42 protein-coding genes and 6 tRNA genes are annotated in these 55,092 nt (G+C 58.7%); 42 read left to right on the top strand and 6 right to left on the bottom strand.

Features of this window, described 5'->3' with window-relative positions; genetic code table 11:
- The first annotated feature begins 243 nt into the window (after positions 1 to 243).
- From coaE to uvrB, 3 genes are read left to right on the top strand one after another with little or no spacing between them, the layout of a single operon-like run.
- Complete coding sequence (gene coaE / locus ABCN01_RS07840; RefSeq protein ID WP_342996668.1) at positions 244 to 885, top strand: dephospho-CoA kinase; 642 nt, start codon at positions 244 to 246, stop codon at positions 883 to 885.
- Positions 878 to 1,459 carry a lytic transglycosylase domain-containing protein gene (locus tag ABCN01_RS07835; protein WP_022093787.1) on the top strand — a complete coding sequence of 194 codons (582 nt, stop codon included), beginning with the start codon at positions 878 to 880 and terminating at the stop codon, positions 1,457 to 1,459. The genes coaE and ABCN01_RS07835 overlap by 8 nt, the downstream gene beginning before the upstream one ends.
- Positions 1,460 to 1,510: 51 nt before the next feature.
- Positions 1,511 to 3,751, top strand: a complete 2,241-nt coding sequence (uvrB, locus tag ABCN01_RS07830; RefSeq protein WP_342996667.1) for an excinuclease ABC subunit UvrB — start codon at positions 1,511 to 1,513, stop codon at positions 3,749 to 3,751.
- A gap of 65 nt (positions 3,752 to 3,816) precedes the next feature.
- Here the strand turns inward: uvrB and ABCN01_RS07825 are convergent, their stop codons facing one another.
- From ABCN01_RS07825 to ABCN01_RS07810, 4 genes are all read right to left on the bottom strand, one after another.
- Positions 3,817 to 5,457: an NAD(P)/FAD-dependent oxidoreductase gene (locus tag ABCN01_RS07825; protein ID WP_342996666.1), complete on the bottom strand. Its 1,641-nt coding sequence runs from the start codon at positions 5,455 to 5,457 to the stop codon at positions 3,817 to 3,819.
- A gap of 80 nt (positions 5,458 to 5,537) precedes the next feature.
- The gene (locus ABCN01_RS07820; RefSeq protein ID WP_342996665.1) at positions 5,538 to 6,809 is read right to left on the bottom strand and encodes an NAD(P)/FAD-dependent oxidoreductase; all 1,272 of its coding nucleotides are present in this window, start codon (positions 6,807 to 6,809) and stop codon (positions 5,538 to 5,540) included.
- On the bottom strand, positions 6,810 to 7,640 hold the full coding sequence (locus ABCN01_RS07815; RefSeq protein WP_022094864.1) for an Mrp/NBP35 family ATP-binding protein: 831 nt from the start codon (positions 7,638 to 7,640) through the stop codon (positions 6,810 to 6,812).
- Between the two features lie 145 nt (positions 7,641 to 7,785).
- Complete coding sequence (locus ABCN01_RS07810) at positions 7,786 to 9,939, bottom strand: LTA synthase family protein (protein WP_342996664.1); 2,154 nt, start codon at positions 9,937 to 9,939, stop codon at positions 7,786 to 7,788.
- Positions 9,940 to 10,132: 193 nt separating this feature from the next.
- On the opposite strand from ABCN01_RS07810, the gene uvrA reads away from it, so the two are divergent.
- From uvrA to folB, 39 genes are all read left to right on the top strand, one after another.
- On the top strand, positions 10,133 to 13,009 hold the full coding sequence (gene uvrA / locus ABCN01_RS07805; RefSeq protein ID WP_342996663.1) for an excinuclease ABC subunit UvrA: 2,877 nt from the start codon (positions 10,133 to 10,135) through the stop codon (positions 13,007 to 13,009).
- 135 nt (positions 13,010 to 13,144) lie between these two features.
- Positions 13,145 to 13,645, top strand: a complete 501-nt coding sequence (gene ybaK, locus ABCN01_RS07800) for a Cys-tRNA(Pro) deacylase (RefSeq protein WP_006236166.1) — start codon at positions 13,145 to 13,147, stop codon at positions 13,643 to 13,645.
- A 3-nt stretch (positions 13,646 to 13,648) separates the two neighbouring features.
- Complete coding sequence (gene murJ, locus ABCN01_RS07795) at positions 13,649 to 15,331, top strand: murein biosynthesis integral membrane protein MurJ (protein WP_343014246.1); 1,683 nt, start codon at positions 13,649 to 13,651, stop codon at positions 15,329 to 15,331.
- Between the two features lie 6 nt (positions 15,332 to 15,337).
- Positions 15,338 to 17,278, top strand: coding sequence for an excinuclease ABC subunit UvrC (gene uvrC / locus ABCN01_RS07790; RefSeq protein ID WP_342996661.1), 1,941 nt, complete (start codon positions 15,338 to 15,340; stop codon positions 17,276 to 17,278).
- A gap of 364 nt (positions 17,279 to 17,642) precedes the next feature.
- The gene (locus ABCN01_RS07785) at positions 17,643 to 19,256 is read left to right on the top strand and encodes an ABC transporter substrate-binding protein (RefSeq protein WP_117647497.1); all 1,614 of its coding nucleotides are present in this window, start codon (positions 17,643 to 17,645) and stop codon (positions 19,254 to 19,256) included.
- Between the two features lie 157 nt (positions 19,257 to 19,413).
- Positions 19,414 to 20,370, top strand: a complete 957-nt coding sequence (locus ABCN01_RS07780; protein ID WP_035138896.1) for an ABC transporter permease — start codon at positions 19,414 to 19,416, stop codon at positions 20,368 to 20,370.
- A 3-nt stretch (positions 20,371 to 20,373) separates the two neighbouring features.
- On the top strand, positions 20,374 to 22,389 hold the full coding sequence (locus ABCN01_RS07775; protein ID WP_035138893.1) for a dipeptide/oligopeptide/nickel ABC transporter permease/ATP-binding protein: 2,016 nt from the start codon (positions 20,374 to 20,376) through the stop codon (positions 22,387 to 22,389).
- A complete protein-coding gene (locus ABCN01_RS07770; protein ID WP_117848735.1) occupies positions 22,390 to 23,217 on the top strand; it encodes an ABC transporter ATP-binding protein in 828 nt (275 codons plus the stop codon).
- An 80-nt stretch (positions 23,218 to 23,297) separates the two neighbouring features.
- Positions 23,298 to 24,275 (top strand): acetylxylan esterase, encoded by a 978-nt coding sequence (locus tag ABCN01_RS07765; protein ID WP_138339845.1) that lies wholly within the window; start codon positions 23,298 to 23,300, stop codon positions 24,273 to 24,275.
- Positions 24,268 to 25,119, top strand: coding sequence for an acetylxylan esterase (locus tag ABCN01_RS07760; protein WP_342996660.1), 852 nt, complete (start codon positions 24,268 to 24,270; stop codon positions 25,117 to 25,119). The genes ABCN01_RS07765 and ABCN01_RS07760 overlap by 8 nt, the downstream gene beginning before the upstream one ends.
- A 68-nt stretch (positions 25,120 to 25,187) precedes the next feature.
- Positions 25,188 to 26,108: a dihydrodipicolinate synthase family protein gene (locus ABCN01_RS07755; protein ID WP_035138887.1), complete on the top strand. Its 921-nt coding sequence runs from the start codon at positions 25,188 to 25,190 to the stop codon at positions 26,106 to 26,108.
- Between the two features lie 171 nt (positions 26,109 to 26,279).
- A complete protein-coding gene (locus tag ABCN01_RS07750; protein ID WP_342996659.1) occupies positions 26,280 to 27,245 on the top strand; it encodes an ROK family protein in 966 nt (321 codons plus the stop codon).
- A gap of 70 nt (positions 27,246 to 27,315) precedes the next feature.
- The gene (locus tag ABCN01_RS07745; RefSeq protein ID WP_006236154.1) at positions 27,316 to 28,002 is read left to right on the top strand and encodes an N-acetylmannosamine-6-phosphate 2-epimerase; all 687 of its coding nucleotides are present in this window, start codon (positions 27,316 to 27,318) and stop codon (positions 28,000 to 28,002) included.
- Positions 28,003 to 28,103: 101 nt separating this feature from the next.
- Positions 28,104 to 29,024, top strand: coding sequence for an RNase adapter RapZ (gene rapZ / locus ABCN01_RS07740; RefSeq protein WP_022094878.1), 921 nt, complete (start codon positions 28,104 to 28,106; stop codon positions 29,022 to 29,024).
- A gap of 6 nt (positions 29,025 to 29,030) precedes the next feature.
- A complete protein-coding gene (gene whiA, locus ABCN01_RS07735; RefSeq protein ID WP_022094879.1) occupies positions 29,031 to 29,960 on the top strand; it encodes a DNA-binding protein WhiA in 930 nt (309 codons plus the stop codon).
- Between the two features lie 193 nt (positions 29,961 to 30,153).
- On the top strand, positions 30,154 to 31,179 hold the full coding sequence (gene gap, locus ABCN01_RS07730; RefSeq protein ID WP_022094880.1) for a type I glyceraldehyde-3-phosphate dehydrogenase: 1,026 nt from the start codon (positions 30,154 to 30,156) through the stop codon (positions 31,177 to 31,179).
- 140 nt (positions 31,180 to 31,319) lie between these two features.
- Positions 31,320 to 32,510 (top strand): phosphoglycerate kinase, encoded by a 1,191-nt coding sequence (locus tag ABCN01_RS07725; RefSeq protein ID WP_117848745.1) that lies wholly within the window; start codon positions 31,320 to 31,322, stop codon positions 32,508 to 32,510.
- Positions 32,503 to 33,270 carry a triose-phosphate isomerase gene (gene tpiA, locus ABCN01_RS07720; protein ID WP_089572945.1) on the top strand — a complete coding sequence of 256 codons (768 nt, stop codon included), beginning with the start codon at positions 32,503 to 32,505 and terminating at the stop codon, positions 33,268 to 33,270. Before ABCN01_RS07725 ends, tpiA begins: the two co-directional genes overlap by 8 nt.
- 5 nt (positions 33,271 to 33,275) lie before the next feature.
- Positions 33,276 to 34,829 (top strand): 2,3-bisphosphoglycerate-independent phosphoglycerate mutase, encoded by a 1,554-nt coding sequence (gpmI, locus tag ABCN01_RS07715; RefSeq protein ID WP_342996658.1) that lies wholly within the window; start codon positions 33,276 to 33,278, stop codon positions 34,827 to 34,829.
- A 164-nt stretch (positions 34,830 to 34,993) separates the two neighbouring features.
- Entirely contained in the window at positions 34,994 to 35,248 is a 255-nt protein-coding gene (gene secG / locus ABCN01_RS07710) for a preprotein translocase subunit SecG (protein WP_006236144.1), read from the top strand.
- Between the two features lie 293 nt (positions 35,249 to 35,541).
- Positions 35,542 to 37,218, top strand: a complete 1,677-nt coding sequence (locus ABCN01_RS07705) for a peptide ABC transporter substrate-binding protein (RefSeq protein WP_342996657.1) — start codon at positions 35,542 to 35,544, stop codon at positions 37,216 to 37,218.
- Between the two features lie 156 nt (positions 37,219 to 37,374).
- Positions 37,375 to 38,412: an ABC transporter permease gene (locus ABCN01_RS07700; RefSeq protein ID WP_342996656.1), complete on the top strand. Its 1,038-nt coding sequence runs from the start codon at positions 37,375 to 37,377 to the stop codon at positions 38,410 to 38,412.
- A gap of 14 nt (positions 38,413 to 38,426) precedes the next feature.
- A complete protein-coding gene (locus ABCN01_RS07695; RefSeq protein WP_342996655.1) occupies positions 38,427 to 39,362 on the top strand; it encodes an ABC transporter permease in 936 nt (311 codons plus the stop codon).
- Positions 39,363 to 39,364: 2 nt separating this feature from the next.
- Entirely contained in the window at positions 39,365 to 40,456 is a 1,092-nt protein-coding gene (locus ABCN01_RS07690; RefSeq protein WP_117564867.1) for an ABC transporter ATP-binding protein, read from the top strand.
- On the top strand, positions 40,456 to 41,484 hold the full coding sequence (locus ABCN01_RS07685) for an ABC transporter ATP-binding protein (RefSeq protein ID WP_022094888.1): 1,029 nt from the start codon (positions 40,456 to 40,458) through the stop codon (positions 41,482 to 41,484). The genes ABCN01_RS07690 and ABCN01_RS07685 overlap by 1 nt, the downstream gene beginning before the upstream one ends.
- A 593-nt stretch (positions 41,485 to 42,077) precedes the next feature.
- Positions 42,078 to 42,167, top strand: a tRNA-Leu gene (locus tag ABCN01_RS07680).
- Between the two features lie 59 nt (positions 42,168 to 42,226).
- The gene (locus ABCN01_RS07675; protein WP_342996654.1) at positions 42,227 to 44,572 is read left to right on the top strand and encodes a GAF domain-containing SpoIIE family protein phosphatase; all 2,346 of its coding nucleotides are present in this window, start codon (positions 42,227 to 42,229) and stop codon (positions 44,570 to 44,572) included.
- A 77-nt stretch (positions 44,573 to 44,649) separates the two neighbouring features.
- Positions 44,650 to 45,396 (top strand): anti-sigma factor antagonist, encoded by a 747-nt coding sequence (locus ABCN01_RS07670; protein ID WP_055286928.1) that lies wholly within the window; start codon positions 44,650 to 44,652, stop codon positions 45,394 to 45,396.
- A gap of 105 nt (positions 45,397 to 45,501) precedes the next feature.
- A tRNA-Gly gene (locus tag ABCN01_RS07665) sits at positions 45,502 to 45,577 on the top strand.
- 34 nt (positions 45,578 to 45,611) lie between these two features.
- A tRNA-Cys gene (locus ABCN01_RS07660) sits at positions 45,612 to 45,685 on the top strand.
- Positions 45,686 to 45,727: 42 nt separating this feature from the next.
- A tRNA-Gly gene (locus ABCN01_RS07655) sits at positions 45,728 to 45,803 on the top strand.
- A gap of 336 nt (positions 45,804 to 46,139) precedes the next feature.
- On the top strand, positions 46,140 to 47,873 hold the full coding sequence (locus tag ABCN01_RS07650; protein WP_342996653.1) for a glycoside hydrolase family 13 protein: 1,734 nt from the start codon (positions 46,140 to 46,142) through the stop codon (positions 47,871 to 47,873).
- A gap of 132 nt (positions 47,874 to 48,005) precedes the next feature.
- Positions 48,006 to 48,081 (top strand) — tRNA-Gly (locus tag ABCN01_RS07645).
- A gap of 3 nt (positions 48,082 to 48,084) precedes the next feature.
- Positions 48,085 to 48,159: transfer RNA gene (locus tag ABCN01_RS07640), tRNA-Val, on the top strand.
- Between the two features lie 633 nt (positions 48,160 to 48,792).
- Positions 48,793 to 51,015, top strand: coding sequence for an anaerobic ribonucleoside-triphosphate reductase (nrdD, locus tag ABCN01_RS07635; RefSeq protein WP_055309732.1), 2,223 nt, complete (start codon positions 48,793 to 48,795; stop codon positions 51,013 to 51,015).
- 426 nt (positions 51,016 to 51,441) lie between these two features.
- A complete protein-coding gene (gene nrdG / locus ABCN01_RS07630; RefSeq protein WP_342996652.1) occupies positions 51,442 to 52,023 on the top strand; it encodes an anaerobic ribonucleoside-triphosphate reductase activating protein in 582 nt (193 codons plus the stop codon).
- Between the two features lie 66 nt (positions 52,024 to 52,089).
- On the top strand, positions 52,090 to 52,647 hold the full coding sequence (gene folE, locus ABCN01_RS07625) for a GTP cyclohydrolase I FolE (RefSeq protein WP_055309734.1): 558 nt from the start codon (positions 52,090 to 52,092) through the stop codon (positions 52,645 to 52,647).
- Positions 52,648 to 52,649: 2 nt separating this feature from the next.
- Entirely contained in the window at positions 52,650 to 53,231 is a 582-nt protein-coding gene (locus ABCN01_RS07620; protein ID WP_192919573.1) for an HD domain-containing protein, read from the top strand.
- 43 nt (positions 53,232 to 53,274) lie between these two features.
- Positions 53,275 to 53,760: a dihydroneopterin aldolase gene (gene folB / locus ABCN01_RS07615; protein ID WP_118226560.1), complete on the top strand. Its 486-nt coding sequence runs from the start codon at positions 53,275 to 53,277 to the stop codon at positions 53,758 to 53,760.
- Positions 53,761 to 53,766: 6 nt separating this feature from the next.
- Here the strand turns inward: folB and ABCN01_RS07610 are convergent, their stop codons facing one another.
- A complete protein-coding gene (locus ABCN01_RS07610; RefSeq protein WP_342996651.1) occupies positions 53,767 to 54,543 on the bottom strand; it encodes a M48 family metallopeptidase in 777 nt (258 codons plus the stop codon).
- Positions 54,544 to 54,617: 74 nt separating this feature from the next.
- Positions 54,618 to 55,092: dipeptidase (locus tag ABCN01_RS07605; protein WP_343014245.1), on the bottom strand; the 475-nt coding region annotated here is incomplete at its 5' end.

Below are 55,092 nucleotides of genomic sequence, written 5' to 3'. Positions count from 1 at the left end.
CGCGCCGAGAGTACTGCGGGGTCAGCCCGTGGGAGGCCAGGGCGCCGCTGACCGGTGGACGGCACCGAGCCGTCATCGAACTGAGAAGGGGGAGGCCTCGCGGCCTCCCCCTTTTTTACGTTGTATACACGTTATACTTTGGGACCTAGCTCCCCCATATGTGCTCTTACTGTTTGGCTGTATTTTGAGTCCATCTAGTGTATTTGAGCGATAATTACTCGCATTGGCGTTAGGGAGGGCTTGATGTTTACCGTATTTGTCTTGGGCAATATTGCTTCGGGTAAGTCGACTGCCTGCCGCTATTTCAAATCTCGTGGCGCTATGCTAATCGATCTGGATGAGCTTGCAAAATCGCTGTATGTGCCGGGCTCTGATATCGTCAATGCACTCGCGGATGAATTCGGTTGGGACATTTTGGATGAGGAAGGCGGCATTCGCCGTGGCATCCTCGCTTCTCGAGCTTTCGCTTCTCCTGATTCGGTCGCACGGCTCAATGACATCGTGCATCCTGTTCTCATTGAACAGCTTTCGCTTAGGATTCTCGATCCGGTTTGTTGTACGGTTTCATCTCCTCGTTATCGCTTTGCGGTGGTCGAGGTATCTGCTCCGACTGGTTTTGAGGATGCATTTGGCTTGGCTGATGAAATTTTGGTCATCAGCGCCCCTTTGTCAGTTCGTCGCGAGCGCGCTATTCAACGTGGCATGGAGCCATCTGATTTCGATGCCCGTTCTGCTTGCCAGCCCGAAGAGTCTGCGCTGTGCAATCTCGCTACAACTGTGATTGACAATGCGGCAGACGATAACTCGCTCTTTGAACAACTGGACGCATGGCTTTCGCGCCATGGGTTCGGGGATGTAGTGGATAAGGAGGAGGCCGATGCCTAAGACACGTTTCCTTACGTGGTATCGCCTTATACCGCTGGCTGCCGTTTTTGCCTTCGGCCTTATCTCATTCGTTTACTCGTATGCTCCTGCCGCTTTCTTTAAGCCGCTGTATCCGATTGACTACGAGGCGTATGTAAAGCAATCCAGTATTTCGCATAATCTGGATCCGTATCTGGTGTGCGCTGTCATTAAGTCTGAATCGAATTGGGATCCCGAGGCCGAGTCGAATCAGGGTGCTCAGGGATTGATGCAGCTGATGCCCGAGACTGCCCAGGATATGATCGCCAAGGGCCTTGTCGACGGTGGCGAGTATTCGGCCGACAACCTTAACGATCCGGCTACGAATATCGAGTTTGGCTGTGCGTATCTCTCGTATCTTCTAGCGTATTTTAACGGGTCGACTGACAGTGCCATTGCCGCCTATAACGCCGGCATGGGCAATGTCGACGGATGGGCGCAGCAGAGTACGTCGCTTCATAATGCAATCACCTTTCCCGAGACGCAGGCGTATCTGATTCGTGTCAATAATGCCTGGGTTCGCTACAAGACCCTCTATCCCGATCGGTTCGTATAGGACTATGCCTGCCGCCTGCGTATACTGCAGATATATGAGTTAGGAGTATCCATGGCGGAATTTGAAGTAGAACGCGTTGGTGGTGAACTTAAGCGCTTTGGCGTTGAAGGCTCTGACGTGCCGTTTAAGGTCGTGTCTCCCTATGAGCCTGCCGGTTCCCAGCCTAAGGCCATTGAGTCGCTTGTGCAGGGCGTGAGGGACGGAGACCGCTATCAGGTTTTGCTGGGCGTGACTGGTTCGGGCAAGACCTTCACGATGGCAAAGACTATTGAGGCCCTGGGAAAGCCGACGCTGGTCATGGCTCCGAATAAAACGCTCGCCGCTCAGCTTGCGAGCGAGCTCAAAGAGTTCTTTCCCAACAACGCTGTGGTCTACTTCGTCTCGTACTACGACTACTATCAGCCCGAGGCGTATGTGCCGCAAAGCGATACATATATCGAGAAAGACTCCTCGATTAACGAAGAGGTCGAGATGCTGCGACATCAGGCGACCGCATCGCTGCTCTCTCGACGCGATGTGATCGTCGTCGCATCGGTCTCGTGTATCTATGGCATCGGCTCTCCAGAGGACTATGCGGGCCTGGCACCGAACGTCGACAAGAAGGTGCCGCTCGAGCGCGATGACTTTATCCATGCACTTATCGACATTCAATATGATCGCAATGACTATGACTTGGCACGCGGCACGTTCCGCGTGCGCGGCGATGTTGTCGACGTGTATCCGCCTTATGCCGAGCATCCGTTGCGGTTTGAGTTCTTTGGCGACGAGGTCGAGCTGATTGCCGAGATCGATGAGGTCACCGGTGAGATGCTTCGTGAGTACGAGGCTATTCCCGTATGGCCGGCATCGCACTACGTAACCGAGAAGCCGAAGGTCAAGGCGGCTCTGAAATCGATCAGCGAAGAGTGCGAGAAGCGCGTGGCGGAGCTCAAGGCGACCGACAAGTTGCTCGAGGCGCAGCGTCTGCAGCAGCGCACCGATTATGATCTTGAGATGCTCGAGACGATGGGCTTTTGCAACGGCATCGAGAACTACTCGCGTCATCTGGACGGTCGTAAACCGGGTGAGCCGCCGTTTACCCTAATCGATTACTTTCCCAAGGATATGCTCTGCATCATCGATGAGAGCCATGTGACGGTGCCGCAGATTCGCGGCATGCACGAAGGTGACCGCTCGCGTAAGGTGACGCTGGTGGAACACGGTTTTCGCCTGCCCTCGGCGCTCGATAACCGCCCGCTTCGTTTCGATGAGTTTGAGGCAAGGATACCCCAGTTTATCTATGTTTCGGCCACGCCGGGCGATTACGAGCTGCGGGTGAGCCAAAACGACGTGGAGCAGATCATTCGTCCGACCGGCCTGCTCGATCCCAAGATCGACGTTCGTCCGGTCCGAGGCCAGATTGACGATCTTGAGGACGAGATTCGCGAGCGCGTTGCCCGCAAAGAGCGCGTGCTGGTGACCACGTTGACCAAACGCATGGCCGAGGACCTGACCGACCATCTGCTTGATGCCGGCATTAAGGTCAATTACATGCACTCCGATACAGCGACGATGGACCGTGTCGAGATCCTGCGAACGCTGCGCGAGGGCAAGATCGATGTTCTCGTTGGCATCAACCTGCTTCGCGAGGGCCTGGATCTTCCCGAGGTCTCACTGGTGGCAATTCTCGATGCCGATAAGGAAGGCTTCTTGCGCAACCGCCGTTCGCTGATTCAGACGATTGGCCGCGCGGCCCGTAACGCCGATAGCGAAGTCATCATGTATGCGGACGTTGTGACCGATTCGATGAAAGAGGCCATCGAGGAGACGCAGCGCCGTCGCGAGATTCAGATGGCATATAACGAAGAACATGGCATTGTGCCCAAGACGGTGCGCAAAGCCATCAACGACATCTCAAGTTTTATTGCCGAAGCCGAAAAAACCGTGGGTTCCAAGGGGCGCTCGAAGGGCGACTCCCTTGGCCATGGCGCATTCTATACGCCCGATGAGTCGGGCGAGGGCGGCGTGCCGGAAACGGTGGCGCCCGAGCAGACACTTGCGGAGCAGTTGGAAGAACTGCCGCATGACGAGCTTGTGCGGATCGTCGAAACCATGGAAGAGGATATGCGTAACGCTTCTGCCGCCATGGACTTTGAGGAGGCGGCGCGCCTGCGCGATGCCGTCGTTCAGATTCGGGCGATGCTCGAGGGTGCGTCTGAGGACGAGACGATCGAGCGCTTGCGTTCGCAGGCCCGCAAGGGTTCCACGTTCGCATCGGGCAGAAAACGCCAGGGTGCACGGTTTAAGAAATAGCGAACAGGCCCCGAGTTCCCTGTGGAGCTCGGGGCCTGTGTCTTTTGCGTGTTGGAATTCGTGCGCTAGAGGTCTGCGATCAGGGCTTCGGCACAACGGATGCCGTCGGTGGCCGCGCTCATGATGCCGCCGGCATATCCAGCTCCCTCACCGCAAGGGTAGAGGCCCGGGGTCGACACGGCATGGCACGTTCGGTCTCGGGTGACAGTAACCGGTGAGCTCGAACGAGTCTCCACGCCGGTAAGAACGGCATCGGGGCGGTCATAGCCTCGTAGCTTTTTTCCGAGTAGGGGAAGTCCCAGGCGGAGCGACTCGACGATATGCTGCGGCAGAGCTTCGTCAATTGCCGTCCAGGTCACACCGAGCGGATAGGTGGGCTTTACCTTTCCGGGCGCCTTGCTGGCGCGTCCTGCGAGGAAATCTCCGACGAGTTGTGCCGGTGCGTTCCAGTTGGAGCCGCCCAGGCGATAGGCGGCCGCCTCGCAGGCACGCTGGAGCTCGATGCCGGCGAGCGGGTCATCGTTGGGAAGGTCCTCAGGCGTGACGTTAACGAGCAGGGCGGCATTTGCGTTGCGTCCGTCGCGGGCATTGAGGCTGGCGCCGTTGACGCACAGGTGGCCCTGCTCGGAAGAGGCGGCGACAACCTGCCCGCCGGGGCACATGCAAAACGAGAACACGCTGCGGCCGTTGGGAAGATGGGCGACGAGCTTGTAGGGGGCTGCTCCGAGGGCAGGATGTCCCGCCAAGGCTCCATATTGGGCTCGGTCGATGTCGCGCTGCGGATGCTCGATGCGAACGCCCATGGCAAAGGTCTTTTGTGCGAGGGCCACGTTGTGGTCCTTAAGGAGCTCAAAAATATCGCGAGCAGAATGCCCGCAGGCGAGGATGAGGTGCTTTGTCTCGATTGGCTCGCAAGCGGCGTCTTGGGACGATTGGACATCAATACCGGTAATGGCGCCAGACGCGTCGATGTGAATGTCGACGAGCTTTGTTCGATAACGGACGACACCTCCGAGCTGCTCGATGCGCTGGGATATAGCGGTGACAACCGTGGGAAGGATGTCGGAGCCAATGTGCGGCTTGGCATCCCACAGAATATCGCGGGGCGCGCCCGCCTCGACGAAGGTTTCGAGGATAAGGCGATGGGCGGGATTTTTGGTTCCCGTATTGAGCTTGCCGTCCGAGAAGGTCCCCGCGCCGCCCAGGCCAAACTGGATATTGCTCTCGGGGTCGAGGATGCGCTCCTTTAGAAAGAGATCGATCGCATGCGAGCGGCGAAATGCTGGGTCGCCGCGCTCGATGAGCAAGGGCTTAAGACCCGCTTCGGCAAGGGTGAGTGCAGCGAAAAGGCCAGCGCATCCGGCACCGACAACGACAGGGCATTCTTGAGGTGCGTCGGAGACGGGGGAGGGGAATGAAGACCCATCGTCCTCTATCGCGCGTGCGCGCGAGCGGTCACGCTCGGAAACGCTGTCGACCGCTTCTCGCTCGAGGTGGGGACTGGTCAGCTCAACACGAAAGCTCAGGATAAAATGGACGTCTCGTTTTTTGCGAGCGTCGATTGACTTGCGATGGAGCTCGATGGACTTGATCTCGGAGTCCTTGCAACGTAGGACGCGCTTGGCGACTCGCTTGCCAACAATGAGGCAGGCATTTTCATCGCCGGCTTCATCGAGCGACGCGTTGACTTGGGTGATTTCGATCATCGAGGTCTCCTTAGAGGCAAGAAAGAGGCCGTCCGGTATCCCAGACGGCCCGAATGCGTTTTTGATTATAGACTGCGCGGCTACAGACTGCTTGCAGCGCGAATGCCCGAGAGCCAGGCCCACGCAAGGTTAAAGCCTCCGCAATCGGCGTCGATGTCGAGCGCTTCGCCGCAGACGTAAAGCGGGGCGTCGACAGCGCTGCGCGCGCGTAGACTGGGTGTTGAGATGCTCTCGACAGATACGCCACCACGCGTGACCTGCGCCGAGCGCTCCTCGGCTGTTCCCTCGACGAGCAACTTAAAGTGCTTGAGGATCGAGACCAGGTGGATGACATCGTTGGAGCCTGGATGGCACTGCTCGAACGCCGTGCAGACGACGCGGGAGAGTTGCGGGGCAAGCATACCGTCGAGCCAACGGGGATTGCGGGGCGAAAAGCCGCCGAGCAGCTCAACGCGCCGGTTGAGCATATCGAGCAGCTCGTCTTTAGAGAGGTCGGGGAAAACGTCGAGCAGGATCGTATCGCCGCGCTGGATACGACGGGAGAGGTTGAAGACAGCGACGCCTGAGATGCCGAAGGTTCGAAACAGGACTTCACCGTCTTCGTGCCAGAGCTCATTATGATTGCGGGCGAGCGTCAAGCGGGCGCGGACGCGCAGGCCATCCAACGTCTTGAGTGCCGCCCGATCGCCGACGACCGTTGCCGATACGGGGCAGAGGATGGGGCGCAGCGAAGTGAGGGGGAGGCGAAACGTATCGGCGATACCGGTGGGGTTGCCACCCGTGGCGATAATTACGGCATGTGCCTCCAGGGCCTCGTTCTTGCGAGGGACATCGGCGAGCGCTTTCCGAAGCGAGCGGAGCTCCGATTTTCGGTCGTCGTGCTTTTTTGCCTTGAGCGCCCGCGCTGGACGGTCTATTTGGAGTGTCCAGCCTTCGGAAGCTTTGTGCGCCGAGGCAACGTTGGCTCCGCAGATTAAGGTGATACCCAGGCGGTCGCAAACGTTGAGAAGCGCGTCGCGCACCGATTCTGCGCGAAGGGAGCGCGGGTACAGCCGGCCTTTCTCGGAGGTTGTCATGATGCCCAGCGAGGAGAAGAAACCCATAAGCTCTTGTTCGGGCCGGGGGCCCATAACGGATTCAACGAATGCGGGGTGGTTATACCGCTGTGGATCAATCGATTCGTTGGAGAGGTTGCAGCGGCCGTTGCCGGTCGCAAGGAGCTTAAGGCCGCAGGCGACATCGCGCTCAACGATGCAGACGCTTTTGCCAGCGCGTGCGGCCGTAATGGCGGCGGCGAGGCCTGAAGCCCCGCCGCCGATTACCAGGACGTCATAGAAGGCGCTCGTGTTCACTTAGGCCTCGTCGGTCTCGTGCGGGGTAATGGCCTCGACGGCAGAGACTGCCTTGGGCAACATGCCATCGGGCAGTGCGGTCTCGACCTCGCCCTTATCGCAGGCCTCGGCGAGTGCCGGATTAATGGGAAGCTGGCCCAAGATGTCGAGGTTATAGCGTTCTGCGACCTCGGGGAGCTTGCTCTTGCCAAAGACCTCGATCTTCTTGCCGCAGTCGGGGCACTCAATATAGCTCATGTTTTCGACGATGCCCAGAATGGGGACGTTCATCTTCTCGGCCATGTTGACCGCCTTGGCGACGATCATCGAGACCAGATCCTGCGGGCTCGTGACGATGACGATGCCGTCGACGGGCAGTGACTGGAAGACGGTGAGCGCGACGTCGCCTGTTCCCGGAGGCATGTCGACCAGCAGGTAGTCGATGGGGCCCCATGAGGTCTCGCTCCAGAACTGCCTAATGGCGCCTGCGATGACCGGACCGCGCCAAAGGACGGGGTCGGTCTCGTTTTGGAGCAGAAGGTTGGAGCTCATGACCTTGACGCCGTGCTCGGAGATTTCAGGCAGCATGAGGTTGCCAAGGGCATGGACGTGGCGTCCGCTCATACCGAACATCTTGGGGATAGAGGGACCGGTGATGTCGGCATCGAGGACGCCGACCTTGTGGCCGTGACGGGCAAGCTCGGTGGCGATGGCACCGGTGACAAACGACTTGCCGACACCGCCCTTGCCGGAAAGCACGGCGATGACGCGTTTGACCTCGGACAGCGTATTCTCCTCAAATTGCGACGGCGACGTTTGTCCGCCGGCGGCCTGTGCGTGCTCGCAACCCATGTATGACTCCTTTGTATATGTTGGGGCCGGGGCCCCGTGATGTGACACGAGCGTCATTGTACCCTCGTTTGCGAGCGGGAGTCATTTACGATGCATTTGGGCCGAGCGTGCTTGCAATACGATGGGTCCAAGCGAATGGGCGAGCTTACTGAACTTTGCTGGCGAACTCGAGGTATTGCATGCGCTGCAGCTTGTCGATCGTCGAGGCGTATGGGCTGTCTTCAGATTCCAAGTCGTAGCGCAGCCCGTCGGCACCAAGGTAGCCGGCGACATTGATGGTGGGCACATCTGACCTTGTTGCAAGCAGAGCCTTTTGATAGTCGGTGAGCGGGGCGCCGATCTTATTAAGGGTAATGGCTGCAACCTCGTTTGCCCCGACGGTGTCGTAGACGTTGAGCTCGGTATTGCCGGCGATTTCATAGTTAGCCCAGACAAAATATGTCGACTGATAGATACGGAAAGCGTGGCTTGCCGTATCTTCCTGAGGGTACAGCTCGTCGTTGAGAGTCGTTGCGGCGCTCGGCTGATGGTCGCCAAAAAAGACAAGGACAACCGGTCTGCCGATATTGCGGAGTTCGTTGATAAAGTACTCGAGGTCCCGGTCGGATGCGTTGATGCAGGTGAGATAGGTGTTGAGCGCGCTATTGGCGCCCTCGCTGGCTCCCTCGACCCAATAGTTTGTCAGCTCTTCGGCGGGAACGGTGCCGACATCGTATCCGCCATGGTTTTGCATCGTGACATCGAAGATGAACTGCGGAGCGTCGTCGGTCCTCAGCAGGTCGAGTATCTTGTCATAGGTGGCGTAGTCGCATACGCCGGCATGGTAACAGGGCGCACCTTCGAAATCGCCGATCGAAAGAAAGTCTCCAAAGCCCAGCTGCTGATAGATTTTATCTCGATGGTAGTTGACGGGGTTTTGCGGGTGCATAGCGGTAGCGGTATACCCAAGCTCCTTAAGGTCCTTTGCCAGACTGTTGACACCATTCATCTGATATAGCTGATAGGGGATTTTGCCTAATCCGACAAAGGCCGTTGTCGCTCCGGTCAAAAATTCGAATTCGGAGTTCGCCGTTCCGCCACCGGCGACCGAAGCGAGCATGGTGCCGCGAACAAGTGTGTCGGGAAGCGAGTTGTAGAATGCGGGGCCGGTGTACCCGGCCGTCTGGAGCTGCTCAAAGCACGAAAGGTCGCTAAAACTCTCGTTCATGACGGCAACAATCGTCGGCTTGATTTCATTGAACTGGGCAACGGCCGCCGCGCGCTGCTCGCTCGAGCCATACGTGCTGTCGTAGGTGGCGGAGAGCTCCTGCTCGATGCTCTGCGCCTCATCGGGCGTATAGTCTTCGGGCTTCTCAATGGGCAACTCGTTGACCATTTCGGTGAACGAAGTGATAAAACCCTGAGACGCATACGTGGTGATGGGCTGCCAACGGTCAAATCCAAAATTCAGCGCCTGCTCCAAGTCGATGCTGGAAAAGCCCGAGAGCCCCACAACGGTCACTAGCAGAAAAGCGCAGAGGTTAGCGGCGATTGCGGGGAAGACATGGGTGGGCGTACGGAGCTTTCTCGGTCGGATAAGCGAAAGAAGCCCCAGGGAAATCTCCAGCAGGGCTAGAGAGGTTACGATTCCGGCGGTAAAGGTAAACTCGTATCCCTCGCTCACTTCCATTGCGGTGCCAAGGGCCAAGATATCGCTTGGCAGGATGGCCTCGCCTTTAAACGTTATGACGAAGTGCTCGGCAATGCCAAGGATGCAACAGGCGACGGGCACGAGGGCCATGACGCCTCCATGACGCTGTCCCAGCAAATAAAGGGAGAGCAGAGCCGTCGCGAGCAGCCCGACGGAAAACCCGAATGAGTTGGCGGGAATGCGATAGAACGTTTCGTTACAGGCAATTTCGAGTGAAACGAACGAGAGCGCTGAAACAGCGGCGATGACAAGGATGTCACGGCAAATACAGGCAACCGTTCCCGTCGCAAGATCGGTTTGGTCGATAAGTCCCGAAACCAAGGGCTCGACAAGAAGTATGACGGCGGTAGCACCGAGCGCCGAATAAGAAAGGACCCATAGGGAATTGTCCTCATTTACGAGCAATTGATTCGTAATCCATGCAGCTACCATGCCGAGCGGGATGAGGAGCGTCGCGCACCAAAAGACGCGGGCAATGGGCGGCTTTTCATTGTGTTTGATTGAAAAATATACGTGCACCACGACGATGGCCACGATAAGGACGGCGATGAATATGGGCAGATTGGCCATGTCGCTCGAAGTGATTTCAAGGGGGATATCTTCGGTCATGGACGTTCCTCTGTTACGGCAAATTAAGTTCAGTATTAGATTACTGTAACCTTTCCACGGCATTTCGAGAAACAAAGCGCCCGATACGCAAAGCTAAAGGTCTGCGAATCTTGTATTACGAACATCTGTGCGCGTCGAGTGCGCTAAACTCATTGACAGTATGATTCGATGCAATAGGAGGCAAGGAGCTTCCATGTCTGATTCTTCTATCGTTATTCGCGGCGCTCGTGAGCACAACCTCCGTGATATCGATGTTTCCATTCCGCGTGACCAACTCGTGGTCATTACCGGTCTTTCTGGCTCGGGCAAGAGTTCGCTGGCATTTGACACTATCTATGCCGAGGGCCAACGTCGATACGTCGAGAGTCTTTCGAGCTATGCGCGCCAGTTCTTGGGCCAGATGGACAAACCCGACTTGGATTCAATCGACGGCCTTTCGCCGGCGGTGTCGATCGACCAAAAGACGACGTCTAAAAACCCTCGCTCGACGGTTGGCACCGTAACCGAGATTTATGACTATCTGCGCCTGCTGTTCGCCCGTGTGGGCACCCCGCACTGTCCCGAATGCGGCCGCGTCATTGAGCGCCAGACGACCGACCAGGTTGCCGACAAGGTCTTGGCGGCGGGGGAGGGCCGCCGCGCGTTTGTGCTGGCACCGGTGGTGCGCGGGCGAAAAGGCGAGTACACCAAACTGTTTGAGGACCTTCGCGCCGAGGGCTTTAGCCGCGTGCGTGTCGACGGTGAAGTGCGCTCGCTCGACGATCCGATCGATCTGGATAAGAAATTCAAGCACGATATCGAGGTCGTGGTCGATCGCATCGTGATCCGTGAGAATTCTCTGGGCCGTATCGCCGAGTCTGTTGAGCAGGCGACCGCGCTGGCTCACGGCAATGTAAACGTGTACATGCTGCCCGATCGTGATGCTCCCGAGGGGACCGAGGGCGAGCTGCTGGAGTATTCGTTGGCCTTGGCGTGCCCGGAGCATGGACACTCCATTGACGATCTTCAGCCGCGTGATTTTTCGTTTAACGCTCCCTATGGCGCATGTCCTGAGTGCGACGGCCTGGGCTTTAAGAAAACCGTTGATGCCGAGGCGCTGATCGAGGACCCCTCGAAGTCCATTGCCGACGGAGTCTTTGGTAGCCTGTTTGGCAATTCGAACTACTATCCGCAGATTTTTGCTGCGGTCTGCAAACACTTTAAGGTGAGCGCTGATACGCCGTGGGAGGACTTGCCCCCTCGCGTGCGTCGTGCATTCTTGGATGGCCTGGGCGATACGAAGATCTCGGTCGACTACCAAAAGCTCGACGGACGTCGCAGCCAGTGGGATACCAAGTTTTCGGGCGTTCGCAACATCCTGTACGAACGCTATACCGAGACGACGAACGAGAACACCAAGGCGCGCCTGGAGAAGTACATTCGCGAGGAGCCGTGCTCGACCTGCCACGGCGCTCGTTTGCGCTCCGAGATGCTCGCCGTCACCGTGGGCGGTAAGTCCATTTACGAGGTTTGTTGCCTGTCGTGCCGTGAATCGCTCGAGTTTTTTGAGGGCTTGGAACTCACCGAGCGCCAACAGTTTATCGGCGGGCGCATCGTTAAGGAAATCCTGGAGCGCCTGCGCTTTCTGGTCGATGTCGGACTTGACTATCTGACCCTCGACCGTGCCTCGGCGACGCTTTCCGGTGGCGAGGCACAGCGTATTCGACTGGCAACGCAGATCGGCGCGGGTCTCATGGGCGTGCTCTATATTCTGGACGAGCCCTCGATCGGTCTTCATCAGCGTGATAACGAGCGCCTGATCAAGACGCTCGAGCGCCTGCGCGATATCGGCAATACCGTTATCGTCGTCGAACACGACGAGGATACAATCCGTGCCGCCGACTACGTGATCGACATGGGGCCCGGCGCCGGCGTCAACGGCGGGCACGTAGTCGCGGCGGGAACGCCTGCCGATATCATGGCGTGTCCTGAGTCGATGACGGGCGCTTATCTGACCGGCAAACGAATGATCCGGGTGCCTGATGAACGGCGCAAGCCCGGTCGCGGCTGCCTTAAAATTACGGGCGCTCGAGCCAACAACCTCAAAAACGTTACTGCCAAGATCGAGTTTGGTACGCTTACGGTTGTTACCGGCGTGTCGGGATCGGGCAAGAGCTCCCTGGTTACCGACACCATTGCGCCTGCCCTTACGAATGCCATTCACCGCTCGACGCGCCCCGTGGGTCCGTATAAAAAAATCGAGGGCATCGAGTGTATCGATAAGGTTATCGATATCGACCAGTCGCCGATTGGCCGCACGCCGCGTTCCAACCCTGCTACCTATATCGGCCTGTGGGATGATCTTCGCGCGCTGTTTGCGAGTACGCCGGAGTCGAAGGCGCGCGGCTACTCGCCGGGTCGTTTCTCCTTTAATGTGAGTGGCGGGCGCTGTGAGGCGTGCAAGGGCGACGGGCAGATCAAGATCGAGATGCACTTCCTTCCCGATATCTACGTTCCCTGCGAAGTTTGCGGCGGTAAACGCTACAACCGCGAGACACTCGAGGTCACCTACCGTGGCAAGACCATCTCGGACGTGCTCGACATGAGCGTCACCGAGGCGCTGGCCTTCTTTGGGAATATCCCGCAGATTAAGCGCAAGCTCCAGACGCTGTACGATGTAGGCTTAGGCTACGTGAGCCTGGGCCAGCCCGCCACGACGCTCTCGGGCGGCGAGGCGCAGCGTGTGAAGCTCGCCAAGGAGCTTCATCGACGCCAGACGGGCAAGACGTTCTATATTTTGGACGAGCCGACGACCGGCCTTCATTTTGAGGACGTCCGCCAGCTGCTCGATGTGCTGCAGCGCTTGGTCGATGCGGGCAACACGGTGCTGGTGATTGAGCACAACCTTGATGTCATCAAGGTTGCCGACCGCCTGATCGATATGGGTCCCGAAGGCGGTAACGGCGGCGGAACCGTCGTGGTTTCGGGCACACCGGAGCAGGTTGCGGACTGTCCGCAGAGTTATACGGGCAAGTTTTTGGCGCCGTTGCTCAGGCGTGACCGGGAGCGTCAGGCTCAACTTGATGCTTAAAAAATAGGCGATTCAGTTTATGGGCGCCATCGACTCCTTGTGATTCGATGGCGCTTACTGTGCCGATGTGACGTATGCAGTCGAATTGGACATATACTTAATCCTTGCGTCCGAATGCGAGGGAAAGGATATGTCATGGCAAAGGCTGTAAAGACGCCAAAAACCAATGCGATGCGCGAGCTGGAAAGTGCCGGCATTTCCTATGTTCTACATACGTACGAAGACGATGGTGATGAGTCGGTGGGCCTGGGGGTCGCGATTTCGGAGCAGCTTGGCGAGGAGCCCGGTCAAGGATTTAAGACTTTGGTCTGCGTGACACCGTCCAACGACTATGTCGTGTGCTGCATCCCTGTTGCCGACGAGCTCGATCTAAAGTCCGCCGCGCGTGCCGCGGGGGAGAAGTCCTTGGCCATGATGCATGTGAAGGATTTGCTTGCGGCGACTGGCTACGTTCGTGGCGGCTGCAGCCCGGTCGGTATGAAAAAACGCTACCGGACGCTCATTGATGAGACATGTGTCCTTTGGGATACCATTTTTATTTCGGGAGGCAAGCGTGGTTATCAGCTCGAGCTTGCACCCGATGATTTAATTGCATTTTGCGGGGCGACGGTTGCCGCGATTACGAGAGAGGACTGAGCGATGCCGCAGGAAGAATTGAAGCGCGGAGCTCATTTTGCAAGAGAATCTGCGCCTCAGACACCCTCATCCGAAGCTTCTTCGTCGCGAGATGACACTGACGACATGGGCTCGTCGGACTACTCCACGGTTGGTCGTTCCGCCGGGCTTATGACCATACTGACCATCGTGTCTCGCGTTACCGGTTTTATCCGAACGTGGGCAATGGCGGCCGCTATCGGCATGTCGCTACTCTCGTCCTCCTATCAGGTCGCCAACAACCTGCCCAATATGCTCTACGAACTCGTGATGGGCGGCATGCTCGTGACGGCGTTTTTGCCCGTGTACATGGGCGTGAGGCGTGAGCAGGGTCGCGAGGCCTCGAACGAGTACGTGGGCAACCTGCTCGGCATTCTGCTTTTGGTGCTGGGTGGCATTTCGTTGCTGGGGACCGTGTTCGCCCCGGGCTTTATCTGGACTCAATCGTTCCTTTCGGGTGACGGCGGCAGCATGGATACCGCTGCGTTCATGTTCCGTTTCTTTGCTATCCAGATTCTGTTTTATGGTTTGGGCTCGGTGTTCTCGGGCGTTCTCAACGCACACCGCGACTACTTCTGGTCGACGTTTGCCCCGGTCCTCAACAATGTGATCGTCATTGCGAGCTTTATGGGTTTTGCGCCCGTGTCCGCACAGTTTGGCGAACGTGCCGGCATCATCTTGATTGCGGCCGGTACGACCCTCGGTGTCTTTATTCAGATGGCATGTCAGATCCCCGCGCTTGGCAAGCACGGCGTGCATCCCCATATCCATATCGACTTTAAGGACCCCGCACTGCGCCAGACGATTGCGCTCGGTATCCCGACGCTGCTCGCCACGGTGTGCATGTTTGTCTCGACTTCTATCACCAACGCTGCCGCGCTGGTGGTCCAGCCCGAGACTGGTCCTTCCGCCATCGCCTATGCGCGCCTGTGGTACACGCTGCCCTATGCGCTGATTGCCGCCTCGCTTTCGACGGCGCTCTATACCGAGCTCTCTCACGACGCACAGGAGAAGGATTACGACAGCGTTCGCACGGGCATTTCGCGTGGCGTCGCCCAAATGCTGTTCTTCCTGATTCCGTTCGCGCTGTACCTGATTGTCTTCGCGCGTCCGCTCAACATGATTTACTGTGCTGGCAAGTTTGATAAGTCCGGCGTGGCGCTGGTGTCCGAGTTCCTTGTCTACCTGGCGTTCTCGCTGCCGCTCTACGGCGTGGTCGTGTTGATGCAGAAGAGCTTCTCTGCCTTGCTCGACATGAAGCCCTATAGCCGCTATTGCCTGTATTCCGCCATCGGCCAGGCCGGCTCGGTTCTGCTGTTTGGCGTTGTGCTGGGCTTCGGTATGCCGGCAATCGCGCTTTCGTATGTCGTCGACTACGTGATCTTGGTCGGTTGTTCGCTGTGGTGGCTGCGTCGTCGTCTGCGTGGTCTTCAGGTCAAATCTATCCTGCATGGCGGTTTCTTTGGCCTTTTGCTCGGTGGCCTGGGTGCTGCCGCAGGCGCCGGCGTCATGTGGGCGCTTGAGCACTTTGTCGGGGCACTTGGCGGCTCGATTCTGATTACTCTTGGCTACGTTTGCGTTGCAGGTGTCGTCTCGCTTGCTGTTACCTTTGGCCTTGCCGTCGTCCTTAAGATGCCCGAGGTCTCGGCGCTGCTTCGTCGCAAGTAGGTGCGTGTGGCCGGTCACGACAACATTCCAACACTCGCCGAGCAGGTTTCGCGCGTTCCCACGCAGCCCGGATGTTACCTTTGGAAAGATGCCAAGGGCGATGTCATCTACGTTGGCAAGGCAAAAAACCTGCGTTCCCGTATGCGCCAGTACGTGACACTGCAGGATGAGCGTCAAAAGATCCCGCTGATGATGCAGCTGGTGGCGAGCTTTGACTATATCGTGGTGGAGACCGAGCACGAGGCGTTGGTGCTCGAGCGCAATTTGATTGGTCAGTACCATCCGTACTTTAACGTTGACCTCAAGGATGACAAGAGCTACCCCTTTATCGCCATTACAAAGGGCGACCTGTATCCCGCTATCAAATATACGCGCGAGCGTCATAAGCCGGGAACGCGTTATTTTGGTCCCTATACCGATAGCCGTGCGGCACGTGAGACGATAGATACGCTGCGCAAGGTTATCCCCATCTGCTCCGCATCCTGTGCGGAGTGGCGTCGTTGTCGTCGTATCGTCGAGTCCCACAAGGGCGAGGAAGACATCGTCAATATGATTTGCGCGCAAAACGGGCGCCCCTGCTTTGACTACCATGTCGGGCGCGGCCCGGGTGCGTGTGTCGGCGCGATTTCTCCGGCAGACTATGCCAAGAACGTCAAGCGCGTCGAGCGCTTTTTGTCGGGCCATCGCAAGGATGTCGTCGATGAGCTGACCTCCGAGATGACGGATGCCGCCGAGGCGCTCGACTTTGAGCGCGCGGCACGCGTCAAACGTCGTTTGGAGGTCATCAGGGGTCTGGACGACCGTCAGCAAGTCGTTTTTCCCTCCAGTGTCGATATCGATGTCATCGGTTTCTATCGCGAGGAGACCATCTCTGCCGCTTGCGTCTTCGTCGTTCGCGAGGGCCGAACAGTTCGCACCTGCGAGTTCATTCTCGACAAGGGTCTTGATGTTGACGAGGAAGAGCTCCAGTCGGGCTTTCTTAAGCGCTATTACGACGAGACGGCTGATATTCCAGCTGAGATAAACCTCTCTGTCGAGCTTGAGGATGCAGAGGCGCTGGGGGAGTGGCTTGCAGGCAAGCGCGAGCGTTCCTGCCATCTCCATAGGCCGCAGCGTGGCGAAAAGCACCGTTTGCTCGATATGGCATCCAAAAATGCGCGCCATGCCCTCATGCGCTACATGATGCGAACGGGGTACGCTGACGACCGCACCAATCAAGCGCTCCTGGAGCTCGAAAGCGCGCTGGCGCTGCCGGCGCCGCCGATGCGTATCGAGTGCTTCGATATCTCGACGCTGCACGGAACCTTTACCGTCGCCTCGATGGTGGTGTTTACCAACGGACGCGCCGACAAGAGCCAGTACCGTCGTTTTAAAATTCAGGCCGAATTGGACGAGGCAAACGACTTCGTGTCGATGTCCGAGGTTTTGGGACGACGCTATGCTCCCGAGCGCATGGCCGACGAGCGCTTTGGCTCGCGTCCCGATTTGCTCGTTGTCGATGGCGGTAAGCCGCAATTGACCGCTGCGATCAAGCAACTTGAGGCTCTTGGGCTCGATATACCGGTTTGTGGCTTGGCAAAGGCCGATGAGGAGGTTTTCGTGCCTTGGGACGAGACTCCCGTCGTGCTTCCGACCGGGTCCGCGTCGCTCTATCTAATTAAACAGGTGCGCGATGAATCGCACCGTTTTGCAATCACATTCCATCGTGAGTTGCGTGATAAAGCCATGACAGTTTCGGTACTCGATGACGTTCCAGGCGTGGGACCCACCAGAAAACGTGCCCTTATGCGCCATTTTGGCTCGATGAAGCGTTTGCGCGCGGCGAGTGAGCAAGAGATCGCGGAAGTTCGCGGCATACCTGCCGATGTTGCCAAGGCGGTCCACGAGGCGCTCGTTGCGTGGAATGCCGAGCGCGCCGAGGCGGCGGCTGGCCATTCCGATAGCTAAACACGAGCCTAAACTACTGATATACATGATTGCGTGATTTTCAACCATTTATTTCGCCATGATTGCCTGCTGGTTTCGGGTTTTATTAACGCTAAAACGTTTGACTGACCCAAGTGAAAACCCTGCTATCCTGCGGGTTGACGAAGACTGATATCTCACCTCGCCGATACATACTGTCTGGCGAATCGTTTGTCAACGAATTCGGTGAACGGTAGTAAATACCGTTCAAGCGTATGTATGTATCGGTCGCCGAGCGCGGCACCTCAGTTGGGCTCGTCGGTAGGTAAGGTATATATCGTCCGCAAGTTGCGCGGGGGCACGTCTAGGTGCTCCCGGGTAAGATTCTCTATTGATAGGAGAAGACATGGCCATCATCAACAAGGGTATGTCCAGGCGTTCGTTCCTCGGCCTCACCGGCAGCGTCGCTGCTGTCGCAGGGCTTGGTCTCACCGGCTGCGGTGGCAGCTCTAGCGACGAGGGTTCCGCTTCCGGTTCCACCGATTCCGCCAACCGTGGCGGCGGCGTGATCACCGCTGGTTCCGCTTACGCTCCGTCCAGCTTCGATCCCGCCAGCACCGGCTCCGCTGTGGGCCTGGGTGCTAACTGGCACGTCGTTGAGGGTCTCTACGGCATCGATTACCACGACTACAGCACCTTCAACGAGCTCGCCACCGACGATCCCAAGTCTGTGGACGACACCACTTTCGAGGTCACCATCCGCAAGGGCGCCAAGTTCTCCGATGGCACCGAGGTCACCGCTGACGATGTCGTTGCTTCCTACACCGCTTGCGCCGCTTCCGCTACCTATGCTCCGTTCTTCCAGCCCTTCGAGTCCATCGAGGCCAAGGACGCCAGCACCGTGACGGTCAAGACCAAGGTCCCCAACTTCTCCCTGCTCAAGGATCGTCTGGCCATCGTCCGCGTTACCCCGGCCACCCAGACCGAGGAGGATCGCGCCAAGCAGCCGATCGGCTCCGGCCCCTGGATGTACGACTCTATCTCCGATACCGAGATTACCCTGGTTCCCAACCCCGAGTACAACGGTGAGTATGCTGCCGAGGATAAGAAGATCCAGTACAGCATCCTGACCGACCCCACCGCTCGCGTTACCGCTCAGCAGGAGGGCTCCACGCTCGTTATGGAGCTCGTTACCGCTGATGCCGTCGACCAGCTCGAGAGCGCCGGCTGCAAGATCGATAACGTTCAGGGTTTCGGCACCCGCTTCATCATGTTCAACGTCGCCAAGGAGCCTTGGAACAACGTCAAGGTCCGTCAGGCCGTCATGTATGCGCTCGACACCGAGAAGATGGTCAGCAACACCTTCGCCGGCCTTGCCACCGCTGCCAGCTGCTACCTGCCCAAGAGCTTCACCAACTATCATGAGGCTTCCACGGTGTACAAGACCGACGCCAAGAAGGCTAAGAAGCTCATCGAGGAGTCTGGCATCACCCCGGGTGCCATCACCCTGCGCACCACCGACAACGAGCAGATTAAGGGCATGGCCGCCCAGGTCAAGAACGACCTCGACGCTCTCGGCTTCGATGTGACCATCCAGACCGATACCTCGCCGGCCACCTACGCTGCCATCGACGGCGGCGAGGCCTACGATATCCTCCTTGCCCCTGGCGATCCTTCCTGCTTCGGCGCCGACCCCGACCTGCTGCTCAACTGGTGGTACGGCGACAACGTCTGGATGCAGACCCGTTGCCCGTGGAAGGAGTCCGCTGAGTGGCAGAAGCTCCACAGTCTCATGGACGAGGCTCTTGCCGCCGAGGGCGACGAGCAGCAGAAGAAGTGGAACGAGTGCTTCGACATCATTGCCGACAACGCCGTTCTGTACCCCGTTGTCCACGTCAAGACCGTCTCCGCTTCCTGGGACGATCCGTCCACTGCGCCCAACGGCGAGGCCCTCGATGGCTTCAAGGGCATCGGCACGACGAGCATGTCCTTCAGGGGCGTTGCGACCGTCAAGGCGTAAGACTCGCTTGAGTCTGTATGCAGGATGTCGGTCGTTGGGACCGTATCCTCATAGTTGAAACAAAGACCCGGGCGGCAACGATGTCGCTCGGGTCTTGTAATGAGTATCCGTACTCATATACCAGTTGGTCCTACCGACAAAAGAAAGGGGAGAGAACGTGAACAACTTGCTACGTTTGATTGGAAGGCGTCTCGTGGCGCTGCCGATCATGGCATTGGGCGTCACCGTCCTGGTGTTCTTCCTTATGTCGTTCTCCAAGACCGACCCCGCCTACACGGCGTTGGGTGACGGTGCCTCGCCCGAGGCGGTCGCCGAGTACCATGAGAAGTATGGTCTGGACGACCCCTGGCCCGTGCGCTACGTGCGCTATATGGGCGATTTGATCCATGGCGACATGGGCACCTATGGTGCTGCTCGCAACTCCGTTGCCAAGCGCATCTCCACGGCCCTGCCCGTTACGATGCAGCTGACCTTCATCGGTCTTGCCATCGGTGCGGTCGTTTCGTTTTTGCTCGGCGTCATCGCGGCACTGTATCGCGACAAATGGCCGGACCAAGTGATCCGCGTCTTTTCCATCGCCGGCTTGGCAACCCCGTCGTTCTGGCTTGCCGTTCTGTTGATCCTGCTGTTCTCTTCCTACCTTAAGGTGCTTCCGGCATCGGGTGCTCTGCCTCACTTCACCACGAATCCGGTTGGCTATCTGGGGCGTATGATCATGCCCGCTATCGCCTTGGCATTTCCGCTGACGGGCCAGATGACTCGTATCGTGCGTACCGCCATGGTCGAGGAGCTCGACAAGGACTATGTCCGTATGGCTCGTGGCGCCGGCGTTCCCGAGAAGGTCGTCGTCGGCATCAACGTTCTTCGCAATGCGCTGATCACCCCGGTCACCACCCTCGGTCTTAAGATCGGTTACCTCATGGGCGGCGCCGTCGTCATCGAGGTTATCTTCAACCTCCCCGGCATGGGCACCGCGATTCTGCAGGGCGTTCAGGGCAACGAGGCGAACCTGGTTCAGGGCGTCGTCATCGTCGTTGCTCTCGCCTTCATCATCATCAACATCGTGGTTGACATGCTCTACCTGCTCATCAACCCGCGCATCAGGACGGTGTAGATTATGGTAAAGATTCGAGAGAAGCAAACCGAGCAGCTCGAGAAGGCTGCCTCCAAGGGGCTCAAGCTCGGTGGCTGGAAGAAGATGACGCTGTCTTCTAAGATTGCCGCCGTCGTGCTGGTGCTGGTCGCCCTGACTGCGATTCTTGCGCCCTTGCTTGCCCCCTATAGCCCGGTCGAGATCTTTACGGCTCGCCAGGCTCCCGGCAACGGATTTATCTTCGGTACCGACGATAAGGGTCGCGACATTCTGTCACGTATGCTCTACGGTGGTCGTTACTCGCTGATTATCGGCTTTGGCGCCACTGCCATGGCTCTGGTCTGCGGCTCGGTCGTGGGCGCCCTTGCAGCGGTTTCGCGCAAGGCCGTCTCCGAGACGATCATGCGTATCCTGGACATCATCATGTCCATCCCGGGCATCGCCCTCGCGGCCGTCTTCGTCTCCATCCTGGGCAACTCCGTGCCGTCGATTATCTTCGCCATCGGCTTTATGTACACTCCGCAGATTGCCCGTATCGTGCGCGCCAACATCGTGTCCGAGTACGGCGAGGACTATGTCCGCGCGGTCATCGTTTCCGGCGCCAAGGCTCCGTGGATTTTGATCAAGCATGTTCTGCGTAACTGCATCGCCCCGATCATGGTCTTCACCGTTACCCTGGTCGCAGATGCCATCATCTTCGAGGCTTCGCTGACCTTCATCGGCGCTGGTATCCAGGAGCCCACCGCTACCTGGGGCAATATCCTCGCCGACGCCCGCGGCGGCGTGCTCGCTGGCCGTTGGTGGCAGGCGCTGTTCCCGGGCCTGGCCATCATGATCACCTGCCTGGCGCTCAACATCCTCTCCGAGGGCATTACCGACGCCATGGCCGCTGCTCCCTCCGCCGCCCTGGATCCGACCGATTCCTCCAAGCGCCGCGAGGCCGACCTGCTGGTCTCCGACCCCGTTCGCGCCTACAAGGAGCAGGCCCAGTCCCTCTCCGCTCGCCTTGGCGCCCTGCGCGATGTCGAGCTCAAGCGTGACGATCGCCATGTGCCCGACGAGTCTGTCGAACCGATTCTCTCGGTCCGCGATTTCTGCATTCAGTTTGAGCATCACGGTGATATCAACGTCGTCGACCATGTCAACTTTGACGTCCGTCCCGGCCAGACCATGGGCCTGGTGGGCGAGTCCGGTTGCGGTAAGTCCATCACCACGCTGGCCATCATGGGCCTGACCGACGATGACGAGCATCTTTCCGGCGAGGTCCTCTGGGAGGGCCGTGACCTGCTTAAGATGAGCAAGAAGGAGTGGTTCGGCCTGCGCGGTACCGATATCGCTATGGTCTATCAGGACGCCCTGTCTTCGCTCAACCCCTCCATGCTCATCTCTGCCCAGATGAAGCAGCTCACCAAGCGCGGCGGCACCCGCAGCGCCGAGGAGCTTCTGGAGCTCGTCGGCCTCGATCCTAAGCGCACGCTCGAGAGCTATCCGCACGAGCTTTCCGGCGGCCAGCGTCAGCGTGTCCTGATCGCTATGGCCCTTACCCGCGACCCCAAGCTGGTCATCTGCGACGAGCCCACGACCGCTCTGGACGTTACCGTCCAGAAGCAGGTCATTAAGCTGCTCAACGATCTTCAGGCCAAGCTCGGCTTTGCCATGATCTTCGTTTCGCACGACCTGGCACTGGTCGCCGAGGTCGCCCACAACATCACGGTTATGTACGCTGGCCAGGTTATCGAGCAGGCGCCCACCAAGGAGCTGCTCACCAACCCGATCCACGAGTACACCCGCGGTCTTCTGGGTTCCGTTCTGTCCATCGAGAGCGGTTCGGGTCGCCTGCACCAGGTGCCCGGCGCCGTTCCGAGCCCGCGCGATTTCCCCAAGGGCGATCGCTTCGCGCCCCGCTCGAGCCATCCGCGTATTGGCCTGGACACCCGTCCGGTCTTCAAGCGCGTGCCCGGCACCGAGCACTTCTATTCCGAGCTCCCCGACGAGGTGCTCAAGGCAAATGGTTTGACCCCTCACGCGGAGGTGATGTAGATGAGCGAGACCGCAGTCAACGGCGTCGAGCCGATCATCTTCCTTGATGACGTCCACGTCACCTTTAGGACCCGTACCGGCTCGATTCTGCACCCCAACCTGGTTCACGCCGTCCAGGGTGTAACGATTAAGCTCATGCCCGGTCAGACGATCGGCATCGTCGGCGAGTCCGGTTGCGGTAAGTCCACCACCGCCAACGTCATGTGCGGCCTGCAGGCCCCCACGAGCGGCAAGGTCTACTTTAAGGGCAAGGACGTTACCAAACGTACCGCCGAGGACCGTCGCCACATGGGTCGCGTCATCTCGGTCGTGTTCCAGAACCCGGCCACGGCGCTCAATCCCCGCATGGTCGTTCGCGAGCAGCTGCTCGACCCCATGCGCGTCCACAACCTGGGTACCGAGGCCGAGCAGGAGAAGCGCGTCAAGGAGCTCCTGGAGCTCACCGGTCTGCCCAGCTCCGCCGCCGAGGTTCTTCCCGGTCAGCTTTCGGGCGGCCAGCGTCAGCGCGTCGCAATTGCCCGTGCCCTGTCGCTGAACCCCGATGCCATCATCGCCGACGAGCCCACCTCGGCTCTGGACGTTTCGGTCCGCGCACAGATTCTGAACCTGTTGACCGACCTTAAGAAGGAGCTCGGCCTGGCCATGGTGTTCATCAGCCATGACATCCAGACGGTCCGCTATATCTCTGACGACATCATCGTTATGAATGGCGGCAGGATCGTCGAGCAGGGCGAGGCCAAGCAGGTCTTCCAGCACCCCCAGGACCCCTACACCAAGATGCTGCTCGGCGCTGCGCCGTCGCTGCTGCATCCCAAGCTCGGCGAGTAGCCTCGCTTTCCCTCCCGTGCGCCCGGTTCCCTTGCCGGGCGCACCTCCGTTGCGATTTCGAAAGGTTGGGTTCACGAGCCATGCCAAGTGCTCAGGAGCTACAACATCAATTTGGTGAATACCGAGGCGCCATGCCCCGTCCATCAGATTTCGATCTCTTTTGGAAGGATCGCATGGCCGAGGCCGACGCCGTCGGGCTTGACTATGCGATCGAGACGGCATCGGTCGCCGATGCCGCGACCTGCCAGCTTTTCGACCTCTGGTATACCGGCATGTGTGGCGCGCGCCTGCATGCCAAATACCTTAAACCTGTCTCGGACGAGCCCGTGCCATTAGTACTTCAGTTCCATGGGTATCCGGGTGCAAGCCGCAGCTGGTTTGAGCAGGCGTCGTTTGCGGGCATGGGCATGGCACTCATCGCCCTCGACTGCCCCGGCCAAGGAGGTCCCTCCGAGGACATTGGTGGATTTGAGGGCACAACGGTTGCCGGTCATATCGTCGCCGGTATCGACGGCGACCCGGCCAACCTCTACTATGTCCGCTTGCACCAAGATATTCGCATCCTGTGCCGCATCGTTCGCGAGCTCGAGGGCATCGATCTTGCGCGTGTGTTTGTGAACGGCGCGTCGCAGGGCGGCGGTTTGGGCATTGCGACCTGTGCGCTTAACAGCGAGCTTATCAATCGTGCCGCCATCCTCTATCCCTTTCTGTCAGATTTCCGCCTGGTCTGGGATTTGGATGCCGACGACATTGCCTACGAGGGCCTGCGCTATTGGTCTCGCTGGTTTGACGAGGACTCGACTCGTATTGACGAAGCCTATGCCAAGCTGGCGTACTTCGATTCCAAGAACTTTGCCCCTATGGTCAAATGCCCCGTGCTGTTTGGCACCGGCACAGCCGATATCGTCTGTCCGCCAGCGACGCAGTTTGCGGTCTATAACAACCTGACCTGCGAAAAGCGTCATGAGTTCTTTGAAGGCTTTGGCCACGAGGAGATTCAGGATTTCGACGATTTGATCATTCCGTTTTTCTGCAAGGGAGGGGAGGCTCATGTCTAAGTGCGAGAGCAATGTTGACGAGCTGATTGTCCCCGGGCTCGTGGGAATTCCTGGAACGGTTTCGTCAAGGCTCGCAGAATATCGGGACTGGCGCGGTGATGTCCAAGCAGATGTTTCTGATTTAGAGACATGCGCTTCGAATCTTGAGATTCAAGGCCTGGCCATTACGGCGATTGACTTTGTTAACCCCTGCGCCCGTTACTCGGAGGTCTCCTTTGAGCTCGGTGACGATGCGATTCACGCTCGTTTGATCGAGCCTGTCGGTCGTGCCCGAGTATCTGAGCGCGTGCCGTTGTGCCTGATGTTCCACGACATCGATCGGCCTGTGCGCGGCTGGCATCACATGACGAGATTTGCCGCCATGGGGTATGCCGTCCTCGCGCTGGATGACGATGTTGCTGGTGCGGACGACCTGCAGCGGGGGATTTCTTCGCCCGCTTTTGTCGAGCGCCTCCGTTGGGGTTGCGCGCTGGCGAAGGTGGCGCGCAATCTTGATGGCATGGACCCCGACCGCATCTTTGCATGGGGCGAGGGCCTTGGTGGCGGTGTCGCTTTGGCGGTCTCCGCCTTGGATAAGTGTGGCTTTGCCTGCACGGCGGTTGCCAATCCAATTCCCGGTGGCCTTGAGACGCTGTCGTCTCGGGTGCGCGGATCGGTGCTCATGGGCACATCGCTCATGGATGCCGCGAGCGACCCCAAGGGCCAGTTTGCTGTATTCAACGGTCTTGAGTGTGACCGGAGGCATATCATCTATGCCAAATACGCTCACGAGCGCATCAATGCGTTCGAAAACGAAGTCGTCGACTTCTTTAACCAAACGTTCTACCCGTGTTCTTTGGCCTAGACGGCCTGGACACTGCCAACAAGAGTGGGCGGCATAGGGCTGCCCGCCAGACAACTAAGGAGATTCTTGTGGCAACTCAGAAATTCACCGGCGTTATCCCTCCCGTCGTTGTTCCCGATACCGAAGACCACCAGCTCGATGTTGCCTCCTTTGAGCGCAGCATCAACCGCATGATCGATGCCGGCGTCGATGGCTTGTTCTTCCTGGGCTCCTCGGGCGAGGTCGTCTTCTCCACCGACGAGCGTCGCCGTCAGATCATCGCCGAGGCCGTCCGTATCGTCGACCACCGCGTTCCCGTTCTGGTCGGCATCATCGACACCGAGACCGAGCGCATGATCGAACACGGTAAGGTCGCTCAGGAGCTGGGCGCCGATGCGCTTGTCGCCACCTGCCCGTTCTATGCCCTGCAGGGCATGACCGAGGTCGAGGAGCACTTCCGCATCCTGCATGAGGAACTCGACCTGCCCATCTTCGCCTACGACATTCCCGTGTGTGTCCACACCAAGCTCCCTTGGAAGCTCCTTGCCAAGCTCGGTGCCGAGGGCGTTCTGGCCGGCGTCAAGGATTCCTCGGGTGATGACATCTCGTTCCGCTACCTCGTTCAGGAGAACGAGAAGAACGGCCATCCGATGAGCATCCTCACCGGTCACGAGGTTGTTGTCGACGGCGCCTACCTCGGTGGCGCCGACGGTTCCGTTCCGGGTCTCGCCAACGTTGAGCCCGAGGGCTACGTGCGTCAGTGGAAGGCCGCTCAGGCTGGTGACTGGGCTACCGTCAAGGCCGAGCAGGATCGCCTCAATGAGATTTCGCACATCTGGGATGTCACCTCGGGCGTCCAGGGTTATGCCGGTGGCGTCGGCGCCTTCAAGACCGCTATGAACCTCATGGGTATCTTCGACAGCCCGACCATGCCGCGCCCGGTGAAGGCCATGACCGGCGAGAACGTCGAGGCGATTAAGAAGGTCCTCCAGGACAACGGTCTCCTGTAAAGCTTCCCCGGGCACCCGATCTTGGGGCTCAAGCGGTCGAGCGTGACCCATTAGGTCAACGCCCGACCGCTTTCACCCCAACCTCGGGCACCCGGGAAACCTTTACCAAGCTGCGGCGATAACGCAGCCTTCATTTCCTGTAGTTGTTTTTTATCTCCTAAGGAGAGCGACATGGAGAACAAGTACGTCTGCTCTGTCGATATCGGCGGAACTAAGATCGCGACTGCCATCATGGAGTACCCGGCTGACGGTAGTGTGCCCCATCCCGTTTTTGAGGCCGAGGTTTCCACCGAGGCCCAGGAGGGCGGCGAGGCCGTCTTCCAGCGTATCGAGGCGTCCATCAAGGCTGCCCTCGAGGCGAATCCCGATGTCGAGGTCCTTGGCGTCGGCATTGGTGCCGCCGGCGTCGTCGATCCCAAGACGGGCGCCATCGCGTATGCCAACGAGATCATGCCCGGCTGGTCCGGCGTTCAGTTGGGGCCGCGTCTGCGCGAGGACCTTGGTCTCCCCGTTGCCGTTGTGGGCGACGTGCAGGCTCATGCTCTGGGCGAGGCCCACTGGGGCGTCGGCAAGGGCAAGTTCTCCGTCTTGTGCCTGGGCATCGGCACGGGCATCGGCGGCGCATATGTCGAGAACGGCCGCGTGATGCAGGGCTTCCATGGTGCTGCCGGCCATATGGGCCACATCGAGTGCTCGGCTGCCGCCGGCATTCCCTGCGCCTGCGGGCGTTCCGGCCATCTGGAGTCGGTTGCTTCGGGCACTTCCATTGGTCGAATGTACGATGAGCGTTTTGGCCGCGTCGACCCCAGCCGTCCTTCGGTCGGTCGAGATGTGAACGACCTGTGCCGCGCGGGCGACGCAAAGGCGACCGAGGTCATCCATGACGCCGGCTTTGCGCTGGGTGCCAGCTTGGGCTCGCTCGCTAACATCCTGGACCCTGAGGTCATCGTGCTTTCGGGTGGCGTGATTCACCAAGGTCCCGATTGGCGTTCACAGACGTGGAAGGATTCGGTGCATGAGGGCTATGCCAGCCAGGCGCTCGATCCGCTTCAGGACACGCCGATCCTCATCGGTTCTCTGGAGGGCGATGCTCCGCTCATCGGTGCCGCTGAGCATCTTCTTGCCTCGTTGAAGTAAACGTATCTTCTGTAGGAGCCTCTTGAGACGACACGTCTCGGGAGGCTGTTCTGAGAAAGGTTACAGCCTTATGACCGTCGATCCTTTGATTCAATCCCTGAAGGGCAAGCTCGTCGTGAGCGTTCAGGCGTATATGGGCGAGCCGCTTCGTACGCCCGAGACCATGGCTCAAATGTCGCGTGCTTGCGAGCTCGGCGGCGCCGCCGCCATTCGCTGCCAGGGCCTTGCCGACATTGCCGCCATTAAGGGTCGCTGTGAGGTTCCCGTCATCGGCCTGTGGAAGGATGGGCACGAGGGCGTTTACATCACGCCGACGCTGCGTCACGCTCGCGCCTGCGTTGCTGCGGGTGCCGATATCGTGGCGATCGACGCCACCGATCGCCCGCGTCCCGACGGCAAGTCGGTCGAGGATACCTTCCGCCCGCTGCACGAGGAGGGTGTGCTCCTGATGGCGGATTGTGCCACCATCGAGGACATTCGCCGTGCTGTTGATATGGGCTTTGACCTTGTATCCACCACGCTTTCTCACGGTGTCGCCGCCATCGACTGCACCATGGCCGATGGCCCCGATCTGCCGCTCCTGCGTCAGGCGACCGAGGAATTCCCCGGCCTTCCCATCATTTGCGAGGGTCGCGTGCATACGCCCGAGGAGGCTCGCGCCGCGATCGATGCTGGCGCCTGGGCCGTTGTCGTCGGCACCGCCATCACGCACCCCACGAGTATTACGAGTTGGTTCAAGGCTGCGCTTGAGGCGTAAGACAGGCCTCGTATCCGCTCGGGGCGGTATACTCAATATAGGCAATTGACCGCGCGGGATCCGGGTTGCTGGGTCCCGCGCTTGTTTTCGGGAGGCAACACATGCAAAAGGGAGATGCCATGGATGCGGCGGAGCGCTCGGAGCGCATCCCCGATATCGTCATCATCACCGGAATGTCCGGATCAGGCCGCACACAGGCCATGCACGTGTTCGAGGACATGGGCTATTTTTGCATCGATAACCTGCCTCCGCGTCTCATCGCCCAGCTTGCCGAGCTCGTCGGCATCAATACGGGCGTGGGCAGGCATCTCGCCGTCACCTGCGATTTGCGTAGCCAGGGACTGTTTGACGAGCTGCTCGATGCGGTCGCCGCGCTCGAAGAGCGCGAGATGAGCTGCGACATCGTGTTCCTGGAGGCTTCTGACGAGGTGCTGATTCGTCGCTACAGCGAAAATCGCCGCCGTCATCCCATTGCCAAGCCGGGGGAGACTACGGCCGATGCCATTCAGCGCGAGCGCCTTCAGCTGCAGGGCGTGCGCGACCGAGCCGATATGATTATCGACACGAGCCGTCTGCGCACCTCTGCGCTGCGCAACAAGCTACGTATGGCATTTTCCGAGCTGTCCGACCAGCAGCTCATGGACGTCCACGTGTTCTCGTTTGGCTTTAAGCACGGCATGCCCGTCGAGGCGGACATTATGATCGACGTCCGCTTCCTGCCCAATCCGTTCTACGATCCCGAGATGCGCACGATGACCGGTCTCGATAAAAAGGTCTCCGATTTTGTTCTGGACCATCCCAAGACGCAGGAGTTTTGGAAGGCTTGGACACAGCTGCTCGATACGGTGATGCCGGGCTATATTGCGGAGGGTAAGCCGCAGCTTTCTATCGCCATCGGCTGCACGGGCGGCCAGCACCGCAGCGTTGCCATTGCCGAGGCCACGGCCCGTTACCTGGAAGGCGCTCAGTATCATGTGAGCATCTCCCACCGCGACCTGTCGCGCGCCAACACGAAGGCATAGGCCTGCATGTCGTTTACCGCTGAGGTGCGCGACGAGCTTGCGCGCTGCGAACCCGAATGTGAATACTGCGACTTGTCGACGCTTGCCGCCCTCACGCGCGTGAGCGGTACGCTCTCGCTTGCCGGCTCTGGGCGGTATCGTTTGACGGTTGCGACTGAGACGGGAGCCGTCGCGCGCACGATGATCACGCTGACGCATCGTATCCTTAAGCTCAAAACGGAGTTCACCGTCCGCAAATCTGTCTTGCATAAGGTTCGAAACTACCTCATCACCTTGCCTGATCAACCCGACCTGGACAAGGCTCTGGTGCTGCTGGGCATTCTCGACCGCAGGGGAGGGCTCGTCGCCGGTGTTCCCCGGCACATCGTTGCCCGTCCCTGCTGCAGGCTTGCCTACATCCGCGGCGCGCTCATCGCCGGCGGTTTCGTGGCCGATCCCCGCGGCGACTTTCATTTGGAGATCGCGGTGCAGGGCGAGCAATATGCCAAGGGGCTTTGCGATCTGTTGGAGCAGATTGGGGTCCATGCTCGTGTTAATGCGCGGCGGGGGTCATATGCCGTGTACATTAAGAGCGCCGAGGAAATCGAGCATCTATTAAAGCTGATTGGTGCCAAGCGCAGCGTTGCCGAGATTGAGGAGGCGCGCGCGGTCAAGTTGGTTAAGAACGATGTGAACCGTCGCGTGAACGCCGAGCTCGCCAACCAGACCAGAAGCGCCGGTGCTGCCCAGCATCAGCTTGCGCTTATCGATGAGCTCGAGCAGCGAGGCCTTCGCGATGCGCTTCCGGATGCCTTGGCGGTCTTTTGCGACCTGCGCGAGCGCTATCCCGATCTTTCGCTGCGTGATTTAGGGGAGATGGCTGACCCTCCCTTGTCGAAGTCGGCCCTCTACCATCGTGTTTTACGGCTTGAAAAGCTCATTGAAGCAAACAGGTAGTTTAAAGTATCGACTTATATACGGATTTAGCTGCTGTTTTAGTATTTAAAACGTTTTAACGTAAATTTGATTTTCAATTTCGAGCATTCTCGTGAAATTCAAGTCAAAAAAAAGGTATATTAGGCGAGTGGTTAGTTTGTGGGCCTCAACGGCGGGCGCTGTAGCTCGCGGGGGCCTTACGAAAGGAGACACAATGGCAGTAAAGGTTGCTATTAACGGCTTCGGTCGCATCGGTCGTCTGGCTTTCCGTCAGATGTTCGGTCATGAGGGCTCCGAGATCGTCGCTATCAACGACCTCACCTCTCCCGATATGCTCGCTTACCTGCTGAAGTACGACTCCACGCAGGGCAACTACGCTCGCGATCACGAGGTCGTTGCTGGCGAGGATTCCATCACCGTTGACGGCAAGGAGATCAAGATCTACAAGGAGGCCGACGCCAACAACCTGCCTTGGGGCGACCTCGACGTCGACGTCGTTCTCGAGTGCACCGGCTTCTACACCAGCAAGGCTAAGGCTCAGGCCCACATCAACGCTGGCGCCAAGAAGGTCGTCATCTCCGCTCCGGCTGGCAGCGATCTGCCCACCATCGTGTACAACGTCAACCATGAGACGCTGACCGCTGAGGACAACATCATCTCCGCTGCTTCCTGCACCACCAACTGCCTCGCCCCGATGGCCAAGGGTCTGAACGACTTCGCTCCCATCGTGTCCGGCATCATGACCACCATTCACGCCTGGACTGGCGACCAGATGCCGCTCGACGGCCCGCAGCGCAAGGGCAACAAGCGTCGTAGCCGCGCCTGCGCCGTCAACATCGTCCCCAACACCACCGGTGCTGCCAAGGCTATCGGCCTGGTTCTCCCCGAGCTCAACGGTAAGCTCATCGGTGCCGCCCAGCGCGTCCCGACGCCGACCGGCTCCATCACCAACCTCTACGCTGTCGTTGACAAGAAGGTCACCGTCGACGAGGTCAACGCTGCTATGAAGGCCTACGCTGCCACCATCTCCGAGACCTTCGGTTACAACGAGGACGACATCGTCTCCACCGACATCATCGGCGAGACCCACGGCTCTATCTTCGACGCCACTCAGACCATGTGCTCTGACCTCGGCAACGGCCAGACCCTCGTTCAGGTCACCTCTTGGTACGACAACGAGAACTCTTACACCTCTCAGATGGTCCGCACCATCAAGTACTTCGAGAAGTTCGTTGCTTAATTTAGCTTTTAGCGAATAGCTCGTTGAGCGTCTAAAGAAGGGCGCGGCCTTATAGGGCTTACACCCTAGGGTCGCGCCCTTTTTATAGGAAATCGTCTGCCGTAATGGGAGGCAGACACGTACGAAAGGTAGAAGCAAACATGGCCTTTACCAAGAAGACCGTCCGTGACATCGATGTCGACGGCAAGCGCGTTCTCGTCCGCGTTGACTTCAACGTGCCTATCAAGGATGGCGTCGTTGGCGACACCACCCGTATCAAGGCTGCCCTGCCCACCATCAACTATCTCGTTGAGCACAACGCTCGCGTCATCCTCATGAGCCACCTTGGCCGTCCCGATGGCACCGGCTTCCAGCCCGAGCTGTCCCTCGAGCCCGTCGCCAAGAAGCTCGCCGAGCTCTCTGGTCTCGACGTTACCTTTGTCGCCGACACCTATGGCGAGAAGGCTGCCGAGGCTGTCGCCGCCGTCGAGCCGGGCAAGGTCCTCGTTCTCGAGAACGTCCGTTTTGACAAGCGTGAGAAGAAGAACGATCCCGAGATCGCCAAGAAGCTCGCTTCCTATGGTGACGTCTTCGTTCTCGATGCCTTCGGCACCGCTCACCGCGCCCAGGGTTCCGTCGTGGGCCCCGCCGCTTACCTGCCTGCCGTCGCTGGCTTCCTGCTCGAGAAGGAGGTCGACACGCTGACCGGCATCTTCGCCGAGCCCGAGCGCCCCTTCGTCGCTATCGTCGGCGGTTCCAAGGTTTCCTCAAAGATCGGCGTTCTCGATCACCTCATCGACTCCGCTGACACCCTGATCATCGGTGGCGGTATGGCCTACACCTTCTTCCTGGCTCAGGGTCTGTCCGTCGGTCAGTCCCTCAAGGAAGAGGACTGGGTCGAGCGCGCCGGCGAGATGCTCAAGAAGGCCGAGGAGAAGGGCGTCAAGATCCTGCTCCCCATCGACAACCGCGTTGCCGATCACTTTGGCGAGGACGCTGTCCCCGAGGTTGTCGCTTCCGACGCTATCCCCGACGATCGTGAGGGTATGGACATCGGTCCCAAGACCGAGGAGCTTTACGCCGAGGCTGTCAAGGGTGCCAAGACCGTGTTCTGGAACGGCCCCATGGGCGTCTTCGAGTTCGACAACTTCGCTCACGGCACCCAGGCTATCGCCGAGGCTGTCGCCGAGGCCGACTGCACCTCGATCATCGGCGGTGGCGACTCTGTCGCAGCTGTCAACAAGTTCAACCTGGCCGACAAGATGAGCTGGATCTCCACCGGTGGTGGCGCTTCCATGGAGCTCGTCGAGGGTAAGGCCCTGCCCGGAGTGGAGGCGCTTCTCGATGCCTAATCGCACCCTTCTTATCGCTGGTAACTGGAAGATGAACAACGACGTCGCCGAGGCCGCCAAGCTCGCCGACGAGCTGGCTCAGGCTCTGCCCGAGGTTCCGGCTGGCGTCGAGGTGCTCGTCTGCCCTCCGACCATCGACATCACCACGGTTCATGACCGCATTCAGGCTGCCCCCATCGCCCTCGGTGCACAGAACGTGTACTGGGAGGCCAAGGGTGCCTTCACCGGTGAGTCCTCTTGCGACATGCTCAAGTCTGCTGGCTGCACCTACTGCATCATCGGTCACTCCGAGCGTCGTGATTACTTCCACGAGACCGACGAGGACCAGAACAAGAAGGCCAAGGCCCTCGTTGCCGCCGGTCTTGTTCCCGTCTTCTGCTGCGGCGAGTCCCTCGAGGTCCGCGAGGCCGGCACCTATGTCGAGCACGTCGTGAACCAGGTCAAGGCTGGCCTTGCTGGTCTTGAGATCACCTGCCCCAAGCAGGTCGTCGTCGCCTACGAGCCCATCTGGGCCATCGGCACCGGCAAGACCGCTACTGCTGAGGACGCTCAGGAGGTCTGCGGCGCTATCCGTGAGACCCTCAAGGAGATGTTTGGCGAGGAGCTCGCCGACGGCATCCGCGTGCTGTATGGCGGTTCCGCAAAGCCCGGCAACATTGCCGAGCTCGTCGCCAAGCCCGACGTTGACGGCGCCCTCGTGGGCGGCGCTTCGCTCAAGGCTGCCGACTTCGCCTCTATGGTCGTCAAGGCAGGCGAGTAGGACATATGGCACAGCGTCATCTTCCTGCACTCCTGATCATCATGGACGGCTGTGGCCTGGCTCCGGCCGATGGCGAGAACGCCGTCGCCGCTGCCAAGACGCCCTTCCTTGATAGCCTGTACGAGAAGTATCCCCACACCACGCTCGGTGCTTCGGGCGAGGACGTGGGCCTTCCCGACGGTCAGATGGGCAACTCCGAGGTAGGCCACCTCAACATCGGTGCCGGTCGCATCGTGTTCCAGGAGCTTTCGCGCATCAACAATGCCATCAAGGACGGCTCCATCGCCAAGAACGAGGTCTTCGTCAAGGCTATGGACGACGTCAAGGCTGACGGCAAGACTCTCCACCTCATGGGCCTTATGAGCCCTGGCGGTGTTCATTCTCACATGAACCACGTCGAGGCTCTGGTCAAGATGGCTGCCGAGCATGGTGTCAAGACCGTTCGCGTCCACGCCTTCATGGATGGCCGCGACGTCGACCCGCAGTCCGGTGCCGGTTACATGAGTGAGTTCTGTGCCTTCCTGGCTAAGATCTCCGAGGAGACCGGTTGCGACGCTCGTGTTGCCACCGTCTCGGGCCGTTATTGGGCTATGGACCGCGATAATCGTTGGGAGCGCATTCAGCGCGCCTACGACGTCATGGTCAACGCGTCCGATGCTGATACCGACCCCGTTGCCGGTATCAAGGCGTACTACGAGAAGGATCCGCGCGGCGACGAGTTCGTCGAGCCCTTCGCTGCCCACAACGAGGGCATCCACGAGGGCGACGCGGCCATCTTCTTTAACTTCCGTCCCGACCGCGCTCGTCAGATGACCCGCGTGTTCACGGACAAGGAGTTCGACGGCTTTGAGCGCGAGCAAATCAAGCTTTCGCACTTTGTGACGATGACCGAGTACGATCCGACGTTTGACGTCGAGGTCGCCTTCCCCAAGACGTTCCCTGAGAACGTCCTGGCCGACGTTATCGCTGCCAATGGCCTGAAGCAGCTGCACACCGCCGAGACCGAGAAGTACGCCCACGTGACGTTCTTCCTCAACGGCGGCATCGAGGAGCCCAAGGAGGGCGAGGAGCGCGTGCTCGTCGCTTCCCCCAAGGTCGCTACCTACGATCTGCAGCCTGAGATGAGCGCTCCCGAGGTGACCGAGAAGCTCGTCGCCGCCATCAACGAGGGTCGCGCTGATTTCTACATCGTGAACTTCGCGAACTGCGACATGGTTGGTCACACCGGTGTCTTCGACGCCGCCGTTAAGGCCGTCGAGGCTGTTGACGATGCCCTGTCCAAGGTTGTCCCGGCGATTCTCGCCAAGGGCGGCTTTGCGCTGATTACCGCCGACCACGGCAACGCCGATCACATGTTTGACGTTGCTTCCGACGGTTCCAAGCATCCGTTCACGGCTCACACCACCAACCGTGTGCCGTTCATCATCGTTGATGAGAAGGCCAAGCTCACCGGTATCGAGGACGGTCGTCTCTCCGATATCGCCCCGACTATGCTCACCATGGCTGGTCTGGAGCCTTCCGCCGAGATGACGGGCCGCGTGCTCGCCACCGAGGCCTAATAGAAAACAAATACCGTTTTCTAGTAAGGGGGTTGTCCACAACCGGACAACCCCCTTTTTGGTATTTCTGCCATTTCTACCCCGTCCCCGAGCGGCAGGTAGGGGAGAGCGGGGGATTGTGGTACAGTACTGGAGTTTGAACTGTTCTATTAAGGAGCTTATCTATGGGTCCGTTCCAGATTCTTCTGTTTGTCGTTTGGGCTGTCTCTGCCGTGGCGCTGACGATTCTCGTCCTGATGCATTCCGGTAAGGGCACCGGCGTTTCGGATATGATCGCTAGCTCGCTGTATAACTCCAGCTCTGCCACGGGCGTCATGGAGCAGAACCTCGATCGCCTGACGGTAATTATGGCCGTTGTTTTTGCCGTGTGCGTCGTCCTGTGCATGTTCTTCTTCCCGCAGGGCATCGTCGGCTACTAAGCATCGGCGTATATACGTTTGAAAAGGGTCCCGCATGTGCGGGGCCCTTTTTGTTTACAGACTTGTAACAGAGCCAGAATATCACCACATACTTCGCCCAACTAAAGAAATTCTCGACCGTTAACCGGAATTAGCCCCAAATCGTGCATAAAATGCGCTACTGTATTGCAAAACGTTGCTCCGTTGTGCATAACCAGCCATAGCAACGGACGGCGTTTTGATGGTTCGGATCGGATTGCCTCGACATGTGTCCGACTGAACATTTCTTTGTCCTATCTCATAAGGAGGATGGCATGGCTGATTCTATGTTCCACCAGCCCGTTATGGGTCGTCGCGCCTTTGTCGGCGGCACCCTCGCTGCGAGCTCCATGGCTTTTCTTGCCGCATGCGGCAAGAAGGGCGGCGACACTTCCGGTTCTGAGTCCGGTTCGACGCTGAACTTCTACATCAACAACCCGGTCTGCATCGACCCCTACAATGTCCAGGAGGACCAGGGCACTCAGGTCGAGTACCAGCTCTTTGACGCTCTGACCTCTTATGACGCCGAGAAGGGCGAGATCGTTCCGCTGGCTTGCGAGTCCTTCGAGGCCAACGACGACGCCACCGAGTTTACCTTCAAGATCAAGAAGGCCAAGTTCCACAACGGTGACGACGTTACCTCCAAGTCGTTCAAGCTCGGTTGGGAGCGTCTGGTCAACACCAAGTCGGCCATCGCTACCGAGTATGGCCCGTCCGAGGTTTCCTATCACCTTTCCATGGTCGAGGGCTATGACGATCTGCTTGCCGGTAACGCTACTGAGCTCAGCGGTGTTACCTGCCCCGACGATGAGACCCTCGTCGTCAAGCTGTCTTCCGCTTACGCCGACTTCCCCTTCGTCGCCTCTCACCCGGCTCTGGCCCCGGTTCCCGAGTGCGCCGAGTCCGATGCCAAGAGCTTCTATCTTGCACCGGTCGGTAACGGCCCGTTCATGATGGACGGCAAGTGGGAGGATGGTCAGGAGATCAACCTCAAGAAGTTCGACGATTACTATGGCGACAAGGCCAAGATCGACGGCATCCACTTCCAGGTCATCAAGGACGTGGAGACCGCCTACAAGGAGTTCCAGGCCGGTAACCTTGACATCTGCGACGTTCCCGTTGCTCAGATCGACGCTGCCAAGAAGGATCGCGGCGTGTCCAAGGACGGCTACACCATGGGCGACGGCGAGCGCATGCTGCTCGGCGCCGAGCCTTCCACCTACTACCTGACCTGCAACACCACGGCTGAGCCGTTCAACAACGCCGACCTGCGCAGGGGTATCTCCCTGGCCATTAACCGTGAGGCCATCTGCAAGACCATCTTCAAGGGTACCCGTACCCCCGCCGACGGCATTGTTCCTCCGGGTATCGATGGCTACAAGGAGGGCGCATGGGAGTTCTGCGCCTACGACGTCGACAAGGCCAACGAGTACCTCGACAAGGTTGCTCCCGCTGGCGCTAACGGCGATCGTGGCATTAACGTGACCCTTTCCTACAACCAGGACGGTGGCCACAAGGAGATCATGGAGTCCATCATCGGCGACCTCGCCAAGGTCGGCGTTACCGCCGTCTCCGATACTCCTGAGTGGTCTGCGCTGCTCGAGCAGTACCAGAACTTCAACTATCAGTTCGGTCGTCTGGGCTGGATTGCCGACTACCCGATCATGGACAACTTCCTGTATCCGCTGTTCCACTCCGACTCCCTCGGTGGCGACAACCGCTCTGGTTACAACAACCCCGAGTTCGACGCCAAGGTCGACGAGGCCCGTACCACGGTTGACGACGAAGAGCGCGTCGCTAAGATGCAGGAGGCCGACGCAATGGTCGCTGCCGACTGCCCGGTCATCCCGGTGATGTTCTACACGCACACCATCGCTGGCTCCGATCGCATCAAGCACCTCTATGTCGATCCGCAGAAGCACGCCGAGCTGGGTACCGCCGAGCTCGCCTAAGAGTTTGCAGCTTCCGTGAGGGTCAAGTATTTACGTAGACCTCATGGGAAACATACAGTTCTCCCTAACCTGGGGTAAACTGGCTGATGGTAATTTTGGGATGCCGGTCTGGCGATCGGCATCCCATTTAGGTTAATCCCTAGATAGGGGAGTGGTATGGGTAAGTACATCGTTAAACGTGTGCTTCAGTTCATCCCGGTATTTTTGGGCGTAACGCTGATTCTGTTCGCCCTCCAGAACATCGTGCCGGGAGATCCGATCAAGCTGATCGGTGGAGACAAGGCTCTGTCCCCCGAGGTGGAGCTTCAACTTCGCGTGCGCTATCACCTGGTCCAGGCGGACGAGGACGGCAACGCGATCCTTGACGAGAACGGCGATCCCGTTCCAACGTCGCTTGTGGACCAATACTTGAATTACATGAATGGTCTGCTTCATGGCGATCTGGGCAATTCGTATCAGCGCAAGCTGCCGGTTGCGGAAATCTTTGCCCAGAAGTATCCGTATACGGTCAAACTTGCCGCGTGCGCCATCGTGCTCGAGGCAATCATGGGTATCGGTGCGGGTATCATTTCGGCAGTAAAGCGTTACTCCTTCTGGGATATTTTGGTAACGCTGACCACGTCAATCCTCGTTGCCGTTCCTGCCTTCTGGCTCGGTATGCTGCTGCAGCTGTTCTTTGGCGTCATTCTCAAGGACGCCACGGGCGGTGCATTCTCCATGCCGATCTCGGGTGCCGGCGGTTCCAGCTCTCAGTATCAGGATTGGATGCACTATGTGCTTCCGACCATTACGCTGGCTTCGGTTTCGACCGCCTATGCTGCCCGCATCATGCGCTCGCAGCTACTCGACGTCATGAACCAGGATTACATCCGCACGGCAAAGGCCAAGGGTCTCTCCAATCGCGCGATCATCATCAAGCATGCGCTTAAGAATGCACTCATCCCCGTCGTTACCTATATTGGTGTCGACTTCGGTGGCATGCTTTCGGGCGCCATCCTGACCGAGACGGTCTTTAACTGGCCCGGTATCGGCTCTGAGGTCTACCGCGCCATCAGCATGCGTGACTGGCCCATCGTTATGGGCGGCGTTACGCTCATCGTTGTCGTCGTCATGGTGATCAACCTGCTCGTCGACATTAGCTATGCATTCCTCGACCCGCGCATCCGCCTTGGCGGTCCGTCGGATAAGGCCTAAGGGAGGTACGTCTCATGCAGGAAACTGATTCTCAGTCTCAGGAGCAGGCTACCGCCACCAAGGCCGCATCTGCTCCCGCTAAGTCCCGCACACTGTGGGGCGACGCTTTTAAGCGTCTTCGTAAGAACAAGCTCGCCGTTATCGGTGTCTGCTGGATCATCATCGTCGTTGTGGTTGCCCTGACCGCAGATTTGTGGGCTAAGCCCTGGCTCGGTTCGCCGACGGCTTCCGACTCGACTATCATGGCCGAGACTTCTCTGCTGGCTCCGTGTGCCGAGCACCCGTTTGGCACCGACGCCCTTGGTCGTGACATTCTCGTCCGCGTTATCTACGGCGCACGCGTTTCGCTGTCCGTCGGCATTATGGCCACCGCGATCTCCACGGTGATCGGTCTGGTCATGGGCGCCCTTGCCGGTTTCTACGGCGGCATCTGGGATACGATCATCATGCGCTTTGCGGATATCTTCCTAGCGTTCCCGTACGTGCTGTTCGTCGTCGCCATGATCGCCGTTATCGGCCGTGGTCTTCAGAATGTCTTTATCGCCATCGGTATTCTCGGCTGGCCTTCTATTGCGCGCGTCTTCCGATCCGCGATCCTGACGGTCAAGGAAAACGACTATGTTGACGCTGCGCGCGCGATGGGTGCATCCGATGCTCGTATCGTCGTGCGTCACATCTTCCCGAACTCCGTTGCCTCCATCGTGGTCTACGCGACTATGAACATTGGTGGCGCCATTCTGACCGAGTCCGCTCTGTCCTTCCTCGGCATGGGCGTTATTCCGCCTACGCCTTCGTGGGGCTCCATGATTCAGGACGGTCAGCAGTATCTTCTGACTGCTCCCTGGATGATGATCATGCCCGGTCTGGCAATTCTCTCGACGGTGCTCGCCTTCACCCTGCTGGGTGACGGTCTGCGCGACGCCCTCGACGTCAAGATGAAGGACGCATAAGGATGAAGAAGAACAAGAACTATGTGGACCTGAAGGACCAGCCGGTTCCCGAGGGCCAGCATCTGCTCGAGGTCGATGACCTTAAGATGTATTTCCACACCGAGGATGGCGTTGTTCGCGCTGTCGACGGTGTCTCCTACACGCTCGATCGCGGCGAGACCCTGGGCGTCGTCGGTGAGTCCGGCTCCGGTAAGTCCGTGACCGCCATGACCATCATGGGTCTTATCTCGATGCCTCCGGGAAAGATCGAGGGCGGCGACGTTCGCTATCGCGGTCGTTCTATCCTCGAGATGACCGAGGAAGAGATGCAGCACATTCGCGGTAACGATATCGCGATGATCTTCCAGGATCCTATGACCTCCTTGAACCCGGTCTATAAGATCGGCAAGCAGGTGGGCGAGGGCCTTCGTCTGCACCGTGGCTACTCCAAGCAGGAGGCGCTCAAGCGCGCTACCGAGCTTTTGGACCTCGTGGGTATCCCCGAGCCCGAGAAGCGCGTCAATGAGTATCCGCACCAGTTCTCTGGCGGTATGCGTCAGCGCGTCATGATTGCCATGGCTCTTGCCTGCGATCCCGATATTCTGATTGCCGACGAGCCCACGACTGCCCTGGACGTTACCATTCAGGCTCAGATTATTGAGCTTATGCAGGAAATGCAGGAGAAGAACGGCAACGCCATCATCATGATTACCCATGACCTGGGTGTCGTCGCCGATATGGCCGATAAGATCATGGTTATGTACGCCGGTCGTCCCGTCGAGTTCGGTACTGCTGAGGAAATCTTCTACGAGAGCCGTCACCCCTATACCTGGGGCCTGATCCGCTCCATCCCGGAGCAGGCTATCGATGAGAAGAAGCCGCTTACGCCGATTCACGGCAACCCGCCTTCGCTCATGAACCTGCCCGAGGGCTGCGTATTCTCTCCTCGTTGCCCCTATGCGACGGACAAGTGCCGCAAGCAGCGCCCCGAGCGCGTTGTCACCGAGTCTGGCCATTACTCTGCGTGCCACTACTCCGGTGACCCCGAGTTCCTTAAGAACGCTCCTGAGACGTCCCGTACGCGCAAGGATTCCAAGAAGGGAGGCGAGGCGTAATGGCAGATACCAACGAGCGTACTCCGCTGCTGAAGGTTGAGCACCTCTCTAAGGAGTTTCCCGCTGAGTCCGGCATGTTCGCCAAGCGCTTCTCCAAGCGTGTCGTCTCTGCTGTGAATGACATTTCGTTCGAGATTTATCCGGGCGAGACCTTTGGCCTGGTTGGCGAGTCTGGTTGCGGTAAGTCCACCACGGGCCGCACCATCATGCGCCTGACCAAGCCGACCGCCGGTAAGGTGTTCTTCCAAGGCAAAGATGTTGCCGAGATGAGCAAACATGAGATCAAGGACATGCGTCGTGAGATGCAGTTTATCTTCCAGGATCCTTATGCTTCGCTCAATCCTCGTATGACCATCGGTGAGATTGTCTCTGAGCCCATGACCATTCACGGCGTGGGCACCAAGGAGGAGCGCATTGAGCGCGTCCGCGAGCTTCTCGACGTCGTTGGACTGAATCCCGAGCACATCAACCGTTATCCTCATGAGTTCTCCGGCGGTCAGCGTCAGCGTGTCGGCATTGCCCGCGCTTTTGCGCTCAAACCCAAGCTGATTATCTGCGACGAGCCGGTTTCCGCTCTGGATGTGTCCATTCAGGCCCAGGTTCTGAACCTGCTCAAGGAACTCCAGGACAAGTTCGGTACCGCATATCTGTTTATTGCTCACGACCTGTCCGTCGTGCAGCACATCTCCGATCGCGTTGCCGTTATGTATCTGGGTAAGATGGTTGAGGTTTCGGACTGGAAGACGCTCTATAGCGAGCCTCACCATCCGTACACGCAGTCGCTGCTGTCTGCCGTGCCGGTTCCCGATCCGGATATCCAGAAGACCCGTAAGCGCATCATCCTCGCCGGCGATCCGCCGTCACCGCTGGATCCGCCGACCGGCTGCCGTTTCCACACGCGCTGCCCGATCGCGCAGGGCATCTGCTCTGAGAAGCTTCCCGAGTTTAAGGAAGTTGCCCCGGGCCACTGCTGCGCCTGCCACTTCGCCGAGCCGTTCCCGATCAAGGAATCGCACATCGACTTGTAGCTGGTTGTTATCGTCCGGGCCCGCCCTGAAGTTACTTTTCAGAACGTCCTCGGACATGCAAGAAACCCCCGCTGCGCACTTCGTGCGGCGGGGGTTTCTTGCGTCCTGCGGAGTGTTCTGAAAAGTAACACCAGGGCGGGCCCTACGTTAACTCGGCAGGGGGAGTGCGATTCCCTGATCGCTCACTTAATCTAATAGGAAAGTTAGTGAGGCCGGAGCTTTAGCTCCGGCCTCCCCATATAAGGGCTCGGCAAAGCCGAGCCACCAAATTTGCATCAGCCCCCAGAACATGTTAGAGAACGGTGCCTGGAGTACGTGAACGTAGGCCCCGAATCGGTGTTGCCTCCCGGCGCATTCCGCAGGGGGAGCGATATTTTGCAGCACGAAGTGCGCAGCAAAATATCGCTCATGCCCGAGGACGCGCCGGGAGGCAACACCGATTCGGGGCCGGACACACGGATCTACCTGCGCATTTACAAATTCGTAAACTTTTTTGAAAAAAGTGCTTGCACAGTTCTCGAATCATAGGTTATTATCTTCCTCGTTGAACGCGCGGGTCCAACAAAACGAACCGTGAATCAACAACATAGCATGTCGGAGTGGCGGAATTGGCAGACGCGCTAGCTTGAGGTGCTAGTGACCGCTTTTTGGTCATGCGGGTTCAAGTCCCGCCTCCGACACCATCGCATTTGAGAAGCCTCTTCGGAGGCTTTTTTGTTACCGATAGACGGTGGGGTCCACGATGGAAACGCTTGAACGCAACGAGTGGGCAGACGTTGCCCAACTAGTCGAGATCACGAGCGATGCTGTCATCATCTGCGAACTCGACGGAACCATTCTGCATGTGAATAATCGCTTACTTGGCTTGATGTGCGAGGAACGCGCCGATGTCATCGGTGGAGACGTTAAAGACGTCCTGTACTCGTCCGCTTTTGAACGCGCGACGGAACATCGTCTGCCATTTGAAACTGATGGCTCCGAGAACGAACTGATGCTCAAGCTGAGTGACGGCTCTTTTATCCCCGTCTTGGTTCGTGCGGGCTCCGTAACGCCTCCACGCATCTTTGGGCGCCGTGCACCACGTGTCCTGGTGGCGCTTCACAGTATCGAGGAACAGTATTCTCACGACCGTCAACTCAAGCGTGCGTTATCGGAGCTTAGAGTGGCGAACAAACGTCTCTCTGGCACGCTCTCGGTCATTATGAGCACTGTGGGCTCCGATGAGTTACCCAGCCTGCTTGATACCGTTTTGAACCAGCTTGTAGGAACGCTCGATGCTTCGGGTGCCGCTATCTATTTTTCTGAAAGCGGCGGTTTTAAGCTACGCGGTGTTTCCAAGGAGCTATACGACAGCTACCTGCCCGAGTTTTTGCCGTATGGCGCTGGCATTCCGACGTATGTTCTTCGCGAGTCGCGTGCCTGTCGCTTGTCGATTCAACAGGACCTTGAGGGCGATAGGGCCGCCTCCGGTATGTTCATGGACCTGGACAATCGCTCTAAGCACCTGTTGCGAGTGCAGGATATGCCTCCGTACCGCAGCGAGATCTGTCTTCCCGTTTTTTACGGTACGCAGATCCTTGGCGTGCTGGAAGTTGGTTGGAAACGCCCCCAGGCACCGCTCGCCTATGACGTTAATGTACTCGAGGTCATTTGCGATTACCTGTCTATCCAGCTGGTCGGCATGGCATCGAGCCTTCGCTCTCGCCGCACGTCCGAGCTTGGCCGCTCGCTCAATGTCTTACGTGATGAGTTGTTTACCTTTCTAGACGATTCCACCGCGGCTACCCGGGCAGTATCGTCCGAGATCTGCAATATGCTTAACTGCCATTTTTGCCCTGTTGAGTATGACGCCAGTCTGGATTCCTATGTCATAGATTTTGAAGGCGGCAGTCGCGTTGCTTTGCCGGACGATCCCGAGAAGCTTTTCTTTTCCACGACGGCGCCGGCGGCACGTCTGGGGGCTGGCCCTGATGGCTTTGAGGCATCTGTTTTGGGCGGCACGAGTGCCGAGGACCTTAAGTACGTCCGTATAACTCGCGTTGACGAATCGATGCCTATGGGAGGCTGGCTTAGGGCGCATGGTCTGCCTTGTCAAGGTCTCTACGTCGACTTCGGCATCGAGGCGGGGCGCCCGCGCTCTGAGGGTGATGGCAAGCACAGTAACGACGCGATTGTTCCAGCTTCTGTTGCGAAGAGCCCGACGACGCGCGCGCTGCTGCTTCGTGATGGTAGCCAAGAGCCGATTGACGACCTTGAATATGACTACTTGGTGCACTTAGCGCATGACTTTGAACTGATCTACGAAGGCGAATCTCAAAAGCGCGAGGAGCGCCATATCGCTCAGACCCTACAGATTGGCATGAGAAATTCCCTGGGGGATGTTCCGGGCATCGCAACCGATTCGGTGTATCTGTCTGCCACGAACTCGGCGTTGGTCGGCGGCGATTTCTATACGCTCATCCGTCTTCCCGACGACTGCGCCGTCATGATTCTGGGTGATGTGTCTGGCAAAGGCATTGAGGCCGCATCGATGTCCGCGCTCGTCAAGACGGCCCTGACGGCATATGCTTGGGAGGGCGCTGGACCGGCCCGCATGGCACGCTCCCTTAACAGCATGCTCATGGGCTTTTCGAGGGTCGAGACGTTCGTGACGGCCTTTATCGCCAAGATTGACCTTAAAGCCGGACGCGCAACATATTGTTCGGCGGGCCATCCTCCGACCATGGTCATCAGGCCAGAGTCGATGCCGCTGGGTGGCGGCGAGGCCCGTGGGGGAGAGGTCGAGCTGCTTGGATGCCAATCGGGCGTAATCGGTGCCTTTGAGAGCATGGTCTACGAGACGGGTGCCTTTACGTTCGCTCCTGGTGACATGCTATTTATGTATACCGACGGAACGATCGAAGCACGTGATCGCTCGGGTGCTTTCTTTGGCGAACAGCGCCTTCGCGACCTTCTGCTTTCTGTTTCGGGGGAGGGCGTGTCGGGCATTTGCGGCAAGGTCTTGGGCGAGCTTGACCGATTTACCGAATCGGCGCTGGACGATGACATTGCATTGGTGTCCCTTGAGTTTTTACGGGGTCGTTCATAGACGACGCTGGGCGGGCTGAATCCGTACGGTTGGGGAAACGAATGCATCGAGTGGGCTTTTTTGGGAACCATGGTCGTATGAATGAGTGGAATGACATAGCGGTTTTGACGCCACCAGGCGATATCGACATCGCTACGGTGCCTGCGCTGCGTCGGCGGTTGGATGCTTTGATTGGCCGCGGCGTGCGTCGTGTCGTCATCAACTGTCAGGCTGTTAGCTTTATCGATTCGACGGGCTTGGCATTCCTGCTTACGCGCGCTCGTGAGCTCATGAGGCGAGAAGGCCTGCTTTCGCTCGTCAATGCATCAGGTGAAGTTGTTCGCTTTTTGGAGATTGCTCGTCTTGTCGATATCCTTCATGTCGCGGGGCCGGCACGGGAGTCAATTCCCGCCATTCCGGTGGGGGAGCTGCCTCGCTGGAGTAAGAGCGTCGAGGTCCGTCAGGGTATCGAGAATCTTCCATACTACCGACATCGTATCGCCGAACTCCTTGAATCGCTTCCGTTGCGCCGTGACGAGCGCTACGATGTCGCATTGGCGTCGGGGGAGGCGCTGGGTAATGCCTATGACCATGCGGGCGGTATCGGGTGCGTCCTGACGGTTCAGGCCTATGGCGATCGCGTTGTGGTTGAGGTGCTTGATCGAGGTGCCGGCTATTCTATCGATGAAACGAGCGAGCCGGTTGCATCTGAGGAACGCGGCCGTGGTATCAAGCTTATGCGTATGCTCGTCGATAACGTGGAGGTTGCTCGTCGTACGGACGGCGCCGGCACGCGCGTGCAGATGGTGAAGCTGTTTAGCGGGGCGCTGGAATCGTGTGCCTAGCCAATCGCTTTAGCGCGTTTGGCTACTAAGAACATGCGGCAGACAAGTTTTTTGAAAAAAGTACTTGCGTCTTTTGGACAACTCGCGTAAATTAATAACCCGCAAGCGGACATGGCTCAGTTGGTAGAGCACAACCTTGCCAAGGTTGGGGTCGCGGGTTCGAGCCCCGTTGTCCGCTCCATTGCAGTCCCGGACCGTTTAGGCGGTCCTTTTTCGGCGAAGTGGCCAAGTGGTAAGGCAGAGGCCTGCAAAGCCTTTACCCCCGGTTCGAATCCGGGCTTCGCCTCCAGGCAACATCCGGGCGCTCCAGCGCCCGTTTTGTTTTACATATGCGGACATGGCTCAGTTGGTAGAGCACAACCTTGCCAAGGTTGGGGTCGCGGGTTCGAGCCCCGTTGTCCGCTCCAACTATCTTACGCGGTTCTAACGAACCGCGTTTTTTGTTGACGCTGCGCGAGCCCCGGGCACCCCATCTTGCCCCTCAATCGTCGGTCGCGTACATAAAGTACGCTTCCCTCCTCTTTCGCGGCAACCTGGGGCACCCGGAGCCCGCTCGCTGTCGTGGCCGGGGGAGTGGGTTTTCCGTTCTTTTCACCAATCGGTCGATTCGTCCCGGGAGGTTCGAACCCGAGAGGGAGCGAGCGTTTTGGGTCGTGGCTGTGGCGTTGTTTGCCGTGAATGTTCGCTTTGGGCGTATCATCGTGGGCATCTCGTATAACCTCGTTGCAAGGGAGATACGCCCCATGGCTACAGAAAAGTCCTCTTCGCGCTCATGGATGTCCGATGCCGCGATCTATCAGATCTACCCGCGCTCGTTTAAGGATTCGACTGGTTCGGGTCTGGGCGATATCGCGGGCATTACCCAGAAGATGGACTATCTTGAGCGGCTGGGTATCGAGGCCATCTGGCTGAGCCCGTTTTACCCTTCGCCTCTTGTCGATGGCGGCTATGATGTGGCGGACTACTGCGATGTCGACCCACGTCTCGGCTCGCTTGACGACTTCGATGACATGATCGCTGCGGCTCACGCGCGCGGCATCAAGGTCATCGTCGACATCGTGCCCAACCATTCATCCAACCAGCACCCCTGGTTCAAAGCCGCTCTTGCCGCCGGCCCCGGATCGCCCGAACGCGCCCGTTATATCTTCCGCGATGGTCGCGGCGAGCATGGCGAGCTGCCTCCCACCAATTGGAATGCCAACTTTGGCGGCCCCGCATGGACGCGTGTTGCGGACGGTCAGTGGTATCTGCACATGTTTACGCCCGAGCAGCCGGACTTTGACTGGTCATGCCCTGAGGTTCACGCGCTCTTTTGCGACGTCCTGGCGTTTTGGAGCGATCGAGGCGTCGACGGCTTTCGCATTGATGTGGCGCAGGGTCTCGCCAAGGATCTCGACCGCGATGACCTCGACCGGTGGCATCTCGCCGAGGGCGATGACATGGTTGACGACGGCACCCATCCGCTGTGGGACCGCAATGAGGTCCACGAGATCTATCGCGAGTGGCGCCGCGTGTTCGACCGCTATAATCCGCCGCGCAGTGCCGTTGCCGAGGCGTGGGTGCTGCCCGAGCGCCAGTATCTCTACGCGCGTCCCAGCGAGCTTGGCCAGACATTCAACTTTGAGTTTGCCAAGGCCACTTGGACCTATGATGACATGCACACTGCAATCGAGAAGGGCTTGAAGGCAGCCGTCGAATCCGATTCCGCCTCGACCTGGGTACTCTCCAACCACGACGTGCCGCGCGTGGCGACACGCTATGCCCTGCCGCAAATCAAGGCGACGCGCTACCACCAGATTGCGCTCGACTGGCTCTTGCGCGACGGGTCGTCTTATGACGAGGACCGTGAACTCGGCGAGCGCCGCGCGCGGGCGGCCCTTTTGCTTGAGCTGGCGCTTCCGGGCTCGGCATACGTGTATCAGGGTGAGGAGCTCGGCCTTTTTGAGGTGGCTGATATCCCGTGGGCTGCACTCGAAGACCCTACTGCGACCAATACGCACGGACCGAAGCGTGAGAAGGGGCGCGACGGCTGTCGTGTGCCCCTGCCGTGGGTGGCGGCGGACGATCCCGCGCATGGCGGATCGTTTGGGTTTTCGCCGGCAGACGCCGATGCGGCGCCCCATCTGCCGCAGCCTGCATGGTTTTCCGATTATGCTGCCGATAGGGAAGAAGTGGACCCGACATCGATGCTTGCGCTCTATCGTGACGCCCTCTGGCTGCGGCGCAAGCTGCGCGGGTGCGCCAACGATCTTGCGTGGCTCGATCTTGACGGGCGCACCGGTCTTGCGGATGGTGCCGAGGGCGCTGAGGGCGGCGTCATCGCCTATCGCCGCGATAACGGCTGGGCGTGTGTGACGAACTTCGGTGCAGCACCCGTGGAGCTGCCGGCGGGCAGGGTCCTGCTCACCTCATCACCGCTTGCAGACGGCAGGCTCGCGCAGGACAGCTCTGCCTGGATCATGCTCGGTGAGATGTAGGGGCATCTCGCTGCGAGCCTGCGTTTGTTCGCGCCTTTCGTGACGACTGATGCCCTCGCGAGAGCGTCGCAAAACTTTTCAAAAAAAGTTCTTGCATAGGATGCGGGCATCACGTAAGATTAATCCTCGTAAGCGGACATGGCTCAGTTGGTAGAGCACAACCTTGCCAAGGTTGGGGTCGCGGGTTCGAGCCCCGTTGTCCGCTCCATTTGGGCGTTTAGCTCAGGGGGAGAGCGCTTCCCTGACACGGAAGAGGTCAGAAGTTCAAATCTTCTAACGCCCACCAAATGTTCGCAGCTCAGAGGCTATGTCCTCTGAGCTGTTTTGTTTTGCCACCAAGCACGCCGCCAAATAAGCCACCAAATATTGATCCAAGGTCTGTACACGATGGTCTTCGCATCCCGTAGAGGTGCCGGCAGATTGCATACGTCCTGGCCGATCGTGACCGCAACATGTTGGTCAAGCACAATCTTTTGGATTCTTTTGGCGTGAGCGGTTTGGTTTTGGTAGGATTTGTCAGCGGCTTGACTAAGGGGGTTTTATAACTGCCATGCAGGTAGCCGTGTTGGTAACGTTTTACCGACTTGCCAAGAACCCCTCATTTTTAATGCGTCTGCAAAATGACTAATTGCTTTGACCTGCCGAAACACTATATGTTGTGTTTGACCTAAAAAAAGAATACAGGATATAGATGCCTCTTTGTCGTATGATAGATGACGGACAGAGAACGAAGACCTTAACTGCCTCTTTTGAACGTGTCCTTGAGCCGCTTGATCGGCTCCAAGGAATGTCCGCATGGAGGCTTATGGTTTATCGAGAACACAGATTGCGCGACGGCGCCGCAAGACAGGGGCAAGCCCTGCCGGGTATCGTTTGGCTCTGAAGCGCGATGAGGCTACGAAGCGAAAGAGGCAAGAGGATGAAGATCATCAAGCGCAGCGGCACCGAGGTTGTCTTTGACATCGATAAGATCGTCAATGCCATCCGCGCCGCAAACTTGGAGGTCGAGGAGAGCTCTCGTCTTACCGACCGCCAGGTGGTTTATGCGGCACAAAACGTCGCCGAGGCATGCGAGAACGCGGGTCACACCGTGTCGGTCGAGGAGATCCAGGATCTGGTCGAGGACGAGATCATGCGTCTCGACTGCTACGAGGTCGCTCGCCATTACATCATCTATCGCTATGTTCAGAGCCTGAAGCGCCAGAAGAACACGACCGATGACAAGATCCTGTCGTTGATTGAGTGCAATAACGAAGAGGTCAAGCAGGAGAACTCCAACAAGAACCCGACCGTCAATTCCGTTCAGCGTGACTACATGGCCGGCGAGATCTCCAAGGACCTGACCCAGCGCGTGCTGCTGCCCCAGGAGATTGTGGATGCCCATAATGAGGGCCTGATCCATTTCCACGATTCGGATTACTTTGCCCAGCACATGCATAACTGCGACCTGGTGAACCTGGAGGATATGCTCCAGAACGGTACTGTTATCTCGGGTACGCTGATTGAGAAGCCGCACAGCTTCTCGACCGCCTGCAACATCGCGACGCAGATCATCGCCCAGGTTGCTTCCTCCCAGTACGGTGGCCAGTCGATTTCGCTGACCCATCTTGCCCCGTTCGTCGAGGTGAGCCGTCAAAAGATTCGCGGCGAGGTCGCCCGCGAGCTCGAGGAGCTCGGCGTTTCCGCATCTCCCGAAAAGGTCCGCGAGGTTGTTGAGGACCGCCTGCGTGACGAGATCCGTCGCGGCGTTCAGACGATTCAGTATCAGGTCGTGACCCTTATGACCACCAACGGCCAGGCGCCGTTCGTGACGGTCTTTATGTATCTCAATGAGGCCCGTACGCCTCAGGAGAAGCACGACCTTGCCATGATCGTGGAGGAGACGCTTCGCCAGCGCTACGAGGGCGTTAAGAACGAGGCCGGCGTTTGGATTACCCCGGCATTCCCCAAGCTTATCTATGTACTCGAGGACGATAACGTTCACGAGGATTCCCCGTACTTCTACCTGACCCAGCTGGCTGCCAAGTGCACCGCCAAGCGCATGGTTCCCGACTACATCTCCGAGAAGAAGATGCGCGAGCTCAAGCTGTCGAAGGGCGAGACCGCGGGCAACGGCGACTGCTATACCTGCATGGGTTGTCGCAGCTTCCTGACGCCCGACCGCTCCGGTAACGGATTTAACAACGTGGCCAACGCGCTGAACTATGACCCGAACAAGCCCAAGTACTACGGTCGCTTTAACCAGGGCGTTGTGACCATCAACCTGCCCGATGTCGCGCTGAGCTCGCATCAGGACATGGATAAGTTCTGGAAGATCTTCGACGAGCGCCTTGAGCTGTGCCACCGCGCCCTGCTGTGCCGTCATGAGCGTCTGATGGGTACGCTTTCGGATGCCGCACCGATTCTTTGGCAGTACGGTGCCCTCGCCCGCCTGAAGAAGGGCGAGACGATCGACAAGTTGCTCGTGGGCGGTTACTCCACCATTAGTCTGGGTTATGCCGGCCTGTATGAGTGCGTTAAGTACATGACGGGCCACAGCCACACCGAGAAGGAGGGCACGCCCTTTGCCATGGCCGTCATGCAGCGCATGAACGACAAGTGCGCGGAGTGGAAGGCCGAAAGCGATATTGACTTCTCGCTGTACGGTACCCCGCTTGAGTCGACGACCTACAAGTTCGCCAAGTGCCTGCAGCGTCGTTTTGGCATCATCCCGGGCGTGACGGACAAGGGCTACATCACCAACAGCTACCACGTCCACGTGTCCGAGGAGATCGACGCATTCGACAAGCTCAAGTTCGAGGGTATGTTCCAGCAGCTTTCGCCGGGCGGTGCCATCTCCTACGTCGAGGTTCCCAACATGCAGGACAACCTCAAGGCTGTCATTCGCGTGATGCAGTACATCTACGACAACATCATGTACGCCGAGCTCAACACCAAGAGCGACTACTGCCAGGTGTGCGGCTACGACGGTGAGATCAAGATTGTCGAGGATGACGGCAAGCTGGTGTGGGAGTGCCCCAATTGCGGCAATCGTGACCAGGAGAAGATGAATGTCGCTCGTCGTACGTGCGGCTACATCGGTACCCAGTTCTGGAACCAGGGCCGAACCGAGGAGATCCGCGACCGCGTGCTGCATCTCTAATAACCATCCCAGGCCGCCCCGTAGCGAGGCCCCGGGCCTTTACTCGCTATTTCGGACAGTCCTGGCTCACGACGGAGGCGCCACTGGCGCCTCCTGTTCGTGCGGAACTCATATCGAGCAAAGGCCCGGGGCCTCGCTACGGGGCAGCCAAGTTGATGTAGCTGAGATGCAGCATGCGGCCTGCTCACTCCTCGAAGTTCTTAGCGGAAATGAGTTGACTTGCAACAACGCTTTGCTTGCGATGGCGGTTGAGCTGCAACAAAGTTTTTATTGGACCTCGAACCCTATACTCGATGTTCGCTTCGTTCATTGAGTTACCCTTTGCATGAGGCCGGGACATATCGTCCCGCCCGTAGTTTCGCAGGCCGAAGGCCGAGAATGTTTGAGGACGGGATGATATGTCCCGGCCTCCCGGGAGAGTTACCTATGAACTACGCGAACATTAAGTATTTCGACATTGCTGATGGGGAAGGCGTTCGTACTTCTCTGTTTGTGAGCGGGTGCCGTCGCGGGTGCAAGAACTGCTTTAACTCCGTCGCGTGGGACTTTGCCGCGGGTGAACCGTTCGATCGTGTCGTCGAGGACAAGATTATCGAGAGCCTCGACCATCCCTTTATCGATGGCCTGACGATTCTGGGCGGCGAGCCTATGGAGCCCGAGAATCAGGCGGGGCTTGTTGACTTTATCGAACGCGTGCGTGCGGCCTATCCCGCGGGGTCGGGCAAGACCATTTGGTGCTTTACCGGCGACGTGCTCGAGGAGCTTATGCCGGGTGGTCGTCACCATACCGAGGCGACGGACCGTATCCTTGCCTGCCTCGATATGTTGGTGGATGGCCCGTTTGTTCAGGATCTGTACGATATCTCATTGCGTTTTAGGGGCTCGAGCAATCAGCGCGTGATTGATATGAACGCCACGCGCGCCCGTGCTGTGCGCGAGGGCGTTGCGCTTTGCGACGCTGTGGAGCTTTGGCGGGACGATCCGGTCTATTCGACCCATACTATGTAGCTTGTGGCCGATGCCAAAGGGCGTGGTACCATAGCGCGAACGTGAAATCGGAAAAGTGAGGCCCAGATGGTCGATCAGGAAAAAGTCGAGGCCGCCATTAAGCTGTTGCTTGAGGGCATAGGCGAGGACCCAACTCGTGAGGGCCTGCTGGAGACCCCGGCGCGCGTTGCCCGTATGTATGGTGAGATCGCCGGCGGTATGGATCAGAGTGCCGAGGAGCACCTGTCCAAAACCTTTGCCGTCGCTTCGAACGATTTGGTTATCGAGCGCGACATTACGTTTTACTCGCTGTGCGAGCACCATCTGCTGCCGTTTTATGGCAAGGCTGCGATCGGCTATATCCCTAACGGTCGGGTGGCTGGGCTTTCCAAGCTCGCCCGCACGGTTGAGGTTTATGCCCGTCGTCTGCAGCTGCAGGAGCAGCTGTGTGCGCAGGTTGCCGACGCTCTCATGGATTATCTCGCTCCCCAGGGAGCGATTGTGCTCATGGAGGCTGAGCATATGTGCATGACCATGCGCGGCGTGCAAAAGCCTGGCACCAAGACCGTGACGCTCGCTCGTCGCGGCGTCTTTGAGGCCGATCCGGCGCTCGAGGAGCGATTCTTTAGGATGCTGGGACGCTAACTATGAGAGTCGTCAACGACTTTACATCGAATACTGACGAGGGAACGCCGCGTCGCGGTTTTATGGCTTCGGGCCTGGCGCCTTTTGGTGCCATGCCTCGCATTGATTACATCTGTGCCAACGGTCTGTTCCGGCGGCACCTGGGCAGCATTGCACAGTTGGAATCGGGGCGCATCTTCTGCCGCCACGGTATTGACCACCTGCTGGATGTCGCTCGCATTATGTGGATCAAGAATCTCGAGGAACAGCTCGAATTTGACCGCGAGGTCATCTACGCCACGGCACTTCTTCACGATATCGGCAAAGATGAACAGTATGAATCGGGTATATCCCATGATGTTGCAAGCGAACGCGTCGCTGATGCGATTCTCGGCGGTATGCCCGATGACGTAGCGTTTGAGCCGGCCGATGCCGCAGCCATTAAGACGGCCATTCTGGGCCATCGAAAGCTGCGCGTGAACAGCCAACCGCTCGAGCGCCTGCTCTATGCAGCCGACAAAGCGTCGCGCGCCTGCTTTGCATGCCCCGCGCGCAATGCTTGCAACTGGAGCGATGATAAAAAGAACCTGTCGATTCGCGTGTAGTTAGTTTACGCGGTCGGGGTTCTAAACGAAGGAGACGATCGCGATGAGCAACAAGAAACTGCCCGAGAATGCAACCAAGACTGAAGGCGCCGAGCTCGCCCGCCGTGGAAGGGGCGAAATATCCACCGCAACGGCGGTTCCCCACGTGAGCTATGACGATCTGCGCCATGCTGACCGCATTACTATCGACGGTCTCGAGGTCTTTGCCAACCACGGCGTGTATCCCGAAGAGAACGCGCTGGGCCAGAAGTTCATCGTGTCCTTGGTGCTCTATGCCGACCTGCGTGCAGCGGGGGAGCACGATAACCTGGACGCTTCGATTGACTACGGCTCGGTGTGCCACGATGTCGATGGCTATCTGCGCGAGCATACGTTTAAACTCATCGAGGCGGCAGCCGAGGGTGTGGCCCAGATGCTGCTGCGTCGTTATCCCTTGCTGCTTGGCGTGCGTGTTAAGCTCGATAAGCCTTGGGCTCCCGTCGGTCTTCCCCTGGCAAGCTGCGGTGTCGAGATCGAGCGCGTGCGCTAGTCGACGCTAGAGCTTGTTGAGGGGCGGCTGCTTGAGCCGCTGCGACAGAGCTCTATTGTTGGGGCAGTATGTGTCGAGCAGGGCGTGGAACCGCTGATTGTGGCTTGGCTCGAGCAAGTGGACGAGCTCGTGGGCGACAACCATGTCGAGACACTCGATGGGGTAGGCGGCAAGTTCTCGTGCGATGCGAATGGCTCCGGTCTTGGGCGTGCATGAGCCCCAACGCGTCTTCATGCTGCGCACGGAGACACGGGCCACGGTGACGCCCATTGCGATTTCGTATGCGTGCACGATGTCGCGTAGCGTTGCGGTGACCTCGGATGCATAGAGTTGGTCGATGCGGGTCTGGAGTTCTTTGGGCGTTAGGCCGTCGAGGGCTGTGCGCTGCTTTGCCTGCGCGCGCCCACTTGGCTCGTCGGTGCCCATAAAACTTGCGAAGGTGGCCTGCTTGGGCCGCGGTGCGGGTGATGCAAAGTTGTGATCGAGTGCGTCCTGTACCGTGATGGGCTTGCCCCAAAGTGCAATGATGGACGAGGGGCTGAGCGGCTCTCGCGCCGTCGCCTGACGTTGCTCGCGCTGGGCAAGTCGGCTGATAATCCAGGCGCTATTGCGCCCCACAAACGCTTCGATACGCTCGCGGCTGGCGCCGAGCGGTGCGCTGGCGTGGACCTCACCGCTCGATGTGACGCGTAGGTTGAAGTTCTTGACGCGCTTTTTGGTAACGACGACGGGGATGGGCGTCCCATCCAGTCGAGATAGGGAAATCGTAAACTGCTGCGTCAAAAGCGGTCCTTCAGATTGGGGACGGGCCGGCATGTCGATCGTTCGGCATGCCGGCCCGCTCAGGGGATGTGAAATTAATAACGCTCGAAGAAGGCAAGGGCATTGTCGCTGCAGAGCTTCTGCATCACGGTCTTACCAAAATGCCTGGAGAGCATGTTCTGGAACTCGGGCATCTTGCTGACATCGGAGAGGAAGCCGGGTACCGCGGCGCCGTCCCAGTCGCCGCCGAGTGCGATGACGTCCTCGCCACCTAAGTCGAGCCAGTGCTCGATATGTGCCGCCAGCTGGTCGAAGGTGACGTCTGCGGCGGTCTCGTCGGTTGCGTCGTTGGAGAGGAACTCGCTACAGTAGTTGAGGCCGACGATGCCGCCCATGTCGCGAATGGTGCGGAACTGGTCGTCGGTGAGGTTGCGCTTGACGCCGCAGACCACGCGGGAGTTGGAGTGGCTGGCGACGAAGGGGCGCGTGGCGTGAGCGACAACCTCGTCAAAGCACTCATCGTTGAGGTGGGAGACGTCGAGTACCATGCCGGCGTGCTCCATCTGCGTA

The sequence above is a fragment of the Collinsella aerofaciens genome, from assembly GCF_039062365.1.
Classification (GTDB): domain Bacteria; phylum Actinomycetota; class Coriobacteriia; order Coriobacteriales; family Coriobacteriaceae; genus Collinsella.
Note: the sequence above shows the minus strand (reverse complement) of the source record. Positions and strands in the feature narration are given on the sequence as shown.

Coding starts and splice junctions, on each gene's coding strand:
- ABCN01_RS07620 (WP_192919573.1), top strand. CDS start 52,650: ATGAGAGTCGTCAACGACTTTACATCGAATACTGACGAGGGAACGCCG.
- gap (WP_022094880.1), top strand. CDS start 30,154: ATGGCAGTAAAGGTTGCTATTAACGGCTTCGGTCGCATCGGTCGTCTG.
- ABCN01_RS07685 (WP_022094888.1), top strand. CDS start 40,456: ATGGCAGATACCAACGAGCGTACTCCGCTGCTGAAGGTTGAGCACCTC.
- uvrB (WP_342996667.1), top strand. CDS start 1,511: ATGGCGGAATTTGAAGTAGAACGCGTTGGTGGTGAACTTAAGCGCTTT.
- ABCN01_RS07700 (WP_342996656.1), top strand. CDS start 37,375: ATGGGTAAGTACATCGTTAAACGTGTGCTTCAGTTCATCCCGGTATTT.
- folB (WP_118226560.1), top strand. CDS start 53,275: ATGAGCAACAAGAAACTGCCCGAGAATGCAACCAAGACTGAAGGCGCC.
- uvrA (WP_342996663.1), top strand. CDS start 10,133: ATGTCTGATTCTTCTATCGTTATTCGCGGCGCTCGTGAGCACAACCTC.
- secG (WP_006236144.1), top strand. CDS start 34,994: ATGGGTCCGTTCCAGATTCTTCTGTTTGTCGTTTGGGCTGTCTCTGCC.
- ABCN01_RS07750 (WP_342996659.1), top strand. CDS start 26,280: ATGGAGAACAAGTACGTCTGCTCTGTCGATATCGGCGGAACTAAGATC.
- murJ (WP_343014246.1), top strand. CDS start 13,649: ATGCCGCAGGAAGAATTGAAGCGCGGAGCTCATTTTGCAAGAGAATCT.
- ABCN01_RS07650 (WP_342996653.1), top strand. CDS start 46,140: ATGGCTACAGAAAAGTCCTCTTCGCGCTCATGGATGTCCGATGCCGCG.
- ABCN01_RS07765 (WP_138339845.1), top strand. CDS start 23,298: ATGCCAAGTGCTCAGGAGCTACAACATCAATTTGGTGAATACCGAGGC.
- ABCN01_RS07760 (WP_342996660.1), top strand. CDS start 24,268: ATGTCTAAGTGCGAGAGCAATGTTGACGAGCTGATTGTCCCCGGGCTC.
- coaE (WP_342996668.1), top strand. CDS start 244: ATGTTTACCGTATTTGTCTTGGGCAATATTGCTTCGGGTAAGTCGACT.
- gpmI (WP_342996658.1), top strand. CDS start 33,276: ATGGCACAGCGTCATCTTCCTGCACTCCTGATCATCATGGACGGCTGT.
- nrdD (WP_055309732.1), top strand. CDS start 48,793: ATGAAGATCATCAAGCGCAGCGGCACCGAGGTTGTCTTTGACATCGAT.
- ABCN01_RS07725 (WP_117848745.1), top strand. CDS start 31,320: ATGGCCTTTACCAAGAAGACCGTCCGTGACATCGATGTCGACGGCAAG.
- ABCN01_RS07775 (WP_035138893.1), top strand. CDS start 20,374: ATGGTAAAGATTCGAGAGAAGCAAACCGAGCAGCTCGAGAAGGCTGCC.
- ABCN01_RS07690 (WP_117564867.1), top strand. CDS start 39,365: ATGAAGAAGAACAAGAACTATGTGGACCTGAAGGACCAGCCGGTTCCC.
- ybaK (WP_006236166.1), top strand. CDS start 13,145: ATGGCAAAGGCTGTAAAGACGCCAAAAACCAATGCGATGCGCGAGCTG.
- folE (WP_055309734.1), top strand. CDS start 52,090: ATGGTCGATCAGGAAAAAGTCGAGGCCGCCATTAAGCTGTTGCTTGAG.
- ABCN01_RS07705 (WP_342996657.1), top strand. CDS start 35,542: ATGGCTGATTCTATGTTCCACCAGCCCGTTATGGGTCGTCGCGCCTTT.
- ABCN01_RS07810 (WP_342996664.1), bottom strand. CDS start 9,939: ATGACCGAAGATATCCCCCTTGAAATCACTTCGAGCGACATGGCCAAT.
- ABCN01_RS07770 (WP_117848735.1), top strand. CDS start 22,390: ATGAGCGAGACCGCAGTCAACGGCGTCGAGCCGATCATCTTCCTTGAT.
- ABCN01_RS07825 (WP_342996666.1), bottom strand. CDS start 5,457: ATGATCGAAATCACCCAAGTCAACGCGTCGCTCGATGAAGCCGGCGAT.
- whiA (WP_022094879.1), top strand. CDS start 29,031: ATGTCGTTTACCGCTGAGGTGCGCGACGAGCTTGCGCGCTGCGAACCC.
- ABCN01_RS07835 (WP_022093787.1), top strand. CDS start 878: ATGCCTAAGACACGTTTCCTTACGTGGTATCGCCTTATACCGCTGGCT.
- rapZ (WP_022094878.1), top strand. CDS start 28,104: ATGCAAAAGGGAGATGCCATGGATGCGGCGGAGCGCTCGGAGCGCATC.
- nrdG (WP_342996652.1), top strand. CDS start 51,442: ATGAACTACGCGAACATTAAGTATTTCGACATTGCTGATGGGGAAGGC.
- ABCN01_RS07675 (WP_342996654.1), top strand. CDS start 42,227: ATGGAAACGCTTGAACGCAACGAGTGGGCAGACGTTGCCCAACTAGTC.
- ABCN01_RS07695 (WP_342996655.1), top strand. CDS start 38,427: ATGCAGGAAACTGATTCTCAGTCTCAGGAGCAGGCTACCGCCACCAAG.
- ABCN01_RS07745 (WP_006236154.1), top strand. CDS start 27,316: ATGACCGTCGATCCTTTGATTCAATCCCTGAAGGGCAAGCTCGTCGTG.
- ABCN01_RS07815 (WP_022094864.1), bottom strand. CDS start 7,640: ATGGGTTGCGAGCACGCACAGGCCGCCGGCGGACAAACGTCGCCGTCG.
- ABCN01_RS07670 (WP_055286928.1), top strand. CDS start 44,650: ATGAATGAGTGGAATGACATAGCGGTTTTGACGCCACCAGGCGATATC.
- ABCN01_RS07785 (WP_117647497.1), top strand. CDS start 17,643: ATGGCCATCATCAACAAGGGTATGTCCAGGCGTTCGTTCCTCGGCCTC.
- tpiA (WP_089572945.1), top strand. CDS start 32,503: ATGCCTAATCGCACCCTTCTTATCGCTGGTAACTGGAAGATGAACAAC.